Annotated in this window: 47 protein-coding genes (2 of these 47 only partly in view); 32 read left to right on the top strand and 15 right to left on the bottom strand. The window is 68.0% G+C overall.

Translation table 11 applies throughout. The features are described 5' to 3' along the window. The 12 genes from CYFUS_RS15850 to CYFUS_RS15795 all read left to right on the top strand — a co-directional run. Positions 1-62, top strand: the final stretch of a protein-coding gene (locus CYFUS_RS15850) for a DotU family type IV/VI secretion system protein (RefSeq protein WP_095985986.1). 631 nt of this gene lie to the left of the window's left edge; the window shows 62 of its 693 coding nt (coding positions 632-693); the start codon falls outside the window, past its left edge; it ends in the stop codon at positions 60-62. Further along, positions 59-3697, top strand: a complete 3639-nt coding sequence (tssM, locus tag CYFUS_RS15845; RefSeq protein ID WP_232537591.1) for a type VI secretion system membrane subunit TssM — start codon at positions 59-61, stop codon at positions 3695-3697. The genes CYFUS_RS15850 and tssM overlap by 4 nt, the downstream gene beginning before the upstream one ends. Further along, positions 3697-4641: a type VI secretion system-associated protein TagF gene (tagF, locus tag CYFUS_RS15840; protein ID WP_232537590.1), complete on the top strand. Its 945-nt coding sequence runs from the start codon at positions 3697-3699 to the stop codon at positions 4639-4641. Before tssM ends, tagF begins: the two co-directional genes overlap by 1 nt. After that, entirely contained in the window at positions 4638-6308 is a 1671-nt protein-coding gene (gene tssA, locus CYFUS_RS15835; protein WP_095985984.1) for a type VI secretion system protein TssA, read from the top strand. The genes tagF and tssA overlap by 4 nt, the downstream gene beginning before the upstream one ends. Before the next feature lie 79 nt (positions 6309-6387). Next, complete coding sequence (tssB, locus tag CYFUS_RS15830; protein ID WP_095985983.1) at positions 6388-6897, top strand: type VI secretion system contractile sheath small subunit; 510 nt, start codon at positions 6388-6390, stop codon at positions 6895-6897. Positions 6898-6918: 21 nt separating this feature from the next. After that, a complete protein-coding gene (gene tssC, locus CYFUS_RS15825) occupies positions 6919-8406 on the top strand; it encodes a type VI secretion system contractile sheath large subunit (RefSeq protein WP_095985982.1) in 1488 nt (495 codons plus the stop codon). Positions 8407-8516: 110 nt separating this feature from the next. Continuing rightward, on the top strand, positions 8517-9008 hold the full coding sequence (gene tssD / locus CYFUS_RS15820; RefSeq protein WP_095985981.1) for a type VI secretion system tube protein TssD: 492 nt from the start codon (positions 8517-8519) through the stop codon (positions 9006-9008). A gap of 62 nt (positions 9009-9070) precedes the next feature. After that, on the top strand, positions 9071-9469 hold the full coding sequence (gene tssE, locus CYFUS_RS15815; RefSeq protein WP_095985980.1) for a type VI secretion system baseplate subunit TssE: 399 nt from the start codon (positions 9071-9073) through the stop codon (positions 9467-9469). Between the two features lie 10 nt (positions 9470-9479). Beyond that, positions 9480-11228, top strand: coding sequence for a type VI secretion system baseplate subunit TssF (gene tssF / locus CYFUS_RS15810; RefSeq protein WP_095985979.1), 1749 nt, complete (start codon positions 9480-9482; stop codon positions 11226-11228). Continuing rightward, complete coding sequence (gene tssG, locus CYFUS_RS15805; protein WP_095985978.1) at positions 11192-12235, top strand: type VI secretion system baseplate subunit TssG; 1044 nt, start codon at positions 11192-11194, stop codon at positions 12233-12235. The genes tssF and tssG overlap by 37 nt, the downstream gene beginning before the upstream one ends. Before the next feature lie 69 nt (positions 12236-12304). Further along, positions 12305-14950, top strand: a complete 2646-nt coding sequence (gene tssH, locus CYFUS_RS15800) for a type VI secretion system ATPase TssH (protein WP_095985977.1) — start codon at positions 12305-12307, stop codon at positions 14948-14950. A 22-nt stretch (positions 14951-14972) separates the two neighbouring features. Further along, positions 14973-16016 carry a hypothetical protein gene (locus tag CYFUS_RS15795; protein WP_157758464.1) on the top strand — a complete coding sequence of 348 codons (1044 nt, stop codon included), beginning with the start codon at positions 14973-14975 and terminating at the stop codon, positions 16014-16016. 12 nt (positions 16017-16028) lie between these two features. On the opposite strand, the gene CYFUS_RS15790 is transcribed toward CYFUS_RS15795, so the two are convergent. After that, the gene (locus CYFUS_RS15790) at positions 16029-16670 is read right to left on the bottom strand and encodes a hypothetical protein (RefSeq protein ID WP_095985975.1); all 642 of its coding nucleotides are present in this window, start codon (positions 16668-16670) and stop codon (positions 16029-16031) included. A gap of 313 nt (positions 16671-16983) precedes the next feature. On the opposite strand from CYFUS_RS15790, the gene CYFUS_RS15785 reads away from it, so the two are divergent. The 4 genes from CYFUS_RS15785 (at position 16984) to CYFUS_RS15770 (ending at position 21217) form a co-directional block, all read left to right on the top strand. Beyond that, a complete protein-coding gene (locus CYFUS_RS15785; protein ID WP_095985974.1) occupies positions 16984-18552 on the top strand; it encodes a serine hydrolase domain-containing protein in 1569 nt (522 codons plus the stop codon). Positions 18553-18687: 135 nt separating this feature from the next. Next, positions 18688-19920 (top strand): Tm-1-like ATP-binding domain-containing protein, encoded by a 1233-nt coding sequence (locus CYFUS_RS15780; RefSeq protein ID WP_095985973.1) that lies wholly within the window; start codon positions 18688-18690, stop codon positions 19918-19920. A 14-nt stretch (positions 19921-19934) separates the two neighbouring features. Then, the gene (locus CYFUS_RS15775; protein WP_095985972.1) at positions 19935-20771 is read left to right on the top strand and encodes a phosphoenolpyruvate hydrolase family protein; all 837 of its coding nucleotides are present in this window, start codon (positions 19935-19937) and stop codon (positions 20769-20771) included. Between the two features lie 14 nt (positions 20772-20785). Then, complete coding sequence (locus CYFUS_RS15770) at positions 20786-21217, top strand: SRPBCC family protein (RefSeq protein WP_095992035.1); 432 nt, start codon at positions 20786-20788, stop codon at positions 21215-21217. Between the two features lie 23 nt (positions 21218-21240). Here CYFUS_RS15770 and CYFUS_RS15765 read toward each other — a convergent pair whose 3' ends face one another. Together CYFUS_RS15765 and CYFUS_RS15760 are read right to left on the bottom strand one after the other, a co-directional pair. Further along, positions 21241-21732: a VOC family protein gene (locus CYFUS_RS15765; RefSeq protein ID WP_095985971.1), complete on the bottom strand. Its 492-nt coding sequence runs from the start codon at positions 21730-21732 to the stop codon at positions 21241-21243. A gap of 57 nt (positions 21733-21789) precedes the next feature. Further along, positions 21790-22425, bottom strand: a complete 636-nt coding sequence (locus CYFUS_RS15760) for a hypothetical protein (protein ID WP_232537589.1) — start codon at positions 22423-22425, stop codon at positions 21790-21792. A gap of 95 nt (positions 22426-22520) precedes the next feature. On the opposite strand from CYFUS_RS15760, the gene CYFUS_RS15755 reads away from it, so the two are divergent. Continuing rightward, positions 22521-22865: a DUF2845 domain-containing protein gene (locus CYFUS_RS15755; RefSeq protein ID WP_095985970.1), complete on the top strand. Its 345-nt coding sequence runs from the start codon at positions 22521-22523 to the stop codon at positions 22863-22865. 14 nt (positions 22866-22879) lie between these two features. Further along, positions 22880-23794, top strand: coding sequence for a LysR family transcriptional regulator (locus tag CYFUS_RS15750; protein WP_095992033.1), 915 nt, complete (start codon positions 22880-22882; stop codon positions 23792-23794). 7 nt (positions 23795-23801) lie between these two features. On the opposite strand, the gene CYFUS_RS15745 is transcribed toward CYFUS_RS15750, so the two are convergent. Further along, positions 23802-24920: a YeiH family protein gene (locus CYFUS_RS15745; protein ID WP_232537587.1), complete on the bottom strand. Its 1119-nt coding sequence runs from the start codon at positions 24918-24920 to the stop codon at positions 23802-23804. 62 nt (positions 24921-24982) lie between these two features. On the opposite strand from CYFUS_RS15745, the gene CYFUS_RS15740 reads away from it, so the two are divergent. Beyond that, on the top strand, positions 24983-25303 hold the full coding sequence (locus CYFUS_RS15740) for a hypothetical protein (protein ID WP_095985969.1): 321 nt from the start codon (positions 24983-24985) through the stop codon (positions 25301-25303). A 194-nt stretch (positions 25304-25497) separates the two neighbouring features. After that, positions 25498-26874: an L-serine ammonia-lyase gene (locus CYFUS_RS15735; RefSeq protein ID WP_095985968.1), complete on the top strand. Its 1377-nt coding sequence runs from the start codon at positions 25498-25500 to the stop codon at positions 26872-26874. 22 nt (positions 26875-26896) lie between these two features. Here the strand turns inward: CYFUS_RS15735 and CYFUS_RS15730 are convergent, their stop codons facing one another. After that, positions 26897-29890, bottom strand: coding sequence for an ATP-binding protein (locus CYFUS_RS15730; protein WP_232537586.1), 2994 nt, complete (start codon positions 29888-29890; stop codon positions 26897-26899). Between the two features lie 110 nt (positions 29891-30000). On the opposite strand from CYFUS_RS15730, the gene CYFUS_RS15725 reads away from it, so the two are divergent. After that, entirely contained in the window at positions 30001-30609 is a 609-nt protein-coding gene (locus tag CYFUS_RS15725; protein ID WP_157758463.1) for an SRPBCC family protein, read from the top strand. A 28-nt stretch (positions 30610-30637) separates the two neighbouring features. Here the strand turns inward: CYFUS_RS15725 and CYFUS_RS15720 are convergent, their stop codons facing one another. Continuing rightward, the gene (locus CYFUS_RS15720; protein ID WP_095985966.1) at positions 30638-31117 is read right to left on the bottom strand and encodes a tetratricopeptide repeat protein; all 480 of its coding nucleotides are present in this window, start codon (positions 31115-31117) and stop codon (positions 30638-30640) included. Positions 31118-31761: 644 nt separating this feature from the next. On the opposite strand from CYFUS_RS15720, the gene CYFUS_RS15715 reads away from it, so the two are divergent. The 4 genes from CYFUS_RS15715 (at position 31762) to CYFUS_RS15700 (ending at position 38804) form a co-directional block, all read left to right on the top strand. Further along, positions 31762-33990 carry a glycoside hydrolase family 44 protein gene (locus tag CYFUS_RS15715; protein WP_232537585.1) on the top strand — a complete coding sequence of 743 codons (2229 nt, stop codon included), beginning with the start codon at positions 31762-31764 and terminating at the stop codon, positions 33988-33990. A 21-nt stretch (positions 33991-34011) separates the two neighbouring features. Then, a complete protein-coding gene (locus CYFUS_RS15710; protein WP_095985964.1) occupies positions 34012-37152 on the top strand; it encodes a TonB-dependent receptor in 3141 nt (1046 codons plus the stop codon). 29 nt (positions 37153-37181) lie between these two features. Then, positions 37182-37832 (top strand): hypothetical protein, encoded by a 651-nt coding sequence (locus tag CYFUS_RS15705; RefSeq protein WP_095985963.1) that lies wholly within the window; start codon positions 37182-37184, stop codon positions 37830-37832. A 63-nt stretch (positions 37833-37895) separates the two neighbouring features. Then, positions 37896-38804: a MaoC family dehydratase gene (locus CYFUS_RS15700; protein ID WP_095985962.1), complete on the top strand. Its 909-nt coding sequence runs from the start codon at positions 37896-37898 to the stop codon at positions 38802-38804. A gap of 60 nt (positions 38805-38864) precedes the next feature. Here CYFUS_RS15700 and CYFUS_RS15695 read toward each other — a convergent pair whose 3' ends face one another. Together CYFUS_RS15695 and CYFUS_RS15690 are read right to left on the bottom strand one after the other, a co-directional pair. After that, the gene (locus CYFUS_RS15695; protein ID WP_095985961.1) at positions 38865-41096 is read right to left on the bottom strand and encodes a hypothetical protein; all 2232 of its coding nucleotides are present in this window, start codon (positions 41094-41096) and stop codon (positions 38865-38867) included. Between the two features lie 198 nt (positions 41097-41294). Continuing rightward, positions 41295-41978, bottom strand: coding sequence for a hypothetical protein (locus tag CYFUS_RS15690; protein ID WP_198316587.1), 684 nt, complete (start codon positions 41976-41978; stop codon positions 41295-41297). A gap of 90 nt (positions 41979-42068) precedes the next feature. Between CYFUS_RS15690 and CYFUS_RS15685 the strand changes: the two genes are divergently transcribed. Beyond that, a complete protein-coding gene (locus CYFUS_RS15685) occupies positions 42069-43772 on the top strand; it encodes a phosphatidylinositol-specific phospholipase C (RefSeq protein ID WP_095985960.1) in 1704 nt (567 codons plus the stop codon). A 24-nt stretch (positions 43773-43796) separates the two neighbouring features. Here the strand turns inward: CYFUS_RS15685 and CYFUS_RS53920 are convergent, their stop codons facing one another. From CYFUS_RS53920 to CYFUS_RS15660, 5 genes are all read right to left on the bottom strand, one after another. Continuing rightward, the gene (locus CYFUS_RS53920) at positions 43797-44891 is read right to left on the bottom strand and encodes a general secretion pathway protein GspE (RefSeq protein WP_269770242.1); all 1095 of its coding nucleotides are present in this window, start codon (positions 44889-44891) and stop codon (positions 43797-43799) included. A 149-nt stretch (positions 44892-45040) separates the two neighbouring features. Beyond that, complete coding sequence (locus CYFUS_RS15675) at positions 45041-46402, bottom strand: alpha-amylase family glycosyl hydrolase (protein WP_095985959.1); 1362 nt, start codon at positions 46400-46402, stop codon at positions 45041-45043. 62 nt (positions 46403-46464) lie between these two features. Then, on the bottom strand, positions 46465-47031 hold the full coding sequence (locus CYFUS_RS15670) for a TetR/AcrR family transcriptional regulator (RefSeq protein WP_095992028.1): 567 nt from the start codon (positions 47029-47031) through the stop codon (positions 46465-46467). Positions 47032-47142: 111 nt separating this feature from the next. Then, positions 47143-47772, bottom strand: a complete 630-nt coding sequence (locus CYFUS_RS15665; RefSeq protein WP_095992027.1) for a CHAP domain-containing protein — start codon at positions 47770-47772, stop codon at positions 47143-47145. A 134-nt stretch (positions 47773-47906) separates the two neighbouring features. Next, positions 47907-49862: a carbohydrate binding domain-containing protein gene (locus tag CYFUS_RS15660; protein ID WP_232537584.1), complete on the bottom strand. Its 1956-nt coding sequence runs from the start codon at positions 49860-49862 to the stop codon at positions 47907-47909. Between the two features lie 183 nt (positions 49863-50045). Between CYFUS_RS15660 and CYFUS_RS15655 the strand changes: the two genes are divergently transcribed. From CYFUS_RS15655 to CYFUS_RS15635, 5 genes are all read left to right on the top strand, one after another. Next, the gene (locus CYFUS_RS15655) at positions 50046-50984 is read left to right on the top strand and encodes an L-lactate dehydrogenase (protein ID WP_232537583.1); all 939 of its coding nucleotides are present in this window, start codon (positions 50046-50048) and stop codon (positions 50982-50984) included. 216 nt (positions 50985-51200) lie between these two features. Continuing rightward, positions 51201-52820 (top strand): hypothetical protein, encoded by a 1620-nt coding sequence (locus tag CYFUS_RS15650; protein WP_232537582.1) that lies wholly within the window; start codon positions 51201-51203, stop codon positions 52818-52820. A gap of 66 nt (positions 52821-52886) precedes the next feature. Further along, positions 52887-53588 carry a hypothetical protein gene (locus tag CYFUS_RS15645; protein WP_095985957.1) on the top strand — a complete coding sequence of 234 codons (702 nt, stop codon included), beginning with the start codon at positions 52887-52889 and terminating at the stop codon, positions 53586-53588. A gap of 85 nt (positions 53589-53673) precedes the next feature. Further along, positions 53674-55287 (top strand): hypothetical protein, encoded by a 1614-nt coding sequence (locus tag CYFUS_RS15640; protein WP_095985956.1) that lies wholly within the window; start codon positions 53674-53676, stop codon positions 55285-55287. Further along, positions 55284-55829, top strand: a complete 546-nt coding sequence (locus CYFUS_RS15635) for an SCO family protein (RefSeq protein WP_095985955.1) — start codon at positions 55284-55286, stop codon at positions 55827-55829. The genes CYFUS_RS15640 and CYFUS_RS15635 overlap by 4 nt, the downstream gene beginning before the upstream one ends. Before the next feature lie 8 nt (positions 55830-55837). Here the strand turns inward: CYFUS_RS15635 and CYFUS_RS15630 are convergent, their stop codons facing one another. Together CYFUS_RS15630 and CYFUS_RS50600 are read right to left on the bottom strand one after the other, a co-directional pair. After that, a complete protein-coding gene (locus CYFUS_RS15630; protein ID WP_332468374.1) occupies positions 55838-56242 on the bottom strand; it encodes a hypothetical protein in 405 nt (134 codons plus the stop codon). Positions 56243-56247: 5 nt separating this feature from the next. Then, entirely contained in the window at positions 56248-56712 is a 465-nt protein-coding gene (locus CYFUS_RS50600) for a hypothetical protein (RefSeq protein ID WP_157758462.1), read from the bottom strand. A gap of 722 nt (positions 56713-57434) precedes the next feature. On the opposite strand from CYFUS_RS50600, the gene CYFUS_RS15620 reads away from it, so the two are divergent. Beyond that, a protein-coding gene (locus CYFUS_RS15620) for a PH domain-containing protein (protein ID WP_095985952.1) crosses the window boundary here: on the top strand, positions 57435-57671 show its 5' portion. Its footprint extends 198 nt past the window's final position; the window shows 237 of its 435 coding nt (coding positions 1-237); its start codon is at positions 57435-57437; its stop codon lies beyond the right edge, outside the window.

Below are 57671 nucleotides of genomic sequence, written 5' to 3'. Positions count from 1 at the left end.
TCGACACCTTCATGAACGAGATCAAGCTCCACATGGCCACCAACACGGGGGCGTCGCAATGATGTTCTGGACCCTCGTCGTCACGACGCTGGTGGGGATGGCGTGGGGTGCCATCTCCCTGCTGGGGCTGCCGCCCCTTCTGACGGGGCTCGTCGCCCTGGGCGCGCTGCTGGTGGTCGCGAGCGTGAAGTGGCTCGTGGGCAAGGTGCGCTCGCGCAAGGCGGCCAAGAAGCTCGAGGGCGCCCTGGAGGCCCAGGCCGAGGAGCAGATCAAGACGGTACGGCCGGACCTGCAGCCGGAGATCAAGGCCATGCAGGCCGAGTTCTCCAAGGCGGTGGAGGCGCTCAAGACCTCCAAGCTGTCGCGGGGCCGCAAGGACGCGCTCGCCATCCTGCCCTGGTACCTCATCGTCGGGCCGCCGGGCGCGGGCAAGAGCACCGCGCTGCGCAACTCGGGACTGAAGTTCCCCTATCTCTCCTCCAAGGGCGGCGGCGTGCGGGGCGTGGGTGGCACACGCAACTGCGACTGGTGGCTCACCAACGAGGCCGTGCTCCTCGACACCGCCGGCCGCTACCTGAGCAGCGAGGATGATCGGCCCGAGTGGTTCGCCTTCCTCGACACGCTCTCGAAGTACCGCCCCAAGCGGCCCATCAACGGGCTCATCGTCGCGGTGAGCGTCAGCGAGCTGATGGGCGTGGATCCCCAGGCCGCTGGCGAGCTGGGACAGAACATCCGTGAGCGCCTGGACGAGATCACGTCCCGCCTGCGCACGCTGGTGCCCGTGTACCTGATGCTCACCAAGTGCGACCTCATCCCCGGCTTCACGGAGATGTACGCGGACCTGACCCGCTCCGAGCGGGGGCAGATCTGGGGTTTCACCGTGCCCATGGGCGCCCAGGCGGAAGCGTCCACGGATCTGCTGCTGGAGCGCTTCGACGAGCTGGTGAGCGTGCTGGAGCAGCGCACCCTCAAGCGGCTGGGGCAGGAGCGCCGGCTGGAGGCGCGCGAACACATCTACCAGTTCCCCCAGCGCTTCGACGAGCTGCGCAAGAACCTGGCCGAGTTCGCCCAGCCGCTCTTCCTGGACAACGTGTACCAGGACACGCCGGTGATGCGCGGGCTGTACTTCACCAGCGGCACCCAGGACCAGAAGCCGATGGAGCGGCTGTCCGGTTCCTCGTCGGATCTCTTCGGGGACTCGCGCCCGGCCGAGCCGAGCGCGGAGGGCCGCAGCTACTTCCTGTGGGACATCTTCACCAAGGTCATGTTCCAGGACCAGGAGATGGCCGTCCGCAGCTCCATGGAAGAGCAGCGCTACCGCCGACGGCAGCGGATGGTGGCGGCCACCTATTTCACGGCCGCGGCGCTGGTGCTCGTGCTTCCCTTCGTCTCCTTCTTCCAGAACCGGAGGCTGGCGCGCGACGTGCGCGATGCCATCACCTCCGTGCAGCTCGATGACCGAGACGACATCAAGCGCATCGATGACCTGCTGCCCCTGCAGCGGCAGCTCGAGAAGCTGACGGCGAACCAGAAGGAGGGGACGCCCTTCTGGCTGCGCTTCGGGATGTACCAGGGGGACACGCTCTTCCCGAAAGCGCAGTCCTTCTACAACTCCGCCATGCGCCGGGTGCTGCTGGGAAAGCAATACGAGCGCATCGAGCAGAACCTCGACCTGTTCTCGCGCAACCAAGAGTCGCCGGACTGGAAGCCCGGAAGCGAGGACTACGCGCACCACTTCGATGCGCTGAAGATGTACCTGCTCATCACCTGGCCCCACACGCAGCGCGAGCCCTCGCTCGATGACGCCCATCAGGACTGGCTGGTGACCCAGATGGTACGGCATTGGACCCACCTGAAGGGCACGGGAGGAGAGGCCAACCTGCAACAGGCCATCACCCACCATGCGCGCACATACATCCGGATGTTGGCGGCGGACCCGGAGCAGCTCGCGTTCGCCCGCAACAGCAACCTGGTGCGCGCCACCCGCCGGGGCCTCAACCGGATTCCGCTGCCCACGCTGGAGATGGAGCGAATCGTCGCCGAGGTGGGTCGCGAGTATCCAGAGCAGACCCTCGATGACATCGTCGGCGCCGTCCCGGCCATGCGCGCCACCAAACGCGTCCGTGGTGCCTTCACTAAGACGGCCTGGGACCAGGTGGTGCGCCAGCGGCTGGATACCGCCTTCCAGGACAAGGAAGGCTGGGTGCTGGACAAGGATGCCCTGGAAGACGAGGAGGCGTCGCGCCGAGACCTGCGCACGCGCTACTACCAACAGTACATCCAGGAGTGGAGGGACTTCCTCCAGTCCATCAGCGTCCGGCCTCCCGACGACGTGGACCAGATGCAGACGCTGCTCGAGAGCCTCACGCGCGGCAAGCCGCCCGCCTTCGGCAAGTTGTTCAGGGCGCTCTCGTATAACGTGCAGTTGGTCCGCGCCAACAAGGAGGAGACCAAGAATCCGGTCCGGAAGGCCTATGAGAAAGTCTTCCCGCCGGACGGCGACAAGGAGGAGCGCAAGCTCATCGACGAGGACTCGGCCACGGGCGAGTTCACGCTCGGGCCCCGGGACGTGGAGAAGGAGTTCGCCACCCTCATCCGGTTCAGCAACGAGAAGACGCCCACGAACGACGGCGCGGAGCAGTTGACGTCCCTGGACTTCTACCAGGACCAGCTCGCCCTGGTGCAGTTGGCCCTGTTAGGCGTGAAGGAGAAGCCCTCGGAATCCGGCGCACTGCTGGAGAAGATCAAGACCACGCGCGAGAACGTGGCGATGCTCGTCAAGAAGTACGAGAGCGGCGGCCCCATCCTCGAGAAGCTGCTGCTGCCGCCCTTCCAGGACATGCGCAGCATCGTGTTCGCTGGCGTCGCGCAGAAGAAGAGCAACGACTGGTGCGAGGCCATCACCACGCCGTTCGCCCAGCTCATGAGCAACCGCTATCCGTTCGTCCGCTCGTCGATGCAGGACGCGCCCCTGGCCGAGCTGTCGGAGTTCCTCCGGCCCTCGGGTGGCACCCTGCGCAAATTCCTCCAGCAGAACCTGGCCGACGAGGTGGTCACCTCCGGGCGCAAGTGGACGTTCGCCACCTTCAACACGCGCGACATGTACCGCGACGAGCTGCTCACCTTCATCGAGAAGACGAACGCCCTGGCGCTCACCCTCTTCCCGGGCGACACCGTGGATCCGCTCGTGCGCTTCCAGGTGCGCATCCGCGCGGGCACGTCACCGGACACGGCGCCCTCGGAGATCTCCTCCATCACACTGACGATCGACGGCACCGACGAGGTCTACCGCAACGGTCCGGACAACGTCTGGAAGCCCATGACCTGGCCCGGCCAGGCCGGCAAGCTGGGCGCGCACATCCACGTGGAGAACGCCTCGGGCGCCACCGCGGACATCGACGAGCCCGGCGAGTGGGGCCTGTTCCGGCTGCTCGAGCGCGTCAAGCGCATCGAGCCCAGCGGGGATGGACGCTTCTTCTCCGCCATCTGGGAGATCGAGGACATGAACGGGGCGCTCGTCGCCATCGACTTCCGCCCCGAGCGCACCGCCAACCCGTTCTTCGGCCTGTCGGGCAACAACACCTCGCGGCTGCTGCAGATCTTCCGGGATCCGGGCCTGTTCCCCCCTCGCGGGATCGCCCGGGGTGGCAAGGGGTGTGTCGAGGAAGCCGTCATCAGCGCGAATGGAGCGCCTTGATGACGCAGTCGCCCCACATCGGGCTGCTGGGCAAGACGCCGCGCCACGCGGAGTTCGTCCGGCACAACGCGTCCAGCACCCTGGCGCGCTACCTCCTGCGCTGGCTGGAGGAGGGCACCAGCCGGCTGCACGGGGCCCGGAGCGCCTTGCCCTCGTCGTCGGTGAGCTTCGTCTTCACCGCGCCGGGAGAGGGCTCGGTGCTGGTGGGCCTCCTCGCGCCGAGCACGGACAGCCTGGGGCGCGCCTTCCCCCTGTCGGTGTTCCAGGAGCTGCCCGCATCGGAGGTGGCCGACCGCTACGCCCTGCTGCCAGAGAGCTTCCAGCCCTTCCTGCGCGCCAGCGCGGCGCTGCTGGACGAGGCGCCCTCGCTCGACGTGGCCCTTTTGAAGGAGCGCGCGGAGCGGCTGCCCTCCGTGAGGCCCGGTGACGTCCGCGTGGCCGAGCGACTGCGACAGGCCCTGCTCTCCGAGCAGCACTGCGCGGAGCTGCTCCAGCACGTCGGTGCGCAACAGCCCTCGGAGGGACGCTACTACGCGCTGCACACCTTCCTCACCGCGTGCGCGGGCGAGCGCCACCGCGAGCAGGACCTCGCCAACGTGATGTTGGACTGTCCCTTCCCCTCGCATCTGGGCCCTGTCGCCTGGCTGGAGCTCGCCACGCGGCTGCTGCGCTGGTCCTCCATGCCCCCCACCTTCTTCTGGTCCGAGGGAGAGCAGCCCCGACTCCTGCTGTGCCTGGGCGCGGCGCCCCCCACGCTCCTGCTCCATCTGGCCCAGCCCACGCGCACGGGCACCCAGCTCTGGCCCCTGCGCACCGAGCGGCCCGCGGCCATGGCCCACGCGAAGCAAGCGCTGTCGCCCGCCCAGCGCCAGATCATCGACTCCTCCACCAGTACGCTCGAGCAGCTCCTGCAGGCCCTCACGAGGAAGGAGCGCCCGTCATGACGCCCTCCCCCGAGACCCTTCGCGAGCGCGCCCGCACGTGGCTGGAGCCCATCTCCGCCGACGCCCCCTGCGGGTCCGCGTCCAAGCACCACCCCACCTACGAGGCCGTCGCCACGGAGGTGGCCAAGCTCGAGTCGCCCTCGGGGGACGCCGTGCGCTGGGACGAGGTCGTCCGGGGCGCGGGAGAGATGCTGCGCAGCACCTCCAAGGACCTGTGGCTCGCCTCCTACTTCGCCTACGGGCTGTACGCGACCGAGGGGCTGCCCGGCGCCATCACCGGAGCCACCCTGCTGGCGGAGCTGACCGAGCAGTACTGGCAGGGTCTCTTCCCGGAGGCCTCGCGCCTGCGCAGCCGCGGGCTCGCGCTGTCCTGGTTCGTGGAGCGCATGACCTGGGTGCTCCCCAACGTGCAGGTCCAGGGCACGTCGCCCGCGGTGGTGGAGGCCCTGGCCGCCGCGGTGTCGAAGCTCGCGGAGGTGACGCGCGCGCGCCTCGCATCCCAGGCGCCGGCGCTCGGGCCCCTGCTCACGAGCATCGAGCGGCTGCGCGCGAGCCTTCCCCAGGAGAGCGCTCCGCCCGCGCCGTCGCCTCCGGCTTCCGCGCCCACCGCCACGCCTCCCGAGCCCACGGTCACCCCGCCCGCGTCCGCCGCGCCCGAGGTGGCACCAGCCGCCCCCAGCGCCAGCCCCGCCCCCACCCCGCCTCCCGCGACCCCGAGCATCCAGGCCTCCCAGCTCCCTCCCGCCCCCGGTGGCGAGCCTCCCCGCGCGGATGCCATCACGGACTTCCTGCGCAACATCGGCGCGTCGCTGACGAACGCGGCCGGAGTGCTGCGCCAAGCCAACCCGGCCGACCCGCTCGCCTACCGCCTGCTGCGCACCGGACTGTGGCTGCATATCGCCCAGCCACCCCCTGCCGGAGCCAATGGGAGGACATCCCTCCCGCCACTCCCCGCCCCGCTGCGCGCGAAGCTGGAAACCCTGACAACCAATGCCCGCTGGGTGGAATTGCTCGACGAAGCCGAGTCCGCCACGGCTCAGTATCGGTTTGTCCTGGATTTACAACGCTTCAGCGCCAATGCCCTGGCATCACTCGGCGCCACCCATGCGCCCGCACGAGAGACATTACTGCTGGAATTGAGTGGTTTCCTCAAACGCCTGCCGGCGGTGGTGGAACTCGTGGCGGCGGATGGCACGCCCCTGACGGACACGGCCACGAAAGAATGGCTGCGGCGCGAGGTGCTCGCCCCTCCCACCGCCGCGCCACGGCCCTTCACGGCGCCGCCCCTGGCGCGTGGGCTGGACGCGCCGCCCAGGGACGCGCCCTCGGCAGGAGAATCCGAGACACTCGAGCAGCTCCACGGCCACCTCGCCGCCGCCACGACGGCGCGCGCGCGCTTCGTCGCGCGGCTACGGATCGCTCGGATGTGTGCTCAACAGGGACAAACCTCCGCGGCCCAGGCCCTCTATGAAGCGCTCGATGCCGAATGCACACAACACGCGCTCGACGCCTGGGAGCCGGCGCTCGCCGCCGCGTGCCTCGAGGGCTTCCTGACGTGTGCCCTCACCGCAAAAGATTCACCGAACCAACTGGTAGGAGATCTTTGGATCCGTTATCGTCGTCTCGTCCAGCTCGATCCCGTTGCCGCCTTGCGCGTTCAACCTTGAGACCTCGGCAACGATCCTGGACGAGTTCCAGCTGGCGACGAACCCACGCCGCACCTGTCATGCAAGGAGATAGTCCCAGATGAGCAAAGAGAGTTCCGTCGCCCCTACCGAGCGCGTCAACATCGTCTACAAGCCCGCCACGGGGAACATGCAGGAGCAGGTCGAGCTCCCCCTGAAGATGCTGATGATGGGTGACTTCACCGGCCGGCCGGATGACCGCCCGTTGGAGGAGCGCGCGCCCATCAACGTGGACAAGATGAACTTCAACGAGGTCATGGCGCAGCAGGACCTCAAGGTGAACGCGTCCGTCACGGACAAGCTGTCCAACGAGGAAGGCGCCTCGATCTCCGTGGATCTCCAGTTCAAGAACCTGGCGGACTTCGCGCCCGAGAGCATCGTCAATCAGGTGCCGGAGCTGCGCAAGCTGCTGGAGCTGCGCAGCGCGCTCACCGCGCTCAAGGGACCCCTGGGCAACGTGCCGGCGTTCCGCAAGAAGCTCCAGGCGATGCTCGCCGACGACGAGGGCCGCAAGCGCCTCATCGACGAACTCGGCCTGAAGGTGGACGGCGGCGAGAACCAGACCAAGTAGTCCCAGCAGAGAGCGTGAACCATGAGCACCGAGATCGTTTCCCAGAAGTCGGCGACCCCCGCGGCTGCCCTGCAGTCTCCCTCCCTGCTCGATGAAATCCTCTCCGAGGCGAAGATCAAGCCCAAGGACGAGGGCTACAGCATCGCGCGCCAGGGCGTGGAGGCCTTCATCTCCGAAATGCTGGCGCCCCACCGCGCCGAGGAGCGTGTGGACAAGGCCCTGGTCGACGCGATGATCGCGGAGATCGACCGGCGCCTGACGTCCCAGGTCAACGAGATCATGCACCACCAGGAAATCCAGAAGCTGGAGTCCTCGTGGCGCTCGCTGAAGTTCCTGGTGGACCGGGTGGACTTCCGCGAGAACATCCGCGTGGAGATGCTCAATGTCTCCAAGGAAGACCTGCTCAAGGACTTCGAGGACTCGCCCGAGGTGGTGAAGTCCGGCCTGTACCGGCTCGCCTACTCCAACGAGTACGGCGTGTTCGGTGGCAAGCCGTACGGCATGATGCTGGGCAACTACGACTTCGGCCCGGGTCCGCAGGACATCGATCTGCTGCGCAAGTGCGCGTCCGTGGCGGCCATGGCGCACGCGCCCTTCATCGCCAACGCCAGCCCGGAGATGTTCGGCGAGCAGGACTACCTCAACCTGCCCAACCTCAAGGATCTCAAGTCCCTGTTCGAGGGCCCGCAGTACGCCCGGTGGCACTCGTTCCGCGAGAGCGAGGACGCGCGCTACGTGGGCCTGTGCATGCCGCGCTTCCTGCTGCGCCTGCCCTACGGCGAGAAGACGATTCCCGTGAAGGCCTTCAACTTCACCGAGGACGTCATCGGCCACCACGACCGCTACCTGTGGGGCCACGCCTCCACGGCGTTCGCCAGCCGCGTGGCGGACTCGTTCGCCAAGTACCGCTGGAGCCCGAACATCATCGGCCCGCAGTCCGGGGGCGCGGTGGAGATGATGCCGCTGCACCAGTACGAGGCCATGGGGGAGATCCAGACCAAGGTGCCCACCGAGGTGATGCTCACCGAGCGGCGCGAGTACGAGCTGAGCGAGGAGGGCTTCATCGGCCTGGTGTTCCGCAAGGACGCGGACAACGCGGCGTTCTTCTCGGCCAACTCGGTGCAGAAGCCCAAGTTCTTCGGCAGCACGCCGGAGGGCAAGGCGGCGGAGACCAACTACCGGCTCGGCACGCAACTGCCGTACATGTTCATCATGACGCGGCTGGCGCACTACGTGAAGGTGCTCCAGCGCGAGCAGATTGGCAGCTGGAAGGAGCGCTCGGACCTGGAGCGCGAACTCAACCAGTGGATGAGCCAGTACATCGCCGACATGGACGATCCGGCGCCCGCCGTGCGCTCGCGCCGTCCGTTGCGCGCCGCGCGCGTGTCCGTGGAGGACGTGGAGGGCCAGCCAGGCTGGTACCGCTGCAACCTCCAGGTGCGTCCGCACTTCAAGTACATGGGCGCGGCCTTCACGCTGTCCCTGGTGGGCAAGTTGGACAAGGAGTGAGCCCGTCACACCCGTGAGCGAAGTGACGTCGATCGCGGGCTCCGTCACCGCCGGGCCTCCCAAGGGCCCGGCTTTCCGCGCCAGACATGGCGCAAACGACGAGGTGAATCATGGCTGAATCAGTACACCTGTACCTGAAGGCGAATGGCACGGACATCAAGGGCGAGAGCACGCAGACGAGCCTGGGCCGCCAGGACTCCATCGAGTGCATCGCCTTCACGCACGAGGTCATCACCGCGCGTGAGTCCGGCTCCGGTCTGGCGACGGGCCGCCGTCAGTACCCGCCCATCACCATCACCAAGCGCATCGACAAGTCGTCGCCGCTGATGATGAAGGCCCTGTGCGAGAACCAGGTCATCGAGGCCCAGTTCAAGTTCTTCCGCCCCAACCCGACGGGAGACGGCACGACCGAGCAGTTCTACACCATCGCCATCAAGAAGGGCCGCATCAACAGCATCAAGCAGCACGTGCCGGACAGCTTCGTGCCCACCAGCACCAACCTGCCGCCGATGGAGGACGTCACCTTCGTGTTCCACACCATCGACTGGACCATCACCAACGGTGGCGTGACGCACACCGACACCTGGGATACCCAGCGCTAGTCTGTCTTGCCTTCGGAGCGTCCGGAGGACTCCCGGGCGCTCCGAAGCAGGGCCCATCCGCCATGGCCGAACGAGGACTCCTGACACGACTGGCCGCCAGCGGCCAGGGCTCGCTCGCGCCCCGGGGCAACCCGGTGGGAGCCATCGCCGAGCACCTGCGCGCCCTGCTCAATACCCGGAAGGGGGAGTCACCCGCCTCTCCGAATTTCGGGATCATGGACTTCAACGACATCATCCATCTCTTCCCGGCGGCCATCCCGAGGATGCAGCAGTCCATCCGCACGGCCATCCAGGAGTTCGAGCCGCGGCTGAAGAACGTCGTCGTCATGCAGGTGTCGGACGAGAACCACCCCACCGCCCTGCGCTTCGACATCGTCGCTCAGCTCAACGTCAAGGACGCGCGCGGCACCGTCCGCTTCCACACCGAGCTGTACCCCGGCGGCCGCGTGGACCTCTGGTGAAAGGGCGAGGATGTTCAGCAAATACTACCTGAGCGAGCTGAGCTATCTCCGGGAGATGGGACGGGCCTTTGGCCTGGCCAACCCGAGCGTCGCCGGCCTCCTGGTGGAGCGCGGCGCGGATCCCGACGTGGAGCGGCTGCTGGAGGGCTTCGCCTTCCTCACCGCGCGCATCCGGGAGCGGGTAGACGACGATGTCCCCGAGATGGTGCAGGGCCTGACGGAGCTGCTGCTGCCGCACTACCTGCGTCCGGTGCCCGCCTGCTCCATTGTGGAGTTCACCCCCCAGATTCGCGCCCTGCGTGGCAGGTCCCGCATCGCCGCGGGCGCCGAGGTGGCCGCGCAGCCGCTCGACGGCACCAGCTGCGTCTTCCGCACCATGAGCGACGTGGATCTGCTTCCGCTCACCGTGCAGGACGCCCTGTTGGACCGCTCGTCGGTGTCCTCGCCGGTGTTGCGCCTCTTCTTCCAGACGACGGAGCAGGGGCTCGAGGAGCTGCGGCGGCCCCAGGGACTGCGCCTCTTCATCCACGGGGAGCTGTCCGCGAGCGCGCTCATCCTGCTGTGGCTGCTGCGCTACTGCCGTCAGGTGAGGGTGCGCGGTGCCTCCGGTGGAGAGGGCGTGGTGCTCCAGCCCAAGTGCATCCGCCCCGTGGGGCTCGAGCGTGACTTCCCCTTGCTGCCCTGGCCCCGGGCCTTCGAGGGTTACCGGCTGCTCCAGGAGTACTTCACCCTGCCGGAGAAGTTCCTCTTCTTCGAGGTGCGGGGCCTGGAGGCGGCCTCGACGGTGATGGAGGAGCGCTTCGAGATCGCCTTCCACCTGGAGCGGCCGCCCCCTCTGGACGCACGCATCACCCGGGAGATGTTCCGCCTGCACTGCGCCCCGGTCATCAACCTCTTCCGGGCCCCCGCGGATCCCCTCTTCCACCATGCCCTGGGCCGTGAGCACCTGGTCCGAGCCTCGGAGCTGCCTCCCACGCATGCGGAGGTGTACTCCGTGGACTCGGTCACGGGGCTGACTGCCGGGCGGAGCGAGCGCCGCACCTACCGGCCCTTCCATGAGTTCGAGCACACCACGAGCGAGGGCGCCGAGCCGGCCTTCTACCGGCTGCGGCGCATCCACTCGCCCGTGGATGATGGCATCGACACCTATCTCACCCTGGAGACCCCGCGGGACGTGGCGCCCACGCTCGGGGCCGAGGAGGTGCTGTCCATCGATCTCACCTGCACCAATCGGACGCTGCCCGCGCGGCTGCAGGTAGGGGACATCTGCCTGCCCACGTCGGCTTCGCCCACCAACGCGAAGTTCAAGAATATCTCTCCGGTGAGCCGGCCGGCGCGCGCACCGCTGGGCACCGAGCTGCACTGGCGGCTGCTCTCGCACCTGGCCATCAACCAGCACTCCATCGCGGATGCCGCCGCACTGCGGCGCCTGCTGGACCTGTACAACTTCCAGGCGCTCGCGGACAACCTCGCCGCCCGCGCCAGCCGCCTGCGCATCAATGCCATCCGCACCGTGGAGACCCGACCTCTCACGCGCTTCTTCGAGGGCGTGCCCCTGCGCGGCAATCGCTCCCAGGTGGATATGGACGAGACGAACTTCATGGGCGTGGGAGATGCCTTCCTCTTTGGATGCATCCTCGATGAGCTGCTCGCCTCCCACGTCACGCTCAACTCCTTCAACGAGCTGGCCATCCGGCTCCAGCCTTCGCAGACCGAGTTCTCATGGCTCCCGAGGAACGGCTCCCTGACGCTTTTGTAGAGCCAGCCCGCAAGCTGGCCGAGCTGGCGCCGCAGCTGGGCTTCTTCCAGCTCGTGGCCTACCTGGAGCGCCTGACGGCCTCTGGGACGGCCCGCGTTGGGAGCGTGGGCCCGGTCAACGAGGAGATGATCCGCTTCCGGCATGATCCCTCGCTGGGCTTCTCCTCGGGGGATGTCAGCGCGGTGACGCTGCGCCAGGTGCCCGTGCGCGCGGAGGATGCCTTCTCACGGCGTCCCCTGTTCGAAGTCGTCACCCGCTTCCTCGGGCTCACGGGCTCGGTGAGCCCGCTGCCGATGTACATCGCCGAGGAGGTGGCCCAGGAGGATCCGGACCACGCCGTGCGCCGGGAGTTCCTGGACCTCTTCCATCACCGGCTGCTGTCCCTGCTCTACCGCATCGAGTCCAAGTACCGCGTCAGCAGCGAGTCCAACGCCGACCACACCGACCAGTGGTCCCGGCGGCTGCTGGCGCTCGCCGGCTTCGACACGTACGAGGGAGAGCGCACGAGCAAGCTGCCCACGCGGCGGCTGCTGCGCATCGTGCCGCTGCTGGCCTCGCGCGCGCGTACCGCCGAGAAGCTGGAGGCGGCACTGGAGGACGTGCTCGGCGAAGATCTGGCAGGCGCGCGGGTACGGGTGGAGCAGTTCGTGGGCCGCTGGGTGGACATCGATGCCCGGCTGCAGCTGGGCCGCAACTACAACATCCTCGGGAAGAACACCGTGCTGGGCGGCAAGGCCTATGATCGGATGGGGAAGATCAAGATCCACATCGAGCCGCTCCCCACCACCGTGTACCGGCGGATGCTGCCCGGGGGGGACCTGCTGCCCCAGGCGCGGGAAGTGGTGCGACTGTTCCTGATGGATCCCCTCGAGTACGAGTTCGAGCTGGGGCTCACGGAGAGCGTCACCCAGACGTTCAAGCTCTCGAGCACGCAGTCGGCGCAGTTGGGGCGGGACACGTGGTTGGGCAAGGGCCGACAGGTGCGCCTCTCGATTCCCGTCACTTGAAGCGTGACGTCCGGAGGCGCCGGCAACCGACGGCGTTGGCGCTCCCGGTAGATTTCCTGCCGTCCCCCGTTGGAGGGTGCCGCCATCCGAGTCGAACCGAAAGCCCTCGTCCGCCGTCTCACGCCCACGGCCACCCGCACGCTGGAGGCGGCGGTCGCGCGCGCCAGCAGTGGGCGCTTCTATGAAATCGTGGTCGAGCACATGCTCGCGCAGCTGCTCGAGCCCGAGGACTCGGATGTCGCCCGCCTGTTGCACCACTTCCAGGTGGACCGCCTCCGTCTGGCCGCCAGCGTGGAGCGGGCCCTGCAGGGCCTGCGCTCCGGCAACGCCGGCCGGCCCGTCTTCTCCGAATCCCTCTTCCAGTGGTTCGAGGATGCCTGGTTGATGGCCTCCGTCGAGCAGGGGGCGGTACGCCTGCGCTCCGGGGTGCTCTTCGCCCAGTTCGTGGCCCGCCACGGCCGCTACACCGCCGAGCTCTTCCCGGAGCTGGACGCCATCCCCCGCGACGAGCTGATGGCCGCCCTGGACGTGGTGCTCAAGCCCTCGCCGGAGACGCTGGAAGCGGCGCCCGAGCCCACCGCGGCGGGAGCACCCGACACGGCCACTCCGGGCGCGGCGGGCGGCGAGGCCCTGCGCCGCTTCGCCACGTCCTTCACGGGCCGGGTGCGTGAGGGGAAGATCGATCCCATCTTCGGCCGGCATCGGGAGATCCGCCAGATGGTCGACATCCTCTCGCGGCGCCGGAAGAACAACCCCATCCTGGTGGGCGAGCCCGGTGTGGGAAAGACGGCCCTGGTGGAGGGGCTCGCCTGGGCCATCGTGAAGGGCGAGGTGCCCGACGCGCTCAAGAACGTGGAGCTGCTGGGGCTCGACCTGGGCCTGTTGCAGGCGGGCGCGGGCGTGAGGGGCGAGTTCGAGAACCGCCTCAAGTCCGTCATCTCCGAGGTGAAGGCCTCCCCCACGCCCATCATCCTCTTCATCGACGAGGCCCACACACTCATCGGCTCCGGGGCGGGAGCGGGCGGCAGCGACGGCGCCAACCTGCTCAAGCCCGCGCTCGCGCGGGGCGAGCTGCGCACCATCGCCGCGACCACCTGGGGCGAATACAAGAAGTACTTCGAGAAGGACGCCGCCCTCGAGCGGCGCTTCCAGCCCGTCAAGGTGGACGAGCCGGGCATCGAGGAGGCCGAGCTGATGATGAGAGGCCTGCGGCCCACCTACGAGGCGGCGCACGGCATCACCATCCGGGACGAGGCCGTCTCCGCCGCGGTGCGGCTGTCCAGCCGCTACATCTCGGGCCGCCAGCTGCCGGACAAGGCGGTGGACCTGCTCGACACGGCGGCCGCGCGCGTGAAGATCGAGCTGTCCACCAAGCCCGACGAGCTGGTGGCACTCGAGCAGGAGATCTCCGCCCTGGAGCGCGAGCGCGACGCCCGGCGCAGGGACCTCGCCGAGGGGCACCCGGGCGACGCGGGAATGGTGGCGAAGCTGGAGGAGAAGCTGAGCGCCGTGCGCGACCAGCGCGCCTCGCTCCAGTCCCGGTGGGAGACGGAGCGGACCGCAGTCGCCACGCTGATGGCCGCGCGCCAGGCCCTGCTCTCCGCTCCTCCCGACGCGGACCAGGTGCCCCTCAAGGCCCGGGTGGAGGAGGCCTCGGCGGCGCTGGCCCATGCGCGCGGAGAGGAGCCCCTGGTGCACGCGGAGGTGGACGCGGACATCGTGGCGCGCGTCGTGGCGGGCTGGACGGGCATCCCCGTGGGCAAGATGCGCAGCGATCTGCTCTCGGCGGTGCTGAAGCTCGAAACGAAGCTGACCGAGCGCGTACGCGGGCAGGAGCCCGCCCTGCGCAAGGTGGCGGAGATCATCCAGATCTCCCAGGCGGGCATCCGCAACCCGGACGCCCCCATCGGGGTGATGCTCTTCGTGGGCCCCAGTGGCGTGGGCAAGACGGAGACGGCGCTCGCGCTGGCCGACAGCCTCTACGGCGGCGAGCGGTTCATGACCACGCTCAACATGAGCGAGTTCCAGGAGAAGCACACCGTCTCGCGCCTCATCGGCTCACCGCCGGGCTACGTGGGGTACGGGGAGGGAGGTCTCCTGACGGAAGCCGTGCGGCAGCGGCCCTACTCGGTCGTGCTCCTGGACGAGTGCGAGAAAGCCGACCTGGAGGTGATGAACCTCTTCTACCAGGTGTTCGACAAGGGCGTGCTCAACGACAGCGAGGGCCGAGCCGTCGACTTCCGCAACACCATCATCATTCTCACCAGCAACCTGGGCTCGGACCTCCTCATGCGGATGCACGAGTCGGGCGCGACGCCTACCCCCGAGGAGATGATCACCCGGGTGCGCCCCACCCTGAGCAAGCACTTCAAGCCGGCGCTGCTGGCGCGCATGACCATCGTGCCCTATGCCCCCGTGAGCACCTCCATCATGCGGGAGATCGTCGCGATGAAGCTCGACAAGGTGGTGGGGCGGCTGCGCGCGGCGCACGGGGTGGAGACGACGCTCGCGCCTGAGCTGCTCGACGAGCTGGCGCGCCGCTGCACCGAGGCGGAGACCGGGGCACGCAACGCGGAGCACATCCTGCAAGGCTCGCTGATGCCCGCCCTCTCACGCGAGCTGCTCCAGCGCCTGGCTGGCGGCCCGCTCCCCCGTCAGTTGAGCATCGCGCTCGCTCCGGAAGGCCATTGGGATATTCGCTTCGCCGAGGCATAGGTACTCGACCCCAGGAAGACACGTGGACACATTGAACCCCAGAATCCTGGTCGCAGCCCTCGCGGTGTACTCGCTGGTGGGCTGCGCCACCGTTCCCAAACCCCGGATGTGCGAGGCGGAGCTCTCGCAGCGAGAGCGCTCCTTCCCCACGCCGGATACGTGGTTCACCCTGTTGTTGCACGGCTTCGACGCGAAGAAGGGCGTGGCACCGCGTCCACCCGTGGACTGCGCGGGAGCGCCCGTGGCGTGGGAGGAGCCCTCGGCCGATGAGTGCCGCGAGGCGGGGCCCCAGCCCTTGCCGCTGCCCCCCAAGGAGCGGTTGACCGAGGAGGATCTGATGCTGGAGACCACCCGGGCCAACCAGCGCCTGGTGTGGGTCATCACCCGGCGCTTCAGCAACGGGGAAGGACTCGGCCCCGTGGCGCTGGTGGAGACGACACCGAAGGGCTTCGTGGTGCGGGCGATGGGCTCGCTGCGTGGCATGACGCAGAACGTCCGGATGCGGATGGAGCACGTGGGCGGCACGGACGTGCTGGTCGCGGAGGGAGACACGTGCACGCAGGAGGAGCCCCAGGTGTGCCGGAGAGCCGCGCGCATCCTGCCCCTGCGCAACGGGCGCTTCTTCTCGGAGGCGGTCTCCGGCGAGGACAGGGCCTGCCTGGGCGCGGCCTGGTTCCCGCTCAGCCGAGAGCAGGTGCTCGAGCTGCCCAACGGCTGGCACCGCAGGTTCGAACTGACGTCGACACTCACCTTCGGGGCAGATGCCGTCTCCATCCAGGAGCAGGTGACCGTGAGTGACTCGGATCCCAAGCAGCCGGCGATCCCCGAGCGGCTCTTCCGCCGAGCCCAGAACGATCGCAAGCTGAAGGTGGAGGAGAATGTGCTGGTGGGCAGCGCGCCCTCGCTCTGGACGCGCATGGTGGAGCAGCAGCTGGTCGCTGGCGCCAAGGTCCTGCCCGACAAGCCCACCGCGGGCCACGACGACAAGGCGACGGGCCTGGCGAAGAAGCCCGCCACGCCGGCACACCAAGGCGGCAAGGCGGCGGTGGCCCAGGACCAGCCCTGACGCCCCGTCAGCTCAGAGGCTCGCGCCGAGCCCCTTGCGAATGACCTGGACAGGAGGCGCGGGGGCGGCCGGGTCGATTGACACCTGACCCGTATCACCCTCCAGGGAAGCGACCATCGAGCGCCCGCGAGCGAAGCGCACCCGGGCGATGCGCCGCAGGTGCTCCCTTCCGTTGGGTTCCCGTCCGATGAGGCGCAGCGCGTGTGCCACCGCGTTCATCGCGTCCTCCAGCGCGCGCCGCCCGGGCTCCGTATCCAGCTCTACCCAGTCCACTTCGAAGCTCAGCGCCTTGCCACCGAGCTGCACCTCTCCGGGCCAGAACTGCTCGGAGATGCCCCTGGACAGCTTCTCCGAGTGCCGCAGCAGATCCTCCCGTCCGAGCGCGGCACGGACCAGGAAGGGCACCTGATTGAGAAGCGCCGGGGAGTCGACCGACACCGCGACGATGGAGGAGAACTCCACGTACGTCACCGACTCGCCGCGAGACAGCAGCCCCTCCTTCGTGCTCGCCAGGAGGATTGCCTCGCGTGGCAGGTAGTCCAGCAGCACGCCCGACAAGCGGATTCCCTGGGCCAGATGCAAGGTGAGATGGAAGGTCGGCACCTCCTCTCCCGTGCGCCCACGAGCCACCTGGGAGGCAAGTGCATCCAGCATCTTCTCCACACGCCGAGCAACCAGCCGATGAACTCCGTCCATACCGTTCATCGCCTCAATATACTCCGTCAGGTGCGCACTCCCTCCCCCGATGGTGGATGGTCGCTCTGCTCCTCATGTGCTGGCCCAGTGCCGTCTGGACGCTCCGCCTGGGAGCGAGCTTCAAGGGCGACACGGCTCCGTCCCACCAGGTAACCCTGCGTCCGTAGCGTCCGGCTCTCCCGGCTGGGTATCATCGCGGGCAAGTGGAATGGACAACGTCGCCCCAGGTACCCGCGCCCCTCGGAATCCGGTCCCCCCGTGGAGTCGCCCGGTGAAGGCGTTGCCGCTGCTGTTGCTCCTACTCGGCCTTCCTGCCGGGGCCACCCCCCAGGTGCCCCTGTGCGAGCGGCCCGTGGTACCGGCCTGGGCCAGCACGAGGCCCTTCTCCGAGGAGCTGGCGAGGGCGCTCGACGCGTTCGTCCGCGCGGAGCTGGAGCGGGAGCCGCACGCGGGGCTCGCCGTGGGGGTGCTGCGGGGTGAGCAGCGCTGGGTGGGCACCTATGGCGAGCGGAACCTGGCCCAGGGCCTGCCGGCGACACCGAGGACCACGTGGCGCATGGCGTCACTCACCAAGTCCTTCACGGCCGTGGCGGTGATGCAGCTCGTGGAACGGGATCTGCTCGATCTGGATGCGGACATCCGCACGTGGGTGCCCGCCTGGCCCGAGCGGCGCTGGCCGGTGACCCCCCGGCAACTGCTCGGGCACCTGGGCGGGGTGACGAACTACGGCCGCCTCGGCCCGAGCCAGGACACCGGGCCGCTCGACACGGCCGGAGCGGTGGCGCTGGTGGCGGGCTATGAGCTGGAGGCCGAACCAGGCACCCGCTTCCTTTACAGCACCTGGGCCTACAACCTGCTGGGCGCCGCCATCGAGGCCGCCTCGGGCCAGTCCTATGACGAGTACCTCCAGGCGCACGTCTTCGGCCCCGCGGGCATGGTGCACGCGGCGCTGGATGATCGCCGCACGCGTGACGAGCACCACGCGGCGGGCTACCGACTGCGAGACGGGCGGCTCGTGCCTTCCAAGAAGGTCGACGTGTCGGGCCGGTTCGCGGGAGGCGGCACCCGTGCGTCCATCGAGGACCTGCTCGGCTTCGGGCAGGCGCTGCTCGACTACCGGCTGGTGTCACGCGCGAGCACGGGGGAGATGCAGCGCTCGATGAGCACGCGGGACGGGCGGCTCACCGACTACGGCATGGGCTTCGCGACCTGGCCGCTCCGGGGACACTACGTGGTGGCCCACTCGGGAGCACAGCCGGAGACCTCGACGCTGCTGCTGCTCTTGCCCGGGGAGGACGTGGCCCTCGCGCTCACGAGCAACGTGGAGGGACAGGCCGCGTTGCTCAAGCGCATCGCGTACGGGCTCATCGCGCGGTTGCTCGAGGGGGACGAGCACCGGCTGAACGCCCGCCTGCGTGACTCCGTGGACGCGCTGGTGAACGAGGGGCTGGGCCGGGTCTTCGGCTATGGGCTCGCGTACCACCACTGGGCGGCGCACGGACCTGGGATGATCCCCGAGACGGAGGAACTCCCGGACGCCTTCGCGCGGGTGACGCGGCTGCTGGATCGGACCACCATCGCCCGGGAACCCGCCGCGGCACGCGCGCGCATCCTCTCCGCCCACGAGCCCCGCGGAGACGAGCTCTTCATCCAGGTGGGGGCCTACATGGCGCGCACCCTGGAAGAGGCGCTCGGGGCCGAGCAGCTGCGCGGCTACTCTTCGCGCGGCCCGCTTGCCTTCTTCAACGACTATCTGGCCGTGTGCGAGTCCCGGGGCTGCCCCGAGGCCCTGCGCTTTGACGAGTCATTGCGCGCGGAGCTGCGCCGCCTCACGCCCTGAGGAGCACGGCGCCGACGTGGGCTGGGAGCCCCTGCCGGAGAACAAATCCGTGCGCTGCTTCCCCCTGACCGCCGGACGAATGAAGGCTACGGTAGTCGGCCAGGCTCGTCGAAACGCTGAGGGGGAGACCCGAACATGAGAAACGGGAGGGGGAGCGCCGCGACTGTCTACATCGTCGGTTGTCATGACACCAAGGGGGCCGAGCTGGGCTTCGTGCGCGGGCTGGTCGCGGCGGCCGGCCTGCGCACGGTCACCGTGGACGTGGGCACACGGCCATCCACCATTCCCGCCGATGTCCCGGCGCAGGAGGTGGCGGCGCACCACCCAGACGGGGCGTCCGCGGTGCTTGGCATCAACGACCGGGGCCTGGCGGTATTGCGCATGGCGGAGGCGTTCCGCCTCTTCGTGGAGGGACGTACCGGCATCTCGGGGATGATCGGGCTCGGCGGCTCCTGTGGCACGGCCATCATCGCGCCGGGCATGCGGGCCCTGCCGGTGGGAGTCCCCAAGGTGCTCGTGTCCACGGTCGCGTCCGGCAACGTGGCGCCCTACGTGGGCGAGACGGACATGTGCATGATGTACTCGGTCACCGACGTCGCCGGCCTCAATCAAATCTCACGCCGGGTCCTCGGCAACGCGGCCCACGCGGTCGCCGGCATGGTGGGGCGTGACCTCCCACGGGGGGACAGCAAACCGGCGCTGGGACTCACCATGTTCGGTGTGACGACCCCCTGCGTCACCCAGGTCGCACGAGCGCTCGAAGCCGACTACGACTGCCTGGTCTTCCATGCCACCGGCACGGGCGGGCGGGCGATGGAGAAGCTCGCCGCCTCGCACCTGCTGGTCGGAATCCTCGACGTGACGACCACCGAGGTTTGTGACCTGTTGATGGGTGGAATCTTCAGCGCTGGCGAGGAGCGGTTGGACGCCGTGGCGCGAGCCGGAATTCCCTACGTCGGGAGCTGCGGTGCGCTGGACATGGTGAACTTCGGCGCGCTGGACACGGTACCGGAGCGATACCGCGGCCGGACGCTCTACGTGCACAACCCGCAAGTCACATTGATGCGCACGACGCCGGCGGAGAATCGGAAGATGGGCGAGTGGCTCGGACGCAAGCTGAACGCCTGCCCTGGTCCCGTGCGCTTCTTCCTGCCCGAGGGCGGCGTGTCCGCGCTCGACTCGCCGGGCCAGCCCTTCCACGATCCCGAGGCGGACGCCGCGCTCTTCGACGCGCTGGAGCACACGGTGGACCAGACCTCCCATCGCCGGCTCATCCGGCTGCCCTACCACATCAACCACCCGGCCTTCGCCGAAGCGCTCGTTCACGGCTTCAGACAGCTCGCTGGAGCTGGAACATCCGTGCCCTGAGGAGCCTCCCCGACATGCCCCGTATCCCTCGCCAGCAGATCCTCGGCCGCTTCCGCGGAATGATCGCCCGCAACGAACCCATCGTCGGAGGGGGTGCTGGCACCGGCCTGTCCGCGAAATGCGAGGAGGCCGGCGGTATCGATCTCATCGTCATCTACAACTCCGGCCGCTATCGCATGGCCGGACGTGGCTCCCTGGCCGGTCTGCTGGCCTACGGCAACGCCAATGACATCGTCGTGGAGATGGCGAGCGAGGTGCTGCCGGTGGTCAAGCACACGCCGGTGCTGGCCGGAGTCAACGGCACGGATCCCTTCATGCTGGTGGAGCCCTTCCTCGAGAAGCTGGCCGGCCTGGGCTTCTCGGGCGTGCAGAACTTCCCGACCGTCGGCCTCATCGACGGCACCTTCCGGGCCAACCTGGAGGAGACGGGGATGAGCTATGGGCTCGAAGTGGACATGATCGCCAGGGCCCACGCGCTCGATCTGCTGACCACCCCCTACGTGTTCAACGCCGACGAGGCGGTGGCCATGACCAGGGCGGGCGCCGACATCATCGTCTGCCATCTGGGGCTCACGACAGGCGGGAGCATCGGCGCGGAGACCGCCCTGTCGCTTCGGGAATGCGTGTCCCGGATCGATGCATGGGCGGAAGCGGCGCTGCGGGTGCGCGAGGATGTGATCGTGCTGTGCCACGGTGGTCCGATCGCGACACCCGAGGATGCCGCCTTCATCCTGCGCGAATGCTCCACATGTCACGGGTTCTACGGCGCATCCAGCATGGAGCGGCTGCCCACCGAGATCGCGCTCACGGAGCAGACGCGCCGCTTCAAGGCCATCAAGAAACAAGGTTGAAGAAGAGGAGCAACATGGCACGGATCTACGTCAGCACCGTCATCGACGCACCCATCGAGCGCGTCTGGAACAAGGTACGCAATTTCAATGGTCTCCCTTCGTGGCACCCGGTCATCACGGACAGCATGATCGAGGAGGGAGCGCGCGGCGACGTGGTGGGTTGCGTGCGCAATTTCGGACTCGAGGGAGGCGGTCGCATTCGCGAGCAGTTGGTCTCCCTCAGTGACCGGGAGTACTCCTGCACCTACACGATTCTCGAGTCCCCCATGCCACTCACGGACTATGTCGCGACCCTCCGGCTGTACCGGGTGACGGAGGGAAACCGTACCTTCTGTGAATGGTGGGCCGAGTTCGAGTGCCAGACGGATGACCTGCCGAAGCTGCGCGAGCAGGTCGGTCGGAAAACCTTCGCGGCGGGACTCGAGGCCTTGGCCAGGCTCGTCTGACATCTCCGAAGCAGCGCAGAGGCTCAATGCCCCAGGGCGCCCCTGGCGAGCGTGTCGAACGCGGAGATGACTTCCACGGGGGCCTGCACCAGCTCGATGAGCACGCCCTCACCGCCGAGGGGGAACTGCTCGTTGCCCTTGGGGTGGATGAAGGTCACGTCGAAGCCGGCCGCGCCCTTGCGGATGCCCCCGGGGGCGAAGCGCACGCCCTGCCCTTCCAGCCAGGTCACGGCCGCGCGCAGATCATCCACCCACAGGCCCAGGTGGTTGAGGGCGGGGTCGTGCACGCGCGGCTTGCCATTGGGATCCACCGGCTGCATCAGGTCCACCTCGACCCGGAAGGGGCCGGCGCCCGCGACGACGATGTCCTCATCCACGTTCTCGCGCTCGCTGCGGTAGGTGCCATGGGGCGCGAGCCCCAACAGGTCCACCCAGAGCTTGCGCAGGGGCGCCTTGTCGGCCCCACCGATGGCCACCTGCTGGAGGCCCAGGATACGAAATGGTCGTGTGCTCATGACGAAGCACCGTCGCAGAGCGGGCCCCTCCCAGGCAAGGACCCGCGCCCCACCCTGTCAGAAGCCCGGCGGAACCTGGCCGTGCAGACAGGTGATGGTGTTGGGTTCACGAGGGCCCGACTTGCGCGCGGTGCGTGCACTCGCTTCCGCTCCCGGGGGCAGCCCCTCCTTCACGGGCCACGAGGGCTCCTCGCCGGGAGCCAGGGAGTGCAGGCCGCTCTGCCAGGGGCCGATGACGTAGGTGTGTCCCGCGGCGCGGCAGCCGAAGAAGCGCGTCCACGCCTTCGCGAAGGCATGGCCCCGAGCCGTGCCGAACGTCTCACAGGTGCGGAACCACCAGAGCGCCTCGCTCCCCGGCACGAGCCGCTCGCGCAGCGATTCCAGCCGCGCCCGCCACGGATGACGCGGCGCGAGCGCCTGGACATCCAGCGACTCACGATCGACGAGGGCTCGTCCCCAGGTGCCATGGCCCCAGTACTGGATCTCCGCGATGCGCCGCTCCACCGAGCGAGCGAGCAGCCAGTCCAGGGCCTCGGGCCAGCTCGCGACGCCGCGCCAGTCATCGAGCCGGCCCAGGGCGCGGTACAGCACGCTGCCCGCGCGCCACGAGGCGGTGAGCCCGGGCAGACCCCACCGCCCCGCGCAGGTGCGGTCGTACACCATCAGCCTCAAGCCCTCGCTCCGTGCCGTCATGGATGGACCTCCCGGGGCTTCGCGGATGATGAATATCTTTTCACCCGGAGGCGTCCGGCGCATCCTCGGGAACGATTTTCCTCGGAGTCCATTCCATGCGCGCCCTCTTGATGACCCTGGCTGTCTCCACCTGTGTGCTGCTCCCTGTCCGGGGAGAAGCGGCCACGCTGCGCTGCGGCAACCAACTGGCCTCGGATGGGGCTTCCAAGTCGGATGTCCTGATGCGGTGCGGAGAACCGATGGCCAAGGAGAGCCACACGGAGACCGTGGGCGAGAAGACGAGCACCCGGAACGAGCAGGGCGGCACGACCCAGCAACACACCGTGCAGAAGACGATCGAGGAGTGGACGTACAACTTCGGCCCCTCGCGCCTGATGCAGGTGGCGGTGTTCGAGAATGGCCGGCTCGTCGACGTGCGCAGCGGCGGCTACGGCCGCTAGGACGGGAGGCTCCGCTGTTCACGCGTCTGGATCCCCGCCGGCTCGAGACCTTCCGGGTAGTGGCCACGATGGGGCAGGTGTCCGCGGCCTCGCGGCTGCTGCACCTGTCGCAGCCGGCCGTCACCGCGCAGGTGCGTCAGCTCGAGCGCGAGTGTGGCCGGCCCCTGCTGGTGCGCACCGCGCGGGGCGTGCGGCCCAACGAGGCGGGCCGGGTGTTGCTCGAGTACGCCCAGCGGCTGCACCACCTGCTGGAGGAAGCCGCGACGGCGGTGGCGGACGAGGAGGAAGTGGGGGGGGAACTGGCGCTGGCGGCGAGCACCACCCTGGCCAGCTACGTGGTGCCGGACTTGCTGGCCTCGTTCCTGCGTGTCCACCGGGGCGTGCAGGTGCGGCTGGAGGTGGGCAACACCGAGCAGGTGCTGGCCTGGGTGGGCGAGGAGCGGGTGCCGCTGGGGCTGGTGGAAGGACATGCCCGCGCGGCCCGCATCCGCCTGGAGCACTATCTGGACGACGAGCTCATCCCCGTGGTCTCCGCCCGGGCCCCCGCGGAGCTCATGCGCGTGCGCACCGGGAAGGAGCTCCATGACGTTCCCCTGCTCTGGCGCGAGTCCGGCTCGGGCACCCGCGCCGTGCTGGAGCGGGCCCTGCGCCAGGCCGGTGTGCGCCGGGGGCCCCAGCCGGGGGATCTCCAACTGGGCAGCACCGAGGCCATCAAGGGCGCGGTGGCGGCGGGCCTGGGCGTGGGCTTCCTCTCGCGCTGGAGCATCCAGGACGAGCTGGCCTCGGGCCGGCTGAGGACCTTGCCGATCCCCGACCTGCGGGTGAAGCGGGCGTTCTCGTGGGTGCTGCCGGTGGATGCACCCTCGGGGGTCGCCGGGCGGTTCCTGCGCCATGCCCGCGCCGTGCCCCCGATCCTGAACGCTCCTTGAAGCGGCCTCACCCGATGAGGTGCAGCACGAGGGCGCCGAGGCTCGCACTGGCCATGCACACCCACAAGAGGACGCCCTGGGCGAGGGGCCGCACGCCCACGGCCTGGACGGCGCTCCGGGTGAGGTTGGTGCCAATGAGGAACAGCGTCAGCACGAGGGCCCGCCGGGACATGTCGGCCAGCACGTGCCCCGCGGGACGCAGGGCGGGAACCCAGGTGACGAGCGCCGCCATGGCGAGGAAGCCGAGGATGAACCAGGGCTTGCGCGCCTGTCCCCGGGCCGCCGTGCCATCCCGGCGGTTGCGCCACGCGCCCAGCGCCAGGGTGAGCGGGACGATCCACAGCGCCCGGGCCAGCTTCACCGGCGCGGCCACGTCCAGGGCCTCGGGAGCATAGCGAAGGGCCGCGCCCACCACGGAGCTCGTGTCGTGGATGGCCAGCGCGCTCCACAGGCCGAACTGATGGGCGTCGAGCCCCACGGCGTGCCCCAGCGGAGGAAAGACGAAGAGCGCCACGGCGTTGAGCAGGAACACCGTCCCGAGCGCCACGGAGACCTCCTGCTCCCGGGGCCGGAGCACGGGCACCACGGCGGCGATGGCGCTGCCCCCGCAGATGGCCGTGCCGATGCTGATGAGCAGCCCCGTCTCGCGCTGAACACCCAACGCACGCGCCAGCCACGTGCCCAGCAGCAGACACACCCCGATGCTCACCACGGTGGAGAGCGCGCCCCGTGCACCCACCGCCAGCACCTCGCGCAGATCCATGCCGGCGCCCAGCCCCACCACCGCGAGCGACAGCAGGGGGTGGGTCACCCTGCGGGTGAAGTCCACGTGGGGGTTGCCCAGCAACAGGGCCACCCCGAGCCCCGCGATCAGCGCGATGCCCGCGGACATGAAGGGCAGGACGCTGAGCGCGGCCCCGAGGGGAATCAACACATGCGCGGCGGTGCGGCGAGGGGCATCCAGGGGCGTGTCCATGGGCGGCAAGGTGCGCCCCGAACCATCAGCCCACCAGACGAAAGGCGCGATGAGCCATCCGTTTTCTGGATGGCTCTCCTCGTGGACGCGCCCACCCAGGCGGGCGGGCAACCCCTCGTCCACCGGGTGGAGGTGCGTTCCCTGGAACACCCGGATCCTGACCGGGAGCCCCCTTCCCAGGAGCCCCTCCCCGGCCCACGTTGTGGGGAACCATGGATCTCTCCGCCTTCTCGAACCTGTCGCCCAGGCACCGCCGCATGCTCTCGCTGGCGGGCCTGATTGCCATTCCCACCTATGTCCTCCCCGTGAGCTTCTGGGGATTGCGCGGGTTGCGTCCGCGCCTCCTCCGGGATGCCGTGTCGGGAGCCATCACCCTGGGGCTGGTGTCCCTCGTGGTCCGGGGTGTGCGCCCACTGACCCGGCGGGGCAGCGGGGTGAAGAGCGCTCCGTCCAACGGCCAGCGCTGGCAGTTGCCCATCCATGAACCCATCCTCCCCGAGGAGATGATGGGCTCGCAGGCCTCGGGGCACTGAGTCACTCGATTCAGCGGCCGCTCGCCTGGGGTTCTCCGTCGCGGGGAACTCCAGGTGTTTCATTCGCGAATGACTTCGTGGCGAGGTGACGCGCTCCGTCAGACACGGTGCGTCGTCATGCGTCGAACAGCCCCGGGCAGCAGGCCCCGGCCGCTTGGGTTATAGGTTCGCCAGCCTTTGGCGGGAGGCGTTCCTTGTCACTCAGTGTGTTCGACATGTTCAGCATTGGTATTGGCCCCTCGAGTTCCCACACGGTGGGACCGATGCGTGCGGCACGTCAGTTCGTGGAGACCATCGCGAGGGAGGCCGGAGGCCTGGACGGAGTCGACTCCGTGAAGGTGGAGCTCTTCGGCTCGCTGGGGCACACCGGCAAGGGTCACGGCAGTGACGTCGCGGTCATCCTCGGGCTGGAGGGCGAGCGCCCCGAGGAGGTCGACTGCGACGCCGTCCCCGCTCGCATCTCCGGCGTGGTGGAGAGCGCGCGGCTCAAGCTGCTCGGCCAGCAGCCGGTGAAGTTCAAGCCCTCCGAGGACATCGTCTTCCACAAGCGGCAGTCGCTGCCGCGCCACCCCAATGGCATGCGCTTCACCGCGGGACTCACCCGGCGCGGCGAGTCCATCACCCGCTCCTACTATTCGGTGGGCGGGGGCTTCGTCGTGAATGACGACGGCACCGCTGCCCCCTCGGGGGGCGTGCGCGAGGCGCGCCTGCCCTACCCCTTCAAGACGGGCGCGGAGCTGCTCGCGCTCTGCCAGCAGCATGGGCTGAGCATCAGCACGTTGATGCTGGAGAACGAGAAGGCGCTGCGCTCCGAGGCCCAGGTGCGCGCGGGCCTGTTGCGCATCTGGGAGGTCATGCAGGCGTGCGTCAAGCGCGGCTGCGAGCGCGAGGGTCTGCTGCCGGGCGGGCTCAAGGTGAAGCGCCGCGCGGCGGCCATCTACCGCAAGCTCAAGGGGGACATGCGCGGCGCGGATCCGCTCATGGCCATGGACTGGGTGAACCTCTACGCGCTCGCGGTGAACGAGGAGAACGCGGCGGGAGGGCGCGTGGTGACGGCGCCCACCAATGGCGCGGCGGGCATCGTGCCGGCGGTGCTCCACTACTACCGGCGCTTCGTGCCGAACGCGGACGACGAGGGGGCCGTCCGCTTCCTGCTCACCGCGGGAGCCATCGGCATGCTCTACAAGCTCAACGCCTCCATCTCCGGCGCCGAGGTGGGCTGCCAGGGCGAGGTCGGCGTGGCGTGCTCCATGGCGGCCGCGGCGCTCGCCGAGGTGATGGGCGGCACGCCCGAGCAGGTGGAGAACGCGGCGGAGATCGGCATGGAGCACAACCTGGGCCTCACGTGCGATCCCATCGGCGGGCTCGTCCAGGTGCCCTGCATCGAGCGCAACGCCATGGGCTCCATCAAGGCCATCAACGCCGCGCGGCTGGCGCTCCAGGGAGATGGCAAGCACAAGGTCTCCCTCGACAAGGTCATCACGACGATGCGCCAGACGGGCGCGGACATGATGACCAAGTACAAGGAGACCGCGCGCGGCGGGCTCGCCGTGAACATCATCGAGTGCTGAGGGCGGCGGACCCGGCGGGGGCTCAGTTCATCACGTCGCGGCCCTTGCCTCCGGGCACCTCGGGCACGGACGGGCCGGGGGGCACGAGCGGACCAGGGCGTGGCACGTGGACGAGGAACGTCGCGCCCCCACCTGGCGTCTCCTCGATGCGGATGTGCCCATGGTGGGCCTCGACCACCTGGCGGATGACCCAGAGGCCCAGCCCGAGGCCGCCGTAGTTGCGCGCTGGCACGGCCCGCTCGAACCGCTCGAAGACGCGCTGTCGGTCGGCCACCGGGATGCCGATGCCATGGTCCACGATCGAGAGCGTCACCCCACCCCCGTCCTCGCGCAGGGTGACGTCCACGGGGTGGCCCACGCCGAACTTCAAGGCATTGGATAGCAGGTGGTGGAACACCTGCTCCATGCGCTCCCGATCGAAGAAGCCCTCCAGGGAGCCCTCGAGCTGGAGCCGCACCGAGCAGCCCTGCCGCCGGGCCTCGCCCTGGTGGGCGAGCACCACGCCGCGCGCGAGCTCCGCCAGGTCCACCTGAATCCGCGACAGCTGCATGCGGCCCGTGGTGAGCTGAGACACGTCCAGCAACGTCTCGATGAGGCCGGCCAGCCGACGCGCGGAGCGACGCGCCGTGTCCAACCGCTCGCCAATACCGGGCTGGGAGGACGCGTTCAGGCTCCGCTCGATGGCGCCGAGCTGGAGCTGGAAGATGGTGAGCGGTGTCTTCAGCTCATGGGAGGCCACGGACAGGAAGTCGTCCCGGGCCCGCACGGCCTCCAGGAGGTGCTCCACCTGGGCCCGTTCCCGGGCCACCTCCCGGCGCATGCGCGCCCGCTCGAGATGGGCACGCACCCGGGTGAGCAACTCCCGGGCGGAGAAGGGCTTGACGAGGTAGTCATCCGCTCCGGACTCGAGTCCCTCGAGCGTGGCTTCCTCCCCGGCGCGGGCCGACAGCAGGAGGATGGGCAGGTCCCTGGTATGGGGAGCGGCACGCAGGGCGCGCAACAGCCCCACGCCATCCAACCGGGGCATCATCACGTCCGAGATGACGAGCTCGGGCGGGTGGGCCAGGGCCACTTCCAGGGCCACCTGTCCATCCGGCACCGCCTGCACCTCGAACCCGGCGGACAGCACCCGGTGGATGTAGTCGCGCACGTCCGCGTTGTCGTCCGCGAGGAGCACGCGCGCGCGAGGCCGGTTCGGCTCCGGCACGACGGGCGGCACCTCGACGGGCTCCTGGACGGACCAGCGCAGGGACTCCTCGACGTAGGGGGCGGCACCGGTCGCGGTGGAGGGCAGCACCCGCGTGGCGCGCACCCGCTCCTCCGGCAGGTGCGCGAAGCCCAGGGGCACCTCGACGGTGAACGTCGTCCCCTGTCCCTCGGTGCTGTCCACCTCCACCTGCCCGCCATGGAGCCGTACCAGCTCATGCACCAGCGCGAGTCCGATGCCCGAGCCCTCATGCGTCCGGGCATGCGCGTCCTTCACCCGGTGGAAGCGCTCGAAGAGGCGCGGCAGCTCCACGGCGGGGATGCCCGTTCCCGTGTCGCGCACCTCGAGCACGGCGCACCCGTCCCGCTCGAAGGTGCGGACCGAGATGCTCCCCTCGTGGGTGAACTTGAAGGCGTTGGAGACGAGGTTGAGGACGACCTTCTCCCAGAGCTCGCCATCCAGGTAGACGGGCTGGGACAGCGGCGGGCAGTTCACGAGGAGCTGGAGCCCCGCGCGCTCCACCGCCGAGCGGAAGGTGCCCGCGAGGTCCGCGCACAGCGTGGAGAAGTCGGCGGGAGCGAAGCTGGCCTCCATCCGCCCCGCCTCCAGCCGGGAGAAGTCCAGCAGCGTGTTGACGAGCCGCAGCAGCCGCCCCGCGTTGCGGTGGAGCACCTCCAGCTCGGTGCGGACCGCCCCGGACAGCGGGCCCGCGCGCCCGGCGAGCAGATCCTGCGTGGGCCCCAGCATCAACGTCAGGGGCGTGCGGAACTCATGGCTGATGTTGCTGAAGAAGACCGTCTTGGCGCGATCCAGCTCCGCCAGGGCCTCCGCGCGCCGACGCTCCTCCTCGTGGGCGTGGGCATTGCGCAGGGCCACCGACACCTGGCCCACCAGCAGCTCGAGGAAGGAGCGGTAGCCCTCGTCGAGCGCCCGGTTGGGGCTGAGCCCCGTCACGAGCACGCCGAGTGGAGCACTCTGGCCCGCGGCGGCCACCGGCATCACCACCGCCGTGCGGACCGGATCCTCGAACGGGCCCCCCGTCAGCGTGACACGGCGCTCGACATCCTCGACGAGCACCGTCTCGCCCTCGGCCGCGCGGGCCAGGGGCCACACGGGCTCGTCGTCTCCGCCCTCCACCCGGAGCGGACACGCCGCCGCGTTCTCCTCCAGCCCGATGACCCCGTGGCGGGTGAACCCCTTGCCGTCCGGGTCGCGCAGGTACAGCAGCGCGAAGGGCACATCCAGGGGGTGCTCGGCGATGGCGGTGACGACCTCCTCACAGGTCTTCGCGACGCTCCGGGTCACCGCCGCCCGGGAGGCCAGATCCCTCAAGAGCCGCAGCCGCCGCTCCCCGAGGAGCTGCTGGGTCACCTCGCTGCAGACGGCGAACATGCCGACGATTCGCCCCGTGTCATCCTCGGCGGGGGAATGCGAGACGCTGAAATAGGACTCCTCGCGGTAGCCCGAGCGCTCCAGCAGGAGCATCAGGGCGGGCGTCCAGTTCGCCACGCCGGTGGCCATCACCTGGTGGATCATCGGCCCGAGCGTGTCCCACGCCTCGGCCATGGTGACGCGGATGTCGAGCCCCAGCGCCGCCGGGTGCTTGTCGCCGATCAGCTTCGAGTAGGCATCGTTGTAGAACTGGAGGAAGGACGGCCCCCACGTGAGGATCATGGGGTAGCGCGACGAGAGCATCGTGCGCACCAGGGCCTTCAGGCTCTCGGGCCAGGTGTCCATCGGCCCCAGACTGCTGGCGGACCAGTCGTGCGCGCGGATGCGCGCGTGCATTTCACTCGGACCGGCGAACATGATGGGCGGCGACTCGGATGGGGCTCGGGTGTTCTCCCAAAAGAGCCTGGAACAGGGGTGGTGTACAGTCGCATCCCCCCTGGGTCGCCATCCGGAGGACAGGAGACAGGATGCTCAAGCGGATTTCTCTCGCACTGGCAGTCGCGGTGGTGGGCTTCGCCTCCCTGGTGGCCTCTCGACCCTCGGCCTACCGGACCGAACGCGCCAGGCCCCTCGCCGCGCCCGCCGAGATTCCCTTCGCCCTGGTGAATGATCTGCACCGCTGGCGACTGTGGTCCCCCTGGGACGCGCTCGAGCCGGGCATGAAGCGCCACTTCGACGGGCCCATCGCGGGCCCCGAGGCCGTCTACACCTGGGCGGGCAACGCACGGGCGGGCAAGGGGCGCATCACCGTGCTGGAGAGCCGGCCCTACGAGTTCATCCGCGTGCGCTTCGAGCGCCTCGCGCCCCGGCCCTCCACGAGCACGCTCGACTTCACCTTCCACCCCACCGACGGGGGCGTGCTGCTGCGCTGGAGCCAGGAGGGGCAGTTGTCGTGGCTGGACAGGGCCCGCGCCCTGATCACCGACCTGGAGGCGCTGCGGGGCGAGGAGCTCGACCAGGGACTGAAGGCCCTCGTCGCGGTGTCCGAGACCGAGGTGAGCAACCGGCGCGAGCGGGACGCGTTGATCAAGGCGCGCACCGAGGAGGAGGCCCGGCAGGCCCCGACCCCCCCGTGAGTGGAAGCGCGCGCCTCCCCCCCGCGCCTCAGCGTCCGCCCAGATTGGCGCAGGCGCGGGAGTCCCCCCCATCACAGGCGCGCCGCAACAGCTTCGTGGCCTCGGCGTCGTTCTTCTCGGCGCACGCGCCCGTGCGGTGGCAGATGGCGGCGCTGAAGCAGCCCGCCGCGTCGCCCCCCTCACACGCCCGCATGTAGAGTGAATAGGCACGCGCGGGATCCGCGCTCACGCCGCGCCCCTGCCAGACGAGCGTCCCCAACACATTGCACACCCGGGCCACGCCCGCCTCGCAGCCGCGCGTGTACAGCTCGACGGCGCGAGCCACCTCGCCCTTGCGCTCGGCCTCGGCGGCCGCGTCCACACACCCCTTCACCGTCCCGCCCGGGCAGGCCGCGTCCTGGGCCGCCAGCGCCGCCGCGCTCTTGTCCGGCGCGGCGGGCGCCGCGGGCTTCTCCGAGCATGCCCCCAGCAGGAACGACAGCCACACCACCCTCCAAATGCCTTGCATTCCTTCCTCCTCATCCACCGTGTCGCCGGTGTATCACAAACACCCGCCCGCCCAGGGCCCTCCCTCCGCGCGAGGGCTCGAGCCCTCAATCCCAGACAGGCCCTTGCCCCTCCCCCCTGGGGCCACGCCAACCCACCTCCGGTTGGGAATGACCCGTCACCCGGACAACACATCAGGGGTGCGGGGGGCACATGATCCTACCCAGGTCCCCGTCATCCCACGAGGAACCGGAGAAGGAGAGCATTGTCATTAAAAATACGATCGTGCTGCAATCCGAGCCGCCAGTGCCGGAAATACGTCGACGATTGGATGAGAGGAACAGGCAGCGCAATCTCTGCCCTCTGGCGTGGACTATATGAAAGTGAGAAAACAGAAGCTGGAACTCCGCTCGCGGCCGGCCTCGCGGAGAGAACATTCACGCTGCACGATTTCAGACAGACTGGTTGTTAGCAGAACACAGCCCCCGAAAATAAGTTTCTCGCGTTGGCGTCTGATGCGTTGCGGACAAACCGCAATCCACGTTGTACATTTGACTCCGTAAAGAATGCCGAACCGGGTGAAGCTGGGTTTCCAGTCCCCGAGGCCGACGTCTGACCCGCCGGGCGCTCCATGCACATGGAAGCGTTCACGGCAGAGGAGTGCCCATGAATGCGCAGCAGTGGTGCCATGTCGTGTGGATGGGATTGTCCCGTACGCTCCGGGGGGCGAGGCCTTCCACGCCATGGCTCGCGGGATGGATGGTCCTCATCTCCCTTCCCGGTTCTGCCCAGACGACCATCGCCATCGACGCGGGCGCCAATCGGCGAGGAATCAGTCCCTCCATCTATGGTGTGGCCCATGCCACCCAGGCGCAACTGAGCGAGCTCAATTCTCCACTCAATCGTAACGGAGGCAACGCCGCCTCCCGTTACAACTGGGAGCAGAACGCCTCCAACCGGGGCCGGGACTGGTATTTCGAGAGTCTGGCCCACGACAGCGCGGAGCCGGGGGGCGAGGTGGATGAGTTCATCGCCAGCACCCGGGCGGCGGGAGCGCAACCGGCCGTCACCATCCCCACGGTGGGCTGGGCGGCGCGTCTGGGTCCCAATCGCTCGCGGCTGGCCAGCTTCTCCATCTTGAAGTACGGCCCGCAGACGGCGAGCGACACCGTGTGGTTCCCCGATGCCGGCAATGGCATCCGGCTGTTGGATGGCGAGTTCGTGGTCAATGATCCCAACGACGCCAACACGCCCGTGGATCCGGACTTCCAGGCCGGGTGGATCCAACACCTCCGCGAGCAGTGGGGAACGGCGGCCCAGGGGGGCATCCGCCTCTTCGCCATGGATAACGAGCCCAGCCTCTGGTATTCCAATCACCGCGACGTGCACCCCGTCGGCGCGACCCTCGAGGAGGTGCGTGACAAGCACATCGCCTACGCCTCCATGGTCAAGAGCGTGGAGCCCAATGCCCTCGTGATGGGTCCCGAGGAGTGGGGCTGGAGCGGCTACTTCTACAGCGGTTATGACCAGCAGTATGCCAATGAGCGGGAGGAATACACCGAGTTCCCCGATCGTGAAGCGCACGGAAACGTGGACTATCTGCCGTGGTGGCTCGGGGAGCTGCGCCAGCACGAGCAGGCCACGGGCCGCCGGCTGTTGGATATCTTCACCGTGCACTACTACCCGCAGGGCGGCGAGTTCAGCACGAACGTCACCACCGCCATGCAACTGCGGCGCAACCGCTCCACGCGCTCGCTCTGGGATCCGAACTACGTGGACGAGACGTGGATCAATGACGAAGTCACGCTCATCCCCCGGCTCAAGGGGTGGGTGCAGAGCTACTATCCCGGCACGAAGGTGGGCATCACCGAGTACAACTGGGGCGCGGAAAACCACATCAACGGGGCCATCGCGCAGGCGGACGTGCTCGGCATCTTCGGCCGCGAGGGATTGGACTATGGCATCCGCTGGGAGACTCCCGCGGAGAGCACGCCCACCTTCAAGGCGATGAAGCTCTACCGCAACTACGACGGCAAGAAGTCGGCCTTTGGAGATCTGAGCGTGTCGTGCACCGTGCCCAATCCGGACGAGCTGTCGGCGTTCGCCGCCGAGCGCTCGTCCGATGGGGCCCTCACCGTCATGGTCCTCAACAAGGCGCTGACGGGCACGACGTCGATCTCGCTCCAGCTCGCCCGCTTCAACGCGGGGACAATCAGCCAGCGCTGGCAGCTCACGTCGGCCAACACCATCACCCGGCTGACGGACGCGTCCGTGTCCGGCGGACGGCTGAGCACCACGGTGCCGGCCTCGAGCATCACCCTGTTCGTCATTCCCGCCAAGAGCAGCACCAATCAGCCGCCCGTGGCCCGCATCACGGCCACGCCCTCGACGGGGTCGGCCCCGCTGCTGGTGAGCTTCAACGGCTCGACGTCCACGGATCCCGACGGAACGATCGCCTCGTATGTCTGGAGCTTCGGCGATGGGCAGCAGGGCAGCGGCGCCACGGTGACCCACAGCTATACCAATCCGGGCAACTACACCGCGAAGCTCACGGTGACGGATTCGGGCGGCGCCAGCGCCTCCGCCACCGTGGCCATCACCGTGACCACGACCAGCTCCTCGCTGGCCGCACCCACCAACTTCTACGCCGTGGCCTCGGGTTCGAACGTGACCATGCGCTGGAAGGACAACTCGGAGGACGAGGAAGGCTTCATCCTCGAGCGCGCGGTGGAGACCTGGCCCCTGCAGTTCGAGATCATCGGACGGACGGGCGCCAACGCGACCGTGTTCGTGGATTCGGACGTGCCCGTGGGCGATTACGTGTACCGGGCCAGGGCCTTCTCGGGTACGGCCGTCTCCGCGTACTCCAACCAGGACGGCGCCGAAGTGCAATGAGCCGCGGCCTCGGGGTGCTCCATGACAAGAAGACACATCCTCTGGCACCCCGGCCTGCTCGCGCTCGCCCTATGCCTGGCGGGTAGCGGTGCCCTGGCCCAGGGAACCTCGGTGATCCTCGGTACGGTGACGGACGCGGCCACGCGCCAGCCCGTCGTGGACGTGGTGGTGACCGCCACCTCGCCCAACCTCCAGGGAGAGCAGACGGTCGTCACCGACAGCCAGGGCCAATACCGCATTCCCCAGCTTCCACCCGGGGTGTATGCGCTGCGCTTCGACAGGGAGGCCTACAAGCCCCTGTCGCGGGAGAGCATCAACCTGCGTCTGGACTACTCGGTCCGCGTCAACGTGGAGCTGCTGCCCGAGGCATTTGGAGAAGACATCGCCGTGGTGGCCCAGGCGCCCACCGTGGACATCGGCTCGGCGGCCACCGGGGTGAACGTCAGCTCGGACTTCCTGCGCAACATCGCGGTCGTCTCACCCAGCGGCAAGGGCGCCGCCTCGCGCTCCTTCGAGGCCCTGGCGGAGCTGGCCCCGGGAGCGAACGCGGACACCTATGGTGTGTCCATCGGCGGCGCCACCTCCCCGGAGAACCAGTACATCATCGATGGCGTGTCGGTGAACGATCCCGGCTTCGGCATCAACGGCGCCCCCCTGAGCGTGGAGTTCATGGGCGAGGTGAACATCATCAGCGGCGGCTACCTGCCCGAGTACGGACGCTCGACGGGCGGCGTGGTCAACGCGGTGACGAAGTCGGGCTCCAATGAGTTTCATGGCTCGGTGTTCGGCAACCTCACGCCGGGCGCGCTGGCCTCCCGCGGCACGGAAATCATCCAGGAGGCGGGCACCGTCTCCGGCCGGGCGGCGCTGTGGAACCTGGCGGACGTGGGCTTCGAGGTGGGCGGCCCCATCCTAAAGGACAGGCTCTGGTTCTTCGCCGGCGTGGCGCCCTCCTTCACCCGCTATCAACTGGAGCGCAACCTCAACGCCCAGGTCCTGGACGCGAATGGCAAGCCCCAGGTGGACGAGCGGGGCTTCATCCAGACCGAGCGCATCCCGGGCACCCAGCGCAACTACTTCGCGGACCAGCGCAACTTCCAGTTCATCGGCAAGCTCACCTACCTGCTCAACCAGGATCACAACGTCAGCGTGACGGTGACGGGCACGCCCTCGACCGCGGGCGGCGAGGGCCGCTTCGCCATCAGCGAGAGCACGGGCCTGCCGGAAGTGGAGCGCATCTCGGGACAGCAGGGCGCCCTGGCCACGCAGCGCATCGCCAACGCCCTGGACACGAGCCTCAAGTGGTCCTCGTCCTTCCTGGACAAGCGCCTGCTCTTCAACGCCACCCTCGGCTGGCACCACCAGGTGGGGGCCCTGCTCCCCTCGGATGGCTCCGCCGTGGGCAGCTCCGACGGGTACGCGGGCATCACCAATACGACGTGGCAGCGGACCACCGACGCACAGGAGCGCCCGAATCCGCACTCCATCACCGAGTTCGAGACCCTGCCGGATCCGTCCGTCTGTCTCGCGCCCAATGCCCCCGGAGGCACGCGCTGTCCCGTGCTCAACTACCTGACGGGAGGTCCCGGCCGTATCGATGACGCCTCGTTGGATCGCTACCAGGGCAAGCTCATCGGCACCCTGCTGCTCCAGGGCGCGGGGCAGCACGTCATCAAGGCCGGTCTGGATCTGGAGTTCATGCGCTACGACCACGTGCGCGCCTTGACCGGAAAGACAGTCCTCATCGAGGAGGAGGACGGCACGTACTTCTACGACTACCGCCAGTACGGCTACCTGGTCGGCCCGGATGAGGAGGACATCGAGGCATCCCAGCACCGGGTGTCGGCCTCCAACTCCATCGGCGGCTTCCTCCAGGACAGCTGGAACCTGTTCGACGTGGCCACGCTCAACGTGGGCGTGCGCTATGACGCCCAGTACCTCATGGGTGATGGCAACCTGGCCATGGTGTTGGCCAACCAGTGGTCTCCGCGCCTGGGGGTGATCGTCGATCCCACCCGGTCCGGCAAATCCAAGCTCTACGCCAACTACGCCCGGTACTACGAAAGCGTTCCGCTGGATCTCGTGGACCGCTCGTTCCCGGGTGAGCCCGGCTTGCGCTCGTACAAGAACCCCGCCTTGTGCGATCCTCGGGATCCGGCACAGTTGCAGGGCAGCTGCAACAGCGACGAGGCCCGGCTGCCCCTCAATGATCCACTGGACGCCAACCGCCTGTGGGGGACCATGGGCGCGGGCGCCACCATCGTGGATCCCTCCATCCAGCCCTCGTCCACGGACGAGTTCGTGGTGGGTGGCGAGTACGAACTCCTGCCCAACGCGCGCGTGGGCGCGACCTACACCCGGCGCACCCTCAACATCGCCATCGAGGACATGAGCCGGGACAACGGAGCCACCTATTTCATTGGCAACCCGGGGCTCGGGTTCGCCCGCGACTTCGCCCCCTACAAGCCCCAGCGCGACTACGACGCCGTCACGCTCTTCTTCCAGAAGAACTTCGCCGACCAGTGGCTCGCCCAGGCCAGCTACACGTGGTCCTCCCTGCGCGGCAACTACGAGGGCCTGTTCCGCTCGGACACCGGCCAGTTGGATCCCAACATCAACTCCGACTTCGACCTCGTCTCGCTGCTGCCCAACCGCTCCGGGCCGCTGCCCGCCGACCGCACCCACCAGCTCAAGGTCTTCGGTGCGCGGGAGTTCGCCCTGCGGCCCGACCTGAGCCTCAACCTCGGCGCGTCCTACCGGGCGTCCTCGGGCACGCCCTACAGCTATCTCGGCGCGCATTACGACTACGGCGCGGGACAGGCCTTCATCCTGCCGCGCGGCGCCGCGGGCCGCCTGCCCTGGAACCACCGCGTCGACGGCCGCCTGGCGCTCAACTACCGGTTGTCGCGCGAGCTCACCGCGTCGTTCAGCGTGGATGTCTTCAACATCTTCAACTTCCAGGCCCCCGTCGCGTACGACCAGAACTACACGTACTCGTCCGTGCTCCCCATCGAGAACGGACAGAAGGCCGATCTGGCGACGAAGCTGGTGGGACCCGATGGCGAGCCGATCGACACCACGAGCCTCAACAAGAACTTCGGCAAGCCCACGGCCTACCAGTCTCCGCGTTCCGTGCGATTCGGCGCCCGGCTGTCCTTCTAGCCCTCCTGGTCAGGAAAGGTTTCTCACACATGACTCGACGCATTCTCGGGCTGGCCGGGGCCATGGCACTCTTGTCCTCTTGTGACTCCTCCCAGCCCCCCATCGGATGTCCGGTGCAGAGCCTGAGTTGGTCCGCCGTCTACTCCCCGAGGGAGCCGACCACCTGCCCCGTCCTCGCGGGAGAGCTGCTCGGCATCCAGAAGTTCTCCAGCCGCACCGGTGACGAGCGGCTGTCCATCAACCCCGAGTCGCTCGTGGCGCTCAACGACCGCGACGCCTCCCAGCCCTCGTACTCGCTCGGCACGCTGGCGAAGCAGTCCGACGAGGAGGGCTTCTGCCCCGCCACGGAGATGCCGGTCGCCCGGAAGGACGCCCCCGCCTCCGATACGGAGCCCGCCACGAGCATCTCCTACCAGTGGAGCAACGTCCGGATCCTCGCCACCGCCCAGGCGCCGGGCACGCAGATGGTGGCGGAGCTCGATCGCACCGAGAACGGCTGTACCGCGAGATACGAGGTCTGGGCCATGTGGCCGGGCGACATCGAATGCGGGAACGAGGCTGGCGAGCCGGATGATAGCGTCTGCCAGACCGAGCTCACCATCAATCCCGACTTCGCCGTCACCTGCCACCCCACCCTGCTTCGCTGCGTGCCGGCGAAGCGGCCGCCGTCGTTGAAGTAGCGGCCACCTGCTCGGGAAGGCGGGACGTCCGCGAGGTGTCCCGCCTCTCCCCGTGAACAACCCATGTCCCAGACTTCGCACGTCCTCGAGTTCGACGCCCTTCCCTCCCTGCCCAGGGAATTGCTGCGCGCCGCCCTCTCTTCTCGCGCCACACGCCCAGCCGACGTGCCCCGGCTCGAGGCGCGGATGCGACACCTCCGCGCGGAACCCCGCTCCCTCGCGCGCTACCGGGAGGTGACGGGCTTCCCGGCGAATGGCTTCCTTCCCCTGACGTACCCCCAGGTGCTCGTCACACCGCTACACCTCGCGGTGCTCAACCACCCCGAGTTCCCCTACCGGTTGCTCGGCATGATCCACGTGCGCAACCGCATCCAGCAGTGGCGCCGGTTGCGGGAGGGCTCGGCCCTCTCCGTGCACGTCTGGGTGGAGGGCCAACGGGAGGTCCGGCAGGGGCGGGAGTTGGAGGTGCATACCCGGGTGGAGGAAGGCGGAACGCTCGCCTGGAGCGCCGTCACCACCATGTTGCGCCGGCTATCGGGCGCGGCGGAGCGCTCGCGGGGCCCTCGGTCCCCGTTCACGCCGGACCCGGAAGAGGAGGCCCGCTTCGCCTCCAGCCGTAGCGAGCACTGGACGATGCACGAGGACACCGGCCGGCGCTACGCGCTCGCCTCGGGAGACTTCAATCCCATCCACCTGCACGCGCTCACGGCCCGTCCCTTCGGCTTCTCGCGTGCCATTGCCCACGGCATGTGGACCGTGGGCCGCGGGGTGGCGGCGCTGGGCCAGGAGGCGGAAGCGCCCGCGCTGACCCTGACCTCGGACTTCCGCCGGCCCCTGCTGCTGCCCGCGCGCGTGGAATTCCAGAGCGCGCCGCTGGCGGAGGGAGCAACCGCCTACCGCGTGAGGGGAGAGGATCTCACCCCTCACGTCCTGGGCGAGCTGCGGCCTGGAGCCGAGTCCCCCGCGTCGTGAACGAGGAGGGGCTCGTCGCTCCAGGGTTTCGTCCCCAGGGGACTCCCAGGGGACGCGACTTCAGTGGACGAAGGTCTCGACCGGACGGAGGAAGTCCACCGGCTCGTCGCGGACGTCCTTCTTGAACTGCGGGCGCAGTTCCACGAGCCGCTTCACCACGTCCACGCTGGTGATGGGGCCCACCTTGAACGGCGCCTTGCCTCCCGTGGCGATGGCCGGCTCGAAGGGAACCACGCCCGCCACCTCCTGGATTGCCCCGAGGACGCCCTCGCTCAAGGAGAAACGCAAGGAGCAGGTGGAGCAGGTGGCGATGTCATACAGCCGCTGGTGGCGCCGCTCCAGGTCGGCGAAGGACCAGGTCGCCACCGAGGCGCCGAACTGGGTGTCCGGGACGCCGAAGCTGAACCCGGGATTGCCACCCGTGAGGAACTTCGACATGCGAGCGGGGATGCCCGACGTGGGGCTGATGTGCGTGAAGCTCAGGTTGTTGATGTTGTTGAGGTCGGTGGTGCCGGTATCGGCGAAGTGGCAACCATTGCAGGTGTTGAGTGAGAACTCCTTGCGAGCGCACACCTCCTGGGGCGAGGAGGAGCTGGCCCCCGCGGCGGCCCAGCGATTGGGCAGGCGCACGAGCGCGTTGCCGCCCAGGAAGGGCCGGCCATTCACGCTGAAGGGCACGGTGTAGCTGGCCGCGCACTGGGTCGGAACCATCAACGGCGCCTGGACGCCCGTCGTGGCGATGGTGCCCAGGACGAAGGAGGCGACGTCGGGGTCGGTGTTCGAGTTGTGGGTGGCGTCATCCGGCGTGAGCGCCACGGTATGCGGCCGGAGCCCACCATTGACGGGGGTATCGGGACCCGAGGGGTTCTCGGTGGTGAGCGTGAACTCGCGCAGCTCCCACTGGGGGTTGAAGTCCTTCTCGTTGGTGCGGATCTGGTTGAGCGCGTTCTGGTTGCCCTTCGAGGGAGCCATGCCATGGCGGACGACGCTCTCGGTCATCGACTCCAACTGGGAGAGGTAGCTCGCGTCGAAGCTGGCGTGGGTGCCCAGCTGCACCCACTTCTGCGCCCAGTCGATGACCTGGCGGCAACCCGAGCGCGGCACGCCGTACTCGAAGATGACGGTGAATTCCTTGAGATTGCAGCTCGCCTCCGTACCGGCGCCCCACGGCGAGGGACGGGTCACCCCGAACACGAAGCGCAGCTCGCCCGCGTCGGAGGAACCACCGTAGCCCCCGCCCGAGCTCTTGCCGAGATCGGCGCGATTGACGATGGCCAGCAACCGGAACGGCGCGATGTCGAGGTTGAGCGACCCGCCGAGCAGGACTTCATTGCGCTGGGTGCTCGGATTGACGACGAGGGCCGAGGCAACCCCGCTGGCGGAGGCCCAGGGTTGAATCACCTTGGCGAACATGTCGGTGCGCGCCAGGACGTTGTCCCCGTTGACGGTGTATTGATTGACCCAGAGCGACAACCAGTCCTTCACGAAGTCCTCGGGCGTCTTGCCCGAGCCCTGGGCCAGCTCGCGGATGAGGTGGGCGAAGGTCCACACACCGCCCTGCGTTCCGTTTCCGGTGCAGGGATCCCAGGTGCGCGCCGGATCGAGGACGACGGCGGGATCCCGGATGAGCAACGTCTTGCCCCACGAAGCCGTGGTGGAGACGGGGCGGGCCGGGCAGATGCTCAGCGGCGTGAGCGCGCCACTCGAGAAGGCCCTCACGTCCACGGCGGCGCCGAGGGCACGGCTGACCGGGTGGCGGCCATTGAACAGGACCGCCTCGGTGGAGATCTCCCCGAAGGCGCCCGAGGCCATCTGCTGCTCGTTCTTGGCGCGCCGCTCCAGCTCCGTCACGCTCAGCTGCGAGAAGGACGTGAAGAAGTCCGGACCGGGGCTCTTGGGAATCATGCCCAGCTGGGCGAGCGTGTCGGAGCGGAAGAGGACCAGGGGATTGCTCGTGTCCCCGAGCACGCGAACGAGGCTGTTGGAGAGTTCCTTGTTCGTCGGCGGGGGCAGCTTCACGTTCACCGCCACGTTCTCCTCGAGGGCCGTGGGCTTGGAGAGCTGTTGGACGAAGACCCTGGTCGCCGACGTCGCGTCCACCAGTGGAAGGGTCTTGAGCGCGGTGCTGCTGCCCTCCTCTTCCAGGGCGGCCGCCACGGGAGCGGCGGCCGGTGCCGTGCTCTCCTCGGATGGATCCGACCCGGCCTGGCACCCTCCGAGCGCCAGCGCGGCGCCCAGGAGCCAACACGATGTGGACTTCAACCCCTTGGTCTGTCTGCGTAGGTAATGCATGGATGTATCCCCCGGATGTTCGCGCCCCACAGAGCGGCTACTGTCTAGAATAAGAAGATAAATCCTATCAATGCAAGAACAATCAGGAAGCAACAGGACGCCGGGTAAATCCTGGTCACCGTGTTGCTCGAGGAGCAACAACCCGCGTGTAGCTTCAAAAGCAACAGACAAGGTGTTGCTTCTGGAGCAACACGGCCATCAGAGACGGGTGGAGACGGGAATCCGGAAATGAAACAGCAGATAGGCCTGCCCCACGTGGAAGATGGAGGCATCGAGCGGCCCCACGTCGAGGAAGCTGCCCAGTCGTTGGGGAACATAGAGAGCCGAGGCCCAGCCGATACTGAGGAGAAAGCCCTTGCTGAGCTGGAATTCCAGATCCACGCCGAGCTGGAGACCCGGCCGGAGGAAGTGGGTGTTCTCCAGGGTGTCCGAGTACAGGTAGGCGTAGGTGAGGAGCAACCCCGCGTCGACTGACAAGCGCACCGGACTGGGGCTGAGCGCGAGGCCCACGCCCAGCGGCTTCCAGGTGGCGCCGTAGATGCCGGTGTTCTTGTACTTCGGCGAGATGATGAGGGAATCCGGGATGAGGGCGGTGATCGCCGGGGCGAAGCGAATCTCCCCCGACTTCAGGGCTTGACCGCGGTACTGGCGCGGAATGAGGGCTTGATTCTTCTTCAGCCACTCCTTGTCGAGCACCGCCTCCACGTCGAGCTTCAACCCCGTGTGGATGGGCTGATCCCCGAACACGGGGCCGAAGAAGAAGAAGGCCGCGGGACCGACGGCGAAGTCCACCGGCGCGGTGACACGCCGCTGGGCGGCCGCGACCCCGGGCAGGAACAAGAGCAGCAACAGCAGGGGCAGGCGGTTCAAGACTCCATCCATGTCATTTTCTCCGTTTTCCTGTCTCGAGAAAGACTGCCATGCTATCTCCAGGACTTTCCGGGTATTCACTCTATCGTGGAGAACACGCCCATGCCGTTACACCGAGCCCCCCGCGTCCAGTACCCCATCGTGGCCCTCCTCCTGGCGCTGTTGCTTCCAGCGCCCTTCGCCGCCGCGCACGGGCGGTACTTCAACGACTCGGGCTCCGTCCCGACCAGCCATCCCAACTGGATGCGGTGGATTCCCTCCTCCACCAGCCTCGCGGCGCTCTCGCTGCCGGGGACGCACGACACCATGGCCAACGAGACGGAATGGTACGTGACCGCCATCGAGCGGGCCTGGATCCTCACCCAGGGGCTGGAGCTCCGGCCCCAGCTCGACGCGGGCATCCGGGTCCTGGACATCCGCGCCCGCCACATCGGCAATGGATTCACCATCCACCACGGCGCGTATTACCTCATGGCCAACTTCGATGGGGTGTTGAGCACGGCGGTGCAGTTCCTGCGGGACAACCCCACCGAAACCATCGTGATGCGGGTCAAGCAGGAGCACACCGAGGAGAACACGACGCGCTCCTTCGCCGCCACGTTCGAGTGGTACCGGGATCAGCCCGCCTACAGCCCCTACATCTGGCGAGGCACCCACATCCCCACGCTCGGCGAGGTCCGGGGCAAGATTGTCATTCTGGATGACTTCGACGGCGGAGACCACGGCATCAGCTGGGGCAGCCTCAACAAGCAGGACGCGTGGGAAGAGACCAACACCGGCACGAAGTGGAACCTGGTGCGCGCGCACCTCGAGGCGGCGAGCACGGGTAACCCCAACACCCTGTACATCAACTTCCTGAGCGCCGCTGGCATCGGGGGAACGCCCAGCGCCATCGCGGGCAGCGTCAACGAGAACGCGCTCCACTACCTGATGGGCACCGGCGTGCAGCGCACCGGCGTGCTGATGATGGACTTTCCGGGAGCGGGGTTGATCGACGCCATCATCGCCCACAACTTCCGTCTGGCCACGAGCGCGTCGGCCATCGGCGGAGACTTCGCGACCGTGTTCAACAACATCGCCTACGGCTTCCACAGCGAGGGCGATGACGAGGCGCGGGACCGGGTCCTGGAGGCCAGGACCTTCCTGAACCACACGCTGCCTGGAATGTCCTGGCACATCATCGTGTCGGGCACCTCCGGCTCCGACAACTGGGGCTACACCGTGCAGCACCACGGGCTGTACCAGAAGTCCGACTGGGTCAACGGCTACAGCCACGTGGCCTTCAATACCCTGACGAGCGACAGCGCGGTCAGCGCGAGCCTGCTGCAGAGCTACGTCGACGGACAGATTGGCGGCCTGAGTGGTTCAGCGGAGAACCGCGCCGTGCAACTGGCCGAGCGGGTCCGGGCGCGCTTCCCGTTCCAATCCTGGAGTGTCCTGGTCAAACGAGCCCCCGGTGGCTTCGACAACTGGGCCTACGAGCCGTGGGGAGCGCACTACATGCGCTGGCAGGGAGACTACGCCTACGCGGTGTGGGGCTATGCGCCCCAGCAGGGGGTGTACCTGTACGAGCACTCGGGCTACCTGGGAGACATCCGTCACCTGACGGGCTCCGTCTCGGAGCTGCGAAGCCAGGGGTTCAATGACCTGACCTCCTCCGTCCGGATCATCGGCAACTACCGCGCGAACCTCTGGGAAAACGACAACAACTCCGGCGCGGGGCTGTATGTCCCCCAGTCCCGGGATGATCTGCCCGCCGTGGGCTGGAATGATCGAGCCTCCTCGGTGGAGATCTGGCGCTACTGAGCCAGAGGAAGCTCCCGGTGGTCATCAGCAGCTCGCGTGAATCCGCGCGAGCGTTTGCTCCGCCTTCACCAGCCGCTTCACCGCACGCAGCAGCAGATCCGTGTCGAGCGGCGCCGCCAGGAAACCCCGTGCCCCCAGGGCCTGGGCCCGCATCACGTCCCGCTCCGGCTCCTTGCCCGCGACCAGCAACTGGGAGCGGGGCAGCCGCTCCAGCTCCTCCAGCGCCGGCAGCGGCGAGAGCACCACCGCATGGTCCCCCGCCGACAGGAGCCGCTCCTCGCCCACCACCCGCGCCCGGAAGCCCGCCTCCTCCAACAGACGCAACAGACCGGCCGCCACCTCCTCGCTCCAGCCGTAGATGAGCACGCCGCCCGAGTCCTCGACGGCCTCGGGGAGCGTCATCTCCGTCAGGGCCAGGAGCTGCGCCAGCTCCTCCACCTCCAGCGGCTCGAGCAGGGGCAGCTCCAGCACCTCGCGCCGGGGATCCAGGTCCGGCAGGAGGATGGCGCGCTCCGAGAAGGCCAACTCCCCACCCTCCACCAGCGAGGCCATGCAGTCCCGGTGCACCGTCATGCCCTCCTCGGCTTCGGGGAGTTGAATGGCCTCCACCTCGACTCGCCGGGGAGCCCCCGTCCCGTCCAGGTAGAGCCGCTCGATGGCGCGCGCGATGGCCGAATCCGAGGCCAGCATGGGCACCACCCGCGCCCGGCGCGTCACGCTGCGCACCGCATCCAGTGAATGAAGGTTCGCGGGCGCGGCGATGGCCACCACCAGATCATCTCGTGGGCCCTCCAGCCGCAGCGGCACCACCCGGTGCTGCTCCGCCAGGCGCTTCGGCACCAGCTTCGTCAGCGTTGGATCCAACAGCTCCGCGTCCAGATCCGTCGCGGGCACGCCCGCCTGGCGCGACAGCGCCCGAAGCACCTGCTCCGCCGAGCAGAAGCGCAAGTCCACCACCACCTGCCCCAGCGGAATCCCCCACTTGCGCTGGTAGGCCAGGGCCGACTGCAACTGCAACCCATCCACTCCGCCCATCTCCAACAGGATGTCACCCAGCCGCTTCTTCATCATCTGCATCGGACGCGCCCCCCGGATCTGGAGAGTCTCCTTGTAGATCATTCCGCCCCCCCGGTTCTTCTACGTATACGCCACACTCTTGCGTGTGGACGCCATTCGTCGGATTCAGCGACCAGACTTGCGGAGACGGGAGAGCCGGGAGAGCAGCGACTCGCGAATTTCCTGGGGGAGATCCGCGAGGTTCGGTTTTTTCAGGACAAGGCGAGGATGCGCCCCCACCGTGGTGGGACCTGCTCGAGCTCGAGTCTTCCGCCACGGCTCGTGAAGCGCCTGTCCGGCTCCAGCAGATCCACGAACGTGCTCCCCTCGGGGGCTCCCGTGTCGAGGCGCATGGCCGCCGGAGCGTTCGCGGCATTGAGCGCCACGACGACGCGCTCGGACTCGAAGCGACGCAGGAACGCGAACTGCTCGTGGGCCACGAGGAGTTGTTGGTAGGAGCCATGGCGGAGGGCCCTCGTCCGATGGCGGATGCGCGCCAGCCGGGCCACCTCGCGCAGCAACGCAGGCCGAGGCGCGCGTTGCAGGGCCTCGGGCCAGGCGAGCGCGGGGCGAAGAGGGGAATCGTCCCCGCCCTGCTTCACCCCCTCCTGGCCCCACTCGCTGCCGTAATAGATGGAAGGAACACCCGGCATCGTGAAGAGCAGCAGGTGGAGCGGGAAGAGGTGTGCCGGCTCCTTCAAGGTGCTCGCGATCCGGTTCACGTCGTGGTTGTCCACGAAGTTGTAGAGCGGCAGGTCGCGGTAGATGCCGCCCTCACCAAACTGACGCTGGAGGGAATAGGCGATCTCGAAGTAGTTCCGATCATTGAGGCTGGAGTACAGCCCCTTGTAACACTCGTAATTGGTGACGGAGTCGAGCGTTTCCGGATTGCCCAGGTGGCGGTAATCCCCGTGGATGGCCTCGCCCAGCAGCCAGAAGTCAGGCCGCAGCCGGCGGCAGAACGCCGCGAGGTCTCTCAAGAAGGAGAGCTCCATCACCTCGGCGACATCCAGCCGGAGCCCCTCGATACCGAACTCGGAGATCCATTGCTCCACGACTCCGAACAGATGCGCGCGGACCTCGGCGTTCTGGAGGTTCAGCTTGACGAGGTTGTAATGCCCGCTCCAGCCGTCATAGGAGAATGGGTCGCCGTAAGGGCCGCGCCTTCCAAACTGGAGCCCCGAGAACCAATCACGGTACCGCGACTGCTCTCCGTGCGCCTGCACGTCACGGAACGCCCAGAAGTCCCGGCCGACATGGTGGAAGACGCCATCGAGGATGACCCGGATGCCCGCGGCGCGCATGGCGGCGACCAGCCGGCTCAGGTCGGCGTTGGTGCCCAATCGCCGGTCCACCTTCGAGTAGTCGGCGGTGTCGTACCCATGGCTGCTCGACTCGAAGACGGGCCCCAGGTACAGCGCGTTCATCCCCAGGCCGCGCAGGTGCTCGATCCAGTCATGCAGCCGCGCCAGCCGGGCTTCGGGCGGCGAGGTGAAGTCGTTGCGCGCGGGCGCTCCGCACATCCCGAGCGGATAGAGATGGTAGACCACGGCATCACGAACCCAGGCGGGCATGGAACACTCCTCTTCCCCCGCGGCGGCGCGGAGGGATGGTTGATGAGTCATTGGACGGCGGACTACGAGTAGATACCGTGTGAGAACTGATGCATGGCCTGGTGGGCCAGGTGCTCGTTCAACTCGGCATGCCCGTTGAGGGACATGACGATATAGGTGTTGATCGTCCCGAGCAGCGTCGCGGCATGGGCCCGCTGCCGCCCCTTCATGTTGCCGTGGCCCTTCTCCGCCTCGCGGAACATCTCCACCAGGAGCTGGTGCTGCTTCTCATTGAACTCGGCGACCCGCTGGAACGCCTCGTCCGAGGGACGCATGAACCAGAACATCAGCAGGAGCCGATAGAGGGTGGGCTCGCGCCGGGCGAACTCGAAATAGGCCAGGGTCACCTGCTGGAGCGAGCGTGGCAGATCCCCGGCATGGTCCGCCGCGCGGCGCAACGTCTCCAGGAAGGGCTGGCACCGCTCCTGGATCAGCGCCTCGAACAGCCCGCGCTTGTTTCCAAAGTGGTGGTAGAGCGTCGGCTTCGTGATGCCCGCGGCCTCGCAGATCTCCTGCACCCCGATGGCGTCATAGCCACGCTCCGCGAAGAGCCGCGCCGCATGGTCGATGATGGCGCCTCGCGTATCCATGACCACGATATACCGATCGGTATATTGAGCGGCAATGTCGCCTCGGGAGCCGCCGCGAGGGTTGGTGGGGCAGCGAGGGCCCAGCCAGGCGTCACCCTGGAGGCACGGAACTCACAAGCGGCTGGCCGACGCGTAGCCCGCGAACAGCTCGCTCGTGAGACGCGCGCGCCTTCCCCCCTCGGCCCGGCGGATGTAGTCGTTGAGGATCTCGCCTCCGGGCCCCTTGCGTTCGGGGTGGAGCAGGTTCATCCGCGCGCGGACCACACCCTTGCCGCCCCGGTGCACGAAGACGACGGTGCCCTCGCTGGCCACCGATTCGATGACGCCCACGTGCGTCACCCCGTCGTTGCGCAGACCATCGCGGTTGCGGTCATACGTCTCGCGGAAGAAGACGATGTCACCAGGCTCGGGGGTGTGGCGGTGCAGCGCCCCCGTGCGCATGGCGCGCCGGTACATGGCGCTCGCCGCGTTCTCGCCAGGACGCTTGCCCTGCGACAACAGCTCCACGCCCACCGACTGGTAGGCCAGCCGCACGAGCCCCGAGCAGTCGTCCGAGACAGGGTAGCGGCGCAACGAGGTGCCCACGAGCCCCGCGGCCCGAAGGGCCACGCGTTGGCCTCGCTCCGTGTCCTTGACCTCCACGAAGGAGGTGGGCTCCTCGGGCCGCTCACGCCCGCACACCGCCGAAGCGGCGCACGCCAGGCCAAGCAGCCAGGGGAGCTTGAGCAGACGAAACCTCATGAGGGTCTGAACGAACGTGCCCCTCTGGTCATTCATCGGCGGGTCGGCAAGCTTCGGCCCGTCATGCTCGCCTGGACCCCGGGCGGCCTTCATGGGAGGTCGCCCGGGGTGCTTCTACCAAGAAGACGAGTCCCCTACTCCGGCGCGACGCACTGACCCCAATCGCCGCAGGTCGTCCCCGCCACGCACGCGCCACACGAGCCACCGCATCCATCGTCGCCACACAGCTTGCCCGTGCACTCGGGCTGGCAGGTGTTCGCCGTGGTCGCCAGGTACATGTTGTCGATGTACGCCTGGATGCCGTTGGTCTTGCTCGCGCCGACGTTGCCCAGATCGATCTCGAACTTGTAGGTGTCCGTGGCCGTCACGGTGAACGGGGGCGGACTGCATGTCGTCCACGTGGTGCCGACGTCACACGAGAAGGTGGCCACGGTCGTCCACGGCTCGTGCGCCAGGGTGATCTTGATGGGCACGGAGAGGGCAGCGCTCGTCTTCAGGTCCACCTTCCATTGATAGGACGTGCCCGCCTGCAACGGCAGACCCTCCTGCCGGACCTGCACGCTGTAGGGCTGCGTTCCCCCGTTGTCGACGCGCACCCACTGCACGAAGCCGTGCGCCCCGCCCTCGTTGATGATGTCCGTCAGACCGCCGCCACCCTCGAAGAAGAGATCGCTGCGGTGGTAGGTGTAGTCCTCCTGGAAGCCACAGTTGCGGATGATGTTGTCGGGCGTCCCATCGCCGTTGCCATCCTGGCAGGGCGCCGCCGTGGCCCGTGCGTAACCCGATTCGCGGTGGTACCAGCGCACATAATCCACCTCCAACTGGGCCTTGTCTCCATGGGTCGCCCAGTCGATGTCGATGCACGACCCCGGCGTCTCCTCGCACTTGCCATTCACACACGCCGCGCCATTGGCGCACTGCGCGCTGGAGGAACAGGCTCGGCCCGACCAGCCCGAGCACCCGAGATCCCCTCCCACCGCGTTGTTGAGGATGAGGAACATCGGCTGGCGGAACTCGGTCGCGTTGTCACCCGTGCTGAAGGTGGCCACCGGCTGTCCCCCGTCCTGGGGCAGCGCGTCGATGTAGATCTTGAAGCCGTTCTCGTCCCAGAGAAAACCCCAGGTGTGCCACTGGTGGTAGTCGATCGTCTTTCCCTCCCAGATCGCACGCGCCCCGCCCACGTCCCCGTCGCACTTGGCATCTCCATTGTTGGGCCAGGAGCTGCACGCGTTGGGCTGCCAGCCCCCCGCCCCCATGGCGCCCTCGCCCACCTCGGGGTACTCACGCCACAGGGTGTTGAAGCCCATGGCCTCGTTCTGGGGAAAGAGGGCCGGGTTCTCCTTGATCTGGGTGTACTCCATGATGTCGATCTCCCCAGTCATGGGCCAGCCCACCGAGTCGTCCCGACCCCCCTTCTCGATGCCGCTGTTGGCCCCGAGCATCCAGATGGCGGGCCACATCCCATTGGGCGGCGTGGTGCCCGCGGGCAGCTCGGCGAAGGGCATGCGCGCCCGGAACTCGACGTAGCCGTAGCGGAACTCGACCTTCTCGTCGCTCTTGATGCGGCCCGAGGTGTACGACGTCTCGTTGTGCGGCGCGTTGGCCGTGCCGTTGAAGGGCGCGCACTCCTCGTGATCGGACACGCCGTTCTTGTTCTGATCGTACACGCAGTACTTCGTCGCCGCGCAGGTCCCCCCCTCGCCGCACTCGGCGTCGGCCGTGCATTGCTTCCAGACGACACAGTCCAGGGACTCGTGCCGCGCACGCAGGCTCAACCTGCCGTTCTCGACACAGTAATTCCAGTCATCCGGATGGTTGGGACACTCCCGGTTGGTGTAGGCCTGCTGCTCGGCATTGACGCCCAGGTTCTCCTTCGTCCAGAAGTTCGTGTTGAGATAGGACCTGGGCTGCCCTCCGTTCAACGCCCCGCCGAAGTCATCCTCCCAGGTCAACGAGTAGCGCTGCCCGTCCACCACGAGGGGGGCGGCGGGGGGTTCGGGGTTCGGCTGTGGCTGAGGCTCCGGCTCCTCGGTCACCTTGCATCCACCGGCCACCAGACCCACGGCCCAGAGGCCCAACACACACTGCATCCCTACAGACTTCCTGCTTCGTCGCATCATTCCGGGGCATTCTCCACGGGGTGTAGACAGCGGTCCGAGGATAACGCGGACGCTCCGCCGAGGAGTGCGTGCGTCCGCCGGAAGACCGTCAGAAAAATTGCCTCTCCCTCCTCGAGCCCGGTGTGGTTGTCTGCGTCGCCTATGACTGAGCGTGTGAGCAAGATCGCCATCGTCGGAGCGGGTGCAGTGGGCGCCACTGTGGCCTACGCGTCCATGATTCGCGGAGTCGCCAAGAACCTCGCCATCTATGACGTCAACCGGGCCAAGGTGGACGCGGAGGTGCTGGACCTGAACCACGGCCTCCAGTTCGTCCCCATGGCCACCCTGGAGGGCTCGGACGACATCGGCGTGTGCGCCGGAGCGGACGTCGTCGTCATCACCGCGGGCGCCAAGCAGAAGCCCGGACAGACGCGCATGGAGCTGGCGGAGGCGAACGTGGCGCTGTGCCGCTCGCTCGTGCCCCAGTTGCTGAAGGTCGCCCCCGACGCCCTGCTGTTGCTGGTGACCAACCCGGTGGATGTATTGACGTACGTGGTACAGAAGCTCAGCGGCCTGCCCACCAGGCGGGTGCTCGGCAGCGGCACGGTGCTGGACTCCTCGCGCTTCCGCTTCCTGCTGGCACGTCACCTGAATGTGGCGGTGCAGAACGTCCATGCCTTCATCGCGGGCGAGCACGGAGACTCGGAACTCCCCCTGTGGAGCTCGGCCTCCGTGGGCGGGGTGCCCCTGATGCAGTGGGCCGTCCCCGGGCGTGCACGGCTCTCGGACGAGGATCGCCGCCACATCTTCGACAACGTGCGCAACGCCGCCTACCAGGTCATCCAGGGCAAGGGCGCCACCAACTACGCCATCGGTCTGGCCACGGCGCAGATCCTCGAGGCGTTGCTCCACAACGAGCAGCGCGTCCTCCCGGTGAGCTCCCGCCTGGAGGGCTACCTGGGCATCCAGGACGTGTGCATGAGCGTGCCGAGCATCGTCAACCGCGGCGGCGTGGAGGCGGTGTTGGAGCTGCCCCTGAACGAGTCCGAGCGCGAGGGCCTGAAGCACAGCGCGGACACCATCCGGAAGGCCATCCGCACCCTGGGCTTCTGAAGTCAGGCGCCAATACCTGACGCACTCCTCCAGGTTCTCCCCGCGTGGGCGGCGGGAAGGCACTCGTGTCTTCACGTCTTCCCACGCGGAGAAACGCCCTTCCCCGTTCGAGCCGCGGGGGCCCGCGAAAACCCGCTCCTCACAACGGCATCCAGGATGCACTGTCCCCGGCCGCACGGGCAGGAGAGGACGTGACAACCCAGGTGGGAGAAGGACATGGCCAGAGGGGCTCGGAGTTGGAGAGGGGCGCTGTGTGGATGGGTGGTGGGCGCTGGGGTGTGTGGATGGGGAGGACCGGGCACGGCGGCCCTGGGCCAGACGGCCATGGCCGCGGAGTCCGAGCAGAACTCCTGGGTCTTCGCTCCCGTGGCCGATGCCCGGGTGGAGTGGGATGTGGCATCCGCCGTGCAAGGCAAGAGCACGGTGAGCTTCTCGCTGAGTCCCACGGGGACGGATGGCACCGTGTTCAACTCGCGCGAGTCGCCCAGCACGGACTCGAGACCCCAGCTCGTCGTCATGACGGTGGACGGCGGTGCCCCTCCCTCTCCAGGCGACTGGACGTTCTACGGGAGCGCCGAGGGCCTGCCCCCGCATGTGCTCGGGGTGAGCGCCGACGAGGGCGGCAACCTCTGGGTGGCGGGCGGAGAGGACGGGCTCTTCGTCCTCCAGAAGGGGCAGACCCGCTTCCGCCGCTTCACTCAAGAGGACGGCCTGCGCCCCCATGGCTACATGCCCGATGGGAGCGCCCCTCCGGGGACGAAGTACCTCAACGTCATCTCGGTCACCGGAGGCCCCGCGGGCGTGGCCTTCGTCGGCTATGGAGGCAAGGCGCCCGCCTCGGGCATGCCCACGTGCGAGGACGAGTGGGACGCGGCCTACTATGCGGGCCGCACCCCGGACGCGAGCATCTACAAGAGCGGGGACGCGGATCGCGTGACGCTCTCCGGCACCGGCATCCAGGTGGTGCATTACGACATCTCCACGGGGCCCGACAAGGTCGCCGCCGAGCCGCGCGGGCGGGAGAAGCTCTGTCACATCCTGCGCATCGCCTATGATCCGAAAACGCGGAGCGTCTGGTTTGGCGCCAACCATGGCTTCGCCTGGGGCAACGCGGACTTCACCGGCTATTCCTGCGCCCCGGGAACCTGGAACTACGACTGCGCGGGGGTGATGGAGCATGTCCATCCGGCCATCAATGGCTGGAACGCGAGCGGGACGGGGGTCGTGCTGCTCACCGACTCGTATTACGGCGTCTCCCTGGCCTCCAACGGGGATGTCTGGTTTGGCGGTGCCATCCGCTCCACCCGCTTCCGCTATGGCACCCTGGGCTACAACTACTGGCGCGCGCAGGTGCAGAGCGAGGACAGGGCCTACAGCGCCAACCGCCTCGACGTGTGGCCGGATGCCGTGAGCGAGCCCTCCCTTCCCACCCGGGAGCAGCGGGTGGATGACAACGTCTCGGGCATGGCGGTGATGGGAGACCAGAGCGTGTGGGTGGGCAGCTTCACCCGGGGCCTGGCGCTGCTGGACTCGAACGGGCAGCGGCTGCGCACCCTGTCCACCGAGCTGGTGGATGGCGCGGGCCGGGTGTCCGCGGTGGCCGCGGACCCGAGCGACGCGAGCGTCTGGGCGGGCGCCAGTTGGGGCGAGGGCCTGAGCCGCGTGCGCGGAGGTGAGGTGCTGCTCTACGGCGAGAGCGTGCTCCCCAGCTCCGTCCACTGGCTGCCCGTGAAGGACATCCAGGTGGACCGCTCGGGCCCCCAGCGCCGCATCCTCATCGCCTTCGATGGCACTCCAAGCAAACCCGGCGCCGTCGGCGTGTACACCGGGCCGTGAGCGCCGACGGACCCGGGGACGCCCCGCCTCCGGAGAGGTATCCTCCGCCCCGCACGAGGAGTCCGCATGGCGAATGGCAGCAGGGGCAAGGGAGGCGGAAGACGGTCCGAGGAGACGCGCGCCGGCTCCACGGAGGAGGACGAGCGGGAGTACGCCCGGCGCGCGCGCTCGAACGAGACGCGAGTAGCGCCCGTGGTGGAGGACGAGGAGCCCGCGACGCTCCCCCCTGCCTCCGCGGGCGAGTCGAACCGGACGATGTTCGCCTCCCATGCGGCGCTCTTCGCGGACCGGCTGCGCGAGCGCTTCGCCCAGAAGCGCTACGGCCGCGCGCCCCACCTCCGCATCCTGCGCATCGACGAGCCGGAGGGGCCGAGCACCGCGGGAGGACGCCTCGCCCGGCAGCCCCTCTCCCTCGTCACCCGGAGCGGCACGGCCCCCACCCTCGTCTGCGGGTGGGTAGACGTCGCCCGGGAAGAGGCCCAGCTGCGCGGCTATGAGTCCGTGGCGAGGCGCTACGAGGCCCACCATGGCACCCCGCTGGATCTGGCCGCGAAGGACTACGAGCGCTGCCTCGAGGATCTCGAGGTGGCCTTGCGCTCGGGCGGCATCCGGGTCCGCGTGGTCATCCCCGACGACCCCGTGCCTTCCCGGGAGTCCGCCCCCTCCCCCACGGCCACCGCCCCCCAGGGGTTGCCGCCAGGCTGGGGGGCCGTCGCCCTCGCCGTGGCCTTCCTGCTCGGCGTGCTCGTGGGCCGGTGGAGCACCTGAGCACGGCACACGAGTCCGGACGGCATCCGCGCTATACCTCGGCCCGCACGCGGCGAATCGGTCGCCCACACACGCGGAGGAGAGGATGAAGACGAGCGACGGGGAGACGAGGGTGTCGTCTCTGGAGCGGCGCCGGGAGAGCGTGGTCGCGGGGCTCGACGCGAAGCAACTGGCCTATCTGCGCCACTTCGACAACCTGTCCCGGCGGCAGCGCAACGACTGGTCGTTCATGATCGGGCGCACGCCCAACCAGATGGACTTCGGCGGCTACCGCTTCCAGCTCGCCTACATGGCCTACGCGCTCGCGCTGACCCATGTCCATCGGCTGCCAGCGGCGCCCGGTGCCCTCCGGCCCACGTTCCAGCGGTTGATCTCCAAGATCCTCGAGCCCGAGGTCTGGATGTACTGGCGCGACTCGAGCAAGGCCGGCGGCATCTGGAACCCACACCTCGCGGGCCGTCCCGAGCAGTGGGATCCAGTGGCGCACGACAACATCATGTACAGCGCCTACGTGCAGTCGATGGCGCTCATGTACAACGTGCTGTTCGACGACGCGCGCTACGCCGCGCCCGGCTCGCTGACGCTGGAGTACTTCACCCCATTCTGGGGCGACGGTGGCAAGCCGGGGGGTCTCGACCGGAAGTTCGAATACGACCAGTTCTCGCTGAACGAAAACCTGTACTGGCAGATGGTGCGCAACGGGTACCTGGGGATCGCGTGCGAGCCGAACTGCGTCTTCCAGATCTGCAACCAGCCGGCGATCATCGGCTTCCGGATGCACGATCTGTTGAAGGGCGGCTCCACCGCGGACGAGGTGAGCCGCGGCTTCCGGCAGGCGTGGGAGCAGTTCGGCGGACCCGTCGCCAACAACGGCCACCTGTACCTCTACGCGGCCTCGGACACGAGGACGCCCGTGCCCAACGCGGGCGAGCTGCCGTGGGGCGATGCCTGGTACGCCTCGCTCGCGAACACCTGGAACGGCGAGTTCGTGGAGAAGTACTACGCCTCCGTGCTCGGCAAGCACGTGCTCGAGGGTCCGGATGGCACGCGCACCATCAGGCCTCCGAAGCCCCGGACGTTCGGCGCGCGCCCCATCGAGAACGACACCTGTGATTTTGGCTGGCTGACGGTCTGGGCCTCCGAGATGGGGGATGCCACGACGCTCGAGGGGCTACAGCGTCACGCGGAGCGCCACATGCGACCCACCGTGTATGAGGGCGGCCGCTTCTTCCCGCGCCATGACGAGGTGAGCGACGCGGAAGGGAACTACACGTGCGTCGAGCCCCTGACTGGCAATGTCCTCTTCGCGTACGCGAGCCTGAACGTGCCGCACGGACTGCGTCAGCTCTACGAGCAGCCCTGGGCGCCGGGTCATTTCGCCGAACCGAACCTGGCGATCGTCGGCGACGCCATCGAGGTCCACCGGGCGTACTACGACGACGCGCGAGCGACGCTGCACTTCACGGCCGGCGTGCGCGAGAATCGCCCCGGCGATTCCGTCCTCCGCCTGGCCAACATCTGGGACCGGGGGAGCTGGGAACTCCAGAGGGATGGCCAGGTGGTCGCCACGGGAGATGGGCAACAAGTGCATGAGGGGCGGCGCGTGGAGGCACGGCGCACCGAGCACCTGCTCGACCTGCATCTGGAGCGCAACGAACTCAGCACCTACACCCTGTCCTGGCCGGGAGGTGGGGCATGAGTACCCTCCGGCCAGGTTCCGCGCTCCCGGTGGGTGGGGCCTTCGACCTCGTCGATCACGACGGGCGTCCCGTCACCCACGAGACCTTCCGTGGAGCCTACGCCCTGGTGTTCTTCGGCTTCACCCACTGCCGTGTCGTCTGCCCACGGGCCCTGGGACGCCTCTCCACGGTGCTCGGATTGCTCGGCCCCGACGCCGCGCGAATGCAGCCCCTGTACATCACGGTCGATCCGGAGCGGGATCACCCGTCGGTCATGAAGGCGTTCCTCGCGCGCTGGCCGGGGTTCCTCGGTCTGACCGGCAGCCGCGAGCAGATCGAAGCGGCCAAGGCGGCCTTCCACGTCTTCGCCCGACGCCGGGACGATCCCGAGGATCCCAATGGCTACGCCGTGCCGCACACGGCCATCACCTACGTGATCGACCCGGAAGGAGTCTGCGTCGACCACTTCACGGACGCCCTCTCCGCGGACGAGGTCGCCGAGCGCCTGCGCACGCTCATCGCCCGAAACCACCGGTTGAACGCGTCCGAAGCTGGCGAATGACCTAGTGCCTACTCGGAGCCGGGAGGATTCATTTTATCTAGCTCTTCCGGAAGGGGTGTCGGACGAAACCTCAACCCCTTCGCATCTCGCAACGGGATCACCCTGAACCCCTCGCCAGCTATCTTGACGAGTTCACCCTCGGTGGCATTCCCACTGGCGAGCCACTCATCAGCCTCCTCTCTCGTTGCGAACTCATGAGAAGGCACTATGTAGTCAGCAGCAGGCGTATAGAACTTCCGGAAGAACTCACGATAATCGTTTATCTTCTGGCTCTCTCGGACGTAGAACAACGCCACTGCGGCGATTCGGAGCGCTTCGTCTTCTGGCGAGCCTTCCTGGTACTTTTCGTCTATGACGCGAAGGATCTCGAGAACAGAGTCAACATCAAAATCTTTGTTATATATCATTTTCATCCAAATCAGAGGGCAAGAGGAGCCAAAATCAAAGTGCCATAACCACCTGTTGAGAGAACGAATGCAACGCCAGCGACGATGACGACAGTTCCAATCATCACCTCGGCCTTGTGATTCTTGATCCAATCAATCGCCTCGTCCATGTGCGAGAACGTCAATTTACCTTGCCTCTCCTCCTCCTTCTTCTTCTCGTCCTCATACTCATTGAACGCTCTATTACAATCCTGCTCACAGCGCTCGTGATACCAGCCGCTCTGCCTCTTGTTGTGTGGCCACGGATAGCGTTTATCCCAGCATACCTTCATGCATTTTTTGAATTCATCGTTACAATCATAGCCACCAGAACCACCACTTCCGAGCGCGGAGCCGACTCCCTCTGACTGTTCGGAGACAACATGGATTCGGGATTCTGGCCGTTGAGAGTGGGCACATCCCGAGCTGGCCAGTACCAGGGCAGTTGTCAGGGTCATCCATCTCATTTCCTTGGCAGCCTCCGTTGTCGCCCTCGAAGTTCTCTTGATGACTCCGCGTCGCGCAGCCTCTATCTACCAAACTCGGGCAGGCCAGGCCGACACTCGAGCCGCACAAGGGTATCGAGCTGCCAGCGCGCTCCGGTACGGCCCGTGCGCAGTCGGACCTCGAGGAGTTCGAAGAACGGCTCCACATCCTCCGGGTTCGTGCGCGCGCAGCGCGAACGGCATCCGCGTCACGAACCCCTCCACCGCCCCCATCAGCGACAGGCCGTGCTGGCCTGCCTGCTCGGACTGCTCGTGGGCCGGTGGAGCACCTGGGCACGGCACACAAGTCCCGTCTTCCCTGCTTCCACGCCCATGAACCACACAAAGTGCGGGAAAGCCACCGAATCGGGCAGGCCCGGCCACCGTCCGTCCAGCATCGTCCGGCAACCCCCAGACCGTCAGAGCACCGCGCCCAGAAAGAGCCTCGCGGTAAGCCGCCCGGTTCTGGACGGAACAACCCCAAGGGCACCGCTCAGGCCGGCGGCTCGACTCACCCCCATCCCCAAATGTCGTGCACTCAAGGCCTCAATGGCCGAAGGGTTGATGACGCGAGGTCGTCGCACTACTAAGCAGTAGGCGGTTTGGCAGGAGCTGGCATTCCTTCTGGTGGCCGCTGGCACGCATCCCGCAGCGGGCGCCCCCCTTGGCGGCGGCCAGCCGCGTGGAGGATCCTGATGCACGTCTACCAGATGGCACCCCACGGCTCTCGCGGCGTGCTGTGGGTCATATTCGTCACGTTGCTACTCGTGCTCGTGGTGTTGCTGCTCGCCCTGCGGGCTCCAAAGTTCGAGATCTCCAACGAAGGGCTGCGTATCCGGGGCAGTCCGTTCGGTCGAGAGATACCGGCCGCGGCGCTCCGGCTGGAGTCAGCGCGGATCGTCAACCTGCGTGAATCCCCGGACCTGGCGCCG

Origin of the sequence: Cystobacter fuscus (assembly GCF_002305875.1) — a bacterium.
Lineage (GTDB): Bacteria > Myxococcota > Myxococcia > Myxococcales > Myxococcaceae > Cystobacter > Cystobacter fuscus_A.
This window is presented reverse-complemented; position numbering and strand designations above follow the sequence as displayed.

Bases quoted from the DNA above. Each gene is read 5' to 3' on its own strand.
- CYFUS_RS15660 (WP_232537584.1), bottom strand. From the start codon at position 49,862: ATGCAGTGTGTGTTGGGCCTCTGGGCCGTGGGTCTGGTGGCCGGTGGA.
- CYFUS_RS15740 (WP_095985969.1), top strand. From the start codon at position 24,983: ATGGATCTCTCCGCCTTCTCGAACCTGTCGCCCAGGCACCGCCGCATG.
- CYFUS_RS15755 (WP_095985970.1), top strand. From the start codon at position 22,521: ATGCGCGCCCTCTTGATGACCCTGGCTGTCTCCACCTGTGTGCTGCTC.
- CYFUS_RS15650 (WP_232537582.1), top strand. From the start codon at position 51,201: ATGGCCAGAGGGGCTCGGAGTTGGAGAGGGGCGCTGTGTGGATGGGTG.
- tssD (WP_095985981.1), top strand. From the start codon at position 8,517: ATGGCTGAATCAGTACACCTGTACCTGAAGGCGAATGGCACGGACATC.
- CYFUS_RS15775 (WP_095985972.1), top strand. From the start codon at position 19,935: ATGCCCCGTATCCCTCGCCAGCAGATCCTCGGCCGCTTCCGCGGAATG.
- tssG (WP_095985978.1), top strand. From the start codon at position 11,192: ATGGCTCCCGAGGAACGGCTCCCTGACGCTTTTGTAGAGCCAGCCCGC.
- CYFUS_RS15730 (WP_232537586.1), bottom strand. From the start codon at position 29,890: ATGTTCGCCGGTCCGAGTGAAATGCACGCGCGCATCCGCGCGCACGAC.
- tssA (WP_095985984.1), top strand. From the start codon at position 4,638: ATGACGCCCTCCCCCGAGACCCTTCGCGAGCGCGCCCGCACGTGGCTG.
- CYFUS_RS50600 (WP_157758462.1), bottom strand. From the start codon at position 56,712: ATGACCCTGACAACTGCCCTGGTACTGGCCAGCTCGGGATGTGCCCAC.
- CYFUS_RS15715 (WP_232537585.1), top strand. From the start codon at position 31,762: ATGAATGCGCAGCAGTGGTGCCATGTCGTGTGGATGGGATTGTCCCGT.
- CYFUS_RS15765 (WP_095985971.1), bottom strand. From the start codon at position 21,732: ATGAGCACACGACCATTTCGTATCCTGGGCCTCCAGCAGGTGGCCATC.
- tssC (WP_095985982.1), top strand. From the start codon at position 6,919: ATGAGCACCGAGATCGTTTCCCAGAAGTCGGCGACCCCCGCGGCTGCC.
- CYFUS_RS15695 (WP_095985961.1), bottom strand. From the start codon at position 41,096: ATGCATTACCTACGCAGACAGACCAAGGGGTTGAAGTCCACATCGTGT.
- CYFUS_RS15720 (WP_095985966.1), bottom strand. From the start codon at position 31,117: ATGCAAGGCATTTGGAGGGTGGTGTGGCTGTCGTTCCTGCTGGGGGCA.
- tssM (WP_232537591.1), top strand. From the start codon at position 59: ATGATGTTCTGGACCCTCGTCGTCACGACGCTGGTGGGGATGGCGTGG.
- tssB (WP_095985983.1), top strand. From the start codon at position 6,388: ATGAGCAAAGAGAGTTCCGTCGCCCCTACCGAGCGCGTCAACATCGTC.
- CYFUS_RS15630 (WP_332468374.1), bottom strand. From the start codon at position 56,242: ATGAAAATGATATATAACAAAGATTTTGATGTTGACTCTGTTCTCGAG.
- CYFUS_RS15670 (WP_095992028.1), bottom strand. From the start codon at position 47,031: ATGGATACGCGAGGCGCCATCATCGACCATGCGGCGCGGCTCTTCGCG.
- CYFUS_RS15675 (WP_095985959.1), bottom strand. From the start codon at position 46,402: ATGCCCGCCTGGGTTCGTGATGCCGTGGTCTACCATCTCTATCCGCTC.
- CYFUS_RS15725 (WP_157758463.1), top strand. From the start codon at position 30,001: ATGCTCAAGCGGATTTCTCTCGCACTGGCAGTCGCGGTGGTGGGCTTC.
- CYFUS_RS15770 (WP_095992035.1), top strand. From the start codon at position 20,786: ATGGCACGGATCTACGTCAGCACCGTCATCGACGCACCCATCGAGCGC.
- CYFUS_RS15760 (WP_232537589.1), bottom strand. From the start codon at position 22,425: ATGACGGCACGGAGCGAGGGCTTGAGGCTGATGGTGTACGACCGCACC.
- tssF (WP_095985979.1), top strand. From the start codon at position 9,480: ATGTTCAGCAAATACTACCTGAGCGAGCTGAGCTATCTCCGGGAGATG.
- CYFUS_RS15645 (WP_095985957.1), top strand. From the start codon at position 52,887: ATGGCGAATGGCAGCAGGGGCAAGGGAGGCGGAAGACGGTCCGAGGAG.
- CYFUS_RS15710 (WP_095985964.1), top strand. From the start codon at position 34,012: ATGACAAGAAGACACATCCTCTGGCACCCCGGCCTGCTCGCGCTCGCC.
- CYFUS_RS15685 (WP_095985960.1), top strand. From the start codon at position 42,069: ATGCCGTTACACCGAGCCCCCCGCGTCCAGTACCCCATCGTGGCCCTC.
- tagF (WP_232537590.1), top strand. From the start codon at position 3,697: ATGACGCAGTCGCCCCACATCGGGCTGCTGGGCAAGACGCCGCGCCAC.
- CYFUS_RS15690 (WP_198316587.1), bottom strand. From the start codon at position 41,978: ATGGATGGAGTCTTGAACCGCCTGCCCCTGCTGTTGCTGCTCTTGTTC.
- CYFUS_RS15790 (WP_095985975.1), bottom strand. From the start codon at position 16,670: ATGCTGGATGCACTTGCCTCCCAGGTGGCTCGTGGGCGCACGGGAGAG.
- CYFUS_RS15640 (WP_095985956.1), top strand. From the start codon at position 53,674: ATGAAGACGAGCGACGGGGAGACGAGGGTGTCGTCTCTGGAGCGGCGC.
- CYFUS_RS15635 (WP_095985955.1), top strand. From the start codon at position 55,284: ATGAGTACCCTCCGGCCAGGTTCCGCGCTCCCGGTGGGTGGGGCCTTC.
- CYFUS_RS15705 (WP_095985963.1), top strand. From the start codon at position 37,182: ATGACTCGACGCATTCTCGGGCTGGCCGGGGCCATGGCACTCTTGTCC.
- CYFUS_RS15665 (WP_095992027.1), bottom strand. From the start codon at position 47,772: ATGAGGTTTCGTCTGCTCAAGCTCCCCTGGCTGCTTGGCCTGGCGTGC.
- CYFUS_RS53920 (WP_269770242.1), bottom strand. From the start codon at position 44,891: ATGATCTACAAGGAGACTCTCCAGATCCGGGGGGCGCGTCCGATGCAG.
- tssE (WP_095985980.1), top strand. From the start codon at position 9,071: ATGGCCGAACGAGGACTCCTGACACGACTGGCCGCCAGCGGCCAGGGC.
- CYFUS_RS15780 (WP_095985973.1), top strand. From the start codon at position 18,688: ATGAGAAACGGGAGGGGGAGCGCCGCGACTGTCTACATCGTCGGTTGT.
- CYFUS_RS15700 (WP_095985962.1), top strand. From the start codon at position 37,896: ATGTCCCAGACTTCGCACGTCCTCGAGTTCGACGCCCTTCCCTCCCTG.